The organism is Actinomadura rugatobispora, from assembly GCF_042656285.1.
Classification (GTDB): domain Bacteria; phylum Actinomycetota; class Actinomycetes; order Streptosporangiales; family Streptosporangiaceae; genus Spirillospora; species Spirillospora rugatobispora.
Genome location: NZ_JBHSON010000027.1, coordinates 1 through 57,671, shown reverse-complemented (window position 1 = coordinate 57,671; position 57,671 = coordinate 1). Strand labels below are relative to the sequence as shown.

The window sequence follows — 57,671 nt, the reverse complement described above, 5'->3', positions numbered from 1 at the left end:
GGGCGGCGGCCGACGTCATGCCCGCGACGCGACTCGACGACAGCCAGCTCAGCGCGTTCCGCAAAGCCCTGGAGGCCCCCGACCTCGCGCTGATCCTCGGCCCGCCCGGAACGGGCAAGACCCGTACCATCGTCGAGGTCGCGCGGGCCGTGGCTGCGACGGGCAGGCGCGTGCTCATCACCTCCTACACCAACCGGGCGGTCGACAACGCGCTCAAGGAGCTGCCGGAGGACTCCCTGGTCCTGCTGCGCGCGGGACGTGAGGAGGGCGTCACCGCGGAGTGCGAGCACCTGACGATGGAGGCGCGGGCCGAGACCGTCCAAACGGAGATCCTCCAGCGGACCGAGGCGACCGCCCGGCATTACGACACCGCCGAAGGCGACGACTGGCTGCGCCAGCTCGACGCGGACCTCGCCGCGCTCACCGCCGCCGAGGCCACGGCACGGCAGGCCGCCGCGGCGTGGCAGGCCGAAGCCGACCGGTTCACCGCGCCGCTGCGGGCCCGCGCGGAAGCGCTCGCGGCGGACGAGGAACGGACCGGACACGCCCTCGCCGAAATCCGCGAGCGGGGCGAACGGCTCGTCCGCGCACGCGAGCGCGCGGACCGCAGGGCCGGCCTGACCCTGGTCGGATTCCTCTTCCGGGGAGGCGCGCGACGCGCCGCCGACCGCCTCGCCGAAGCCACCGCCGAACACGACCGGCTGACCGGCGTCCTGCACGGGGCCCGGGACGCCCGGCAGAGGGCGGAGGCCGAACTACGCCACGTCCGCGAGAACGCCCCCGAACTGGCCTCCCTCAGGCGAAGCGCGAACCAGGCCGAAGACGAGCGCCGTAAGCGAATGACCGCGACCCGCGACACCGCCGAAGCACTCCGCTCCACGATCGGCGGCGTCCCCGTGCCGCCCTCACCCGCCGCCGACCTCGGCGCCCTCGGAATCTTCCGCGACCACGCGGCCGGCGCGCTGGAACTGATGCGCCGCCGCGCCGCACTGCTCGCCGACTGGCGCGCCCAGCTCCTCCAGAACACCGAGCAGCTCTACCCCGAACTCGCCCGCTACGCCGACGTGATCGGCGCGACCTGCATCGGCACGGCGACCGCCGGAGCGCTCACCGGCCTCGACTTCGACCTCGCGATCGTCGACGAGGCCGGCCAGATCAGCACGCCCAACATGCTCGTCCCGCTGGTCCGGGCACGGCGCGCGCTCCTGGTCGGCGACCACCACCAGCTCGGGCCGTTCACCGACGACCGGATGCGCGCCTGGGCCGACCGCGAACGTCCCGAGGCCGCCGACCTCGTCGGCAGGAGCGGCTTCGAACTGCTCTTCCCCCGCACGCCTCCCGCGAACCGCGAGGTGCTGCGCTACCAGCGCAGGATGCCGCGGGTCGTGGCCCGGTTCATCTCGGACCAGTTCTACAACGGCTTCCTGGAGACCGACGTCGAACGCCCCCACCGCGACACCCTCTTCGCCAGCCCGCTCGCCTTCGTCGACACCTCCGGAGAACCGCAGCGGCGCCGCCACGACCGCCCGCCCCGGCCCGACGAACCCTGGGCCGAGCACGGCTGGGCCAACGACCTGGAGGCCCGCATCATCACCGAGATCGTGTCCTACTACCACCGCCACGACCCGGACTGGGCCGTGATCCTGCCGTTCCGCGCCCAGGTCGGCCTGGTCACCCAGCACCTGACGCGGCGGCTGGGCGCCCCCGACGCGGTGGCGGCCCGCGTCGGCACCGTCGACTCCTTCCAGGGCGGCGAACGGCGCCTCATCGTCTTCGGGTTCACCCGCAGCAACGCCTCCGGCAGGGTCGGCTTCCTGAACGACCTGCGCCGCTCCAACGTCGCGTTCTCCCGCCCCCGCAACCTCCTCGTCCTGGTCGGCGACACCTCCACGCTGCGCCGGGCCGACGACCCGGGCTTCCGCGCGGTGGCCGGGTCCCTGCTCGACCACGTCCGGACGAGCGGCGACCTGCGCCCGTGGCGCGAGATCGACCGGCTGCTGTCGGGGGAGGCCCGGTGAACGACGTCCTCTACCCGCCGAGCCGCGCCCTCGAACACGCCGCCGACCTGCCCGGCGTCCGCCCCCTCCGCATCCACCGGATCGGCGTCCCGCTGTTCGAGGTCGAGATCGACGCCCTCGTCCACGACGCCCAGCCCTACGACCTCCTCGACCGGTTCGTGGGCCGCGCGCTGGCCGACGCCGAACTGCGCTCGCCCGCCGAGATCGCCGACTTCCTCGGCCTCGCCCTGCCCATGGTGGACCGCGTCCTGCGCTTCCTCGGCAACGTCGGGCACCTGACCACCGCGCCGGACGGCACCCTCGTGCTCACCGACCTCGGGCGCCGCTCCGTCCAGGACGACAGGCGGTACGTCCCCAAGCGCGACCGTCAGAAGCTGTACTTCGACGGGGTGCGGGGCGAGGCGCTGCCCGCCGTCCACTACTCCCGGAGCGTCACCGTTCTCCGCCGGGACGAGGCAACCGACCAGAAGCTATTCCGGCTCCCCAAAGCCTGCGCCTTCCGCAACGACGCCGTCCACGCTCTCGCGGCCCGCCCCGACCGGACCGCCTACAACCTGCTGAGCGACTTCCTCGAAGTCACCCCGGTCGCCGTCGACGACGCCCACCTCCCCTGCTACCTGGTCCGCACCCAGACGCCGCGCGGCCTCGACCTCCTCGCCTACTCGGGCATCCCCGGCCTGCGCGACGAGCACCTCGAACGCCTCCTCCGCGGATGGCCCCTGATCGGCCAGCAGCTCGCCGTCGACGACGCCAACCACCAGGGCGACCCCCGCGACGAGTTCGGCGACTGGCTGCGCGAGCAGGGACTCGACCCCGACCTCCTGCGCTGGGTCGACCAGCCGCCGCGGCTGCGCCTAACCCTGCCCGCCTCCCGCTTCCACGACGTCCGCCCCAACACCCCGCGCCGAGGAACCTTCGGACTCACCCAGGTCGGCTCCTTCACGGCCCCCCGAGGCCAGGTCCTCCAGCTGTGGTGCGACGACGAACGCCTGCGCCGCGACGCCGCGTACGCCCGCGGCCTCCTCTACGCCACCTCGTCCCGCACACGCCAGGCCGACGAGGTCACCGAACTCCTCGACCGGATCTGCCGGCAACTAGAGATCGCCCCGCTCACCCTCGCCGACCTCCGCCGCCACGCCCGCACCGCCGGCCACCCCGACCTCCCCTTCTGAGACCGGTCACGTGACGGATGACGGCGCGGGCCCGCCCTCCTAGCGTCGGTCGTATGAGGGAGCTTCGGGCAGCGGTGACCGACTGGATCGAGAAAACGGCCCTTCCCTTGATCACAGTGGACGCCTCAGCACCACTCGACGACCTGCGTCCGCTGCTCGGGATGCTGGACCGCGCCTCGGTGGTGGGGTACGGCGGCGGGACGCGAGGGGCCCACGAGTTCTTCGCCATGCAACTGCGCATCGCCAGGCTCCTGGTCGGCGAAGCCGGTTTCCGCGCCATCGCGTTCGACCAGGACTGGACGCTCGGCGTCAGGCTCGACACTTTCGTCCGCACCGGCGCAGGCGACCCAAGAGCGCTCTTGAAGGAAGCCGACGCGTTCACCAACACGGCAGAGGTTCTCGCCCTCATCGAATGGATGCGGACTTTCAACGAGTCCCATCCGGACGACCCGGTGAGGTTCGTTGGAGTGAGCCCCGCCAGGCTCCAGAGGACGGCCTACGACGCGGTCACCGACTACGTCCACGCCACGGCTCCCCAGTACTCGGAATGGGTGGAGGAACAGCTCGCAGCCCTGCGCCCCGGCAAAGACCTCTATACACACATCGGACGCTTCCTCACACTCGCCGACAGGAAGGCCTGGATCGACAGCGCGCGCGCCGTCCACGACCAGGTGGCCGACCTTCCGGGCAACGCCTGGGCACTGCGGAACGCACGCCTGATCGTCCAGTTCTACGAGCTGCACGACCACGACCACAGGCCCGAGGACCCGTTCAACATGGCCTACATGGAGCGGGCTTTCGCCGAGAACATCGCCTGGTGGAACGGCCACTTCAAGCAGAAGGTGCTGTTCTGGTCGTCCAGCTCGCACTCCTCCAACGGTCCCGGCCGGGCCATAAGCTTCCCGCCGAAACCGATCCGGGCCTGCCCCAATGCGGGCAGCCACCTGAGGGAACGCCTCGGCACGGGATACGCCTCACTCGGCCTCACCTTCCACGACGGCGAGCTGGCCACCTACGCGGACACGACGACCTACAAAGTGCCGGGCGCCGCCCCCGAACTCGCGGAGTCGGTACTGAACGTCGAAGCCCTGGACGCTTACCTGCTGGACCTCACGCGCGCACGCCCCCGCCCAGTCGACGAGTGGCTTTCCCGCACCGCGAAGTTCCGCGCCATAGGACCGGTCTACGACCCGTCCAACGACGGTGCCCACCACATGACGGGCGGCTCACCCGCCGAATGGTTCGACGCCATCGTCCACATCCCCCGTGTCACACCCGCTCGCGTCGTGCCCTGAGACCTCCGGCCAGAGAGACGCACGCTCAGGCATATTCGCGCCGGAGCCTTTCCAATTCCTCGGTGATGCGCACCGCACGCCCTCGGGGTGGCCGGTCGTAGCTGCAGACGGCGACGAGCCTGACCTGGGTACGCCATCGGAAGCGCCGGTAGTGCAGCTTGGCGACGGGAAGGTAGGTGACCAGCAGAGGCGAGACTTCCTCCGCCAGAGTGATCTCCGAGATCTCCGACCAGGGCGTGAAACGAGTCATGAACATCGAGTGCTGGGTGAGACCTTCGGAGGTGACCGTCACCCGCTGAACCGCGCTCCGGACCACCGGGATCTGCCCGAGCGCCATGCTGCCCAGGACGGCGATCGCCTGCGCGGTCTCCATCAGCGGCAGCGTCGCGATACCGCCGGCCGCCATGAAGACCAGCATTTCGAGGATCACCACCGCGACCACACAGAAGAGCGGGCTGCGAAAAGTCCGCCGCATGCCCGGACCGTAACCCGTCCCGCTACCACCGACCAGAGGAGACGACGTTAAATACGTTGCCGGACGAGGCGGGACGTTGCGACCCTTGCCGGAAACTCACCGAAGGGACGGTCATGTCGACGCTGCGCGTGACGGCCGAGCGGCTGACGATTCACCCGCACGATAACGCCGACGCACTGGAACTCGCCCAGGTCGGGCTCTACCGGGCCGTGGTCGCCAAGGGGCAGTTCCGTACCGGCGACTGGGCCCTCTACATTCCCGAGGGCTCCCTCCTGCCGGACGAGTTGATCGCCGAACTGGGGCTGACCGGGAAGCTGGCCGGATCCTCCAAGAACCGCGTCAAGGCGGTGCGGCTGCGCGGCGAACTGTCCCAGGGCATCGTGTGCCTGCCCCAGGCCGTGAACGGCGTGGACCTCGCGAACGCGCAGGACCGCGACTTCGCCGGAGAACTGGGCGTCACCAAGTGGGTCCCGCCGATCCCCGTGCACATGGCCGGTGACGTGATACCCGCCGCCGACCTGATCCGCTGGGTCGAGATCGAGGACATCAAGCGCTACCCGTCCATCTTCGAGGCGGGCGAACCCGTGGTCGCCACGGAGAAGATCCACGGCTCCGCGTGCCTGTTCACGCTGGTCGGGGGAGAGGCGTTCGTGTCGTCCAAAGGGTTCGGCTCCAAGAGCCTGGCCCTGGCGCACAACCCGAAGAACCTCTACTGGCGCGCGATCGAGTCGTACGGCGTGGCGGACGCGGCCAGGCGCATCGCCGAGATCCTCAACGCCGACCGGGTCGGAGTGTTCGGCGAGGTGTTCGGCCGCGGCGTCCAGGACCTCGCCTACGGCGCGAACGCGACCGGCGAACGCGTCGGCTACGCGGTCTTCGACGTGGCGGTCGTGTCCCCCGAGGGCGTCAAGCGCTGGATCGACCAGGCCGACCTGCCCGATCTCCTCTCCAAGGTCGACCTCCCCGCCGTCCCGCGCCTCTACGAGGGGCCGTACGACGAGGCGGCCCTGATGGACCTGGCCAGCGGCCGCGAAACGGTGTCCGGCTCGTCGGCGCACCTGCGCGAGGGCCTGGTGGTACGCCCGGCCGCCGAACGCCGCAGCCCGGTGACCGGCGGCCGCGCGATCGCCAAGTTCGTCTCGCCCGCCTACCTCACCCGCAAGGGCGGCACCGAATACGAATGACACGCCCTCACTCCGCCCCGTACCGCAGTGCCGGTGCGGGGCGGAATTGTGGAACGGCGCCCGATAAGTCGCGGGCCTTGTATGGTTGGCACGCGCAGATGATCGTGGTCGAGCGAAATTCGCGCATTCCGTACGAGCAGCATGACCGATAATGAATTCCCGGTGAAGGGTTGGCGAAGCCCCGCCGCATCATTCGGTCACCGGACCCGGAGGCGCTGATGCGTGTCGGCCCCCTGCGCGAAGAGCAGGCGATTCAGCAGGTCATCGATCGGATCACGGCGGACTACGCCGACTCCCGGCCCGCCGCCGACGTCGCGGACCTCGTCGCGTCCGCCCAGTCGAGATTCGACGGCCACCGCATCCGGGATTTCGTTCCCATCTTCGTCGAGAACATCGTCCGGCGGGAACTCGCCGAACCCGCCGAAGAAACCCAGGTGAACACCGAGGAAATTCCAGAAAAAGAGCCCACCGAACCGGACTCCCACCGTCGGCGGATCCCGATACCGCTCCCGCTGGCCAAGCCGCTCATCGCCGTGCTCGCCGCGATCGGCGTGGCCGTCGCCGCGGTGGTGGTCTACGTCTCCACCCAGGACGAAGAGCCCGACAAGCTCACCATCGTCCGAGGCGTCGTCGGCTCGGAGAAGCAAGCCTTCTTCAACGACCCCCAGGTAAAACAGGCACTGGCACGCCAAGGCATCGAAGTCAAAGTCGAACCGGCCGGCTCCCGGCAGATCGCCACGTCCATCGACCTCGGCAAGTACGACTTCGCCTTCCCCTCCAGCGCCCCGGCGGCCGACCGCATCCAGCGCCAGCGCGGCGTCAACGCCGAGTACACCCCGTTCTCCTCACCCATGGCGATCGCCACCTTCCAGCCGATCGCCGACCTCCTCGCCAAGGAGGGCATCGTCAAACGGGGCGCCACCTGGACCTTCAACGTAGGCCGCTACCTCGACCTCGTCTCAAGTGGCACCCAGTGGAAGGACCTGGAGGGCAACCGCGCCTACCCCGTCCGCCGCAACATCCTGGTCTCCACCACGGACCCGCGCACCTCCAACTCCGCGGCCATGTACCTGGCCATCACCGGCTACGTCGCCAACGGCAACTCCGTGGTCCAAGGCCCCGAGGCCGAACGCCGCGTCCTGCCGACCCTCTCCCCGCTCTTCCTGGGCCAGGGCTACACCGACAACTCCACCGAAGGCCCCTTCGAGGACTACCTGTCGATCGGCATGGGCAAGGCCCCACTGGTCTGCATCTACGAGGCCCAGTACGTAGGCGCCGCCATCCGCGGCCAGACCAAGCCCGGCATGGTCATGATGTACCCGTCGCCCACCGTCCTGTCCAAGCACACCCTCGTCCCGCTCAACCCTTCCGGCGACCGCGTAGGCCGCCTCCTCTCCACCGACCCCGCCCTCCAGAACCTCGCCGCCCGCCACGGCTTCCGCACCCGCGACCCCCAACAGTTCGCCCAGGTGGCCACCGAAAGCAAGGTCAGGGTCGCGTCCAACCTCATCGACGTCGTAGACACCCCCAGCTACGAAACCCTGGAAAACCTCCTGAACGGCATAGCCAACCAATACGGCCGCGCCTGACCTCGACCGGTCGGCACCAGGTTCGGCCAGGTATGACCGGGCCTGCTCGTCCGCCCCGCCTCCGGGCTCGATACGACCTTTGTCTTGAGCGTCGGATCCCGGCCGGCGGGGAGTCGGGTCCGGCGGCCCTCCCGGGGATCGCTCCTGGGCTACAGGACTCGGGGGTTCTGTTGCCTCGCCACCGCGATAATTTCCTGCCCGTGAAGATAGACGGGTGTGGCCACTCCGGACACCTGTGAAAAGACCGGAGTCGCAAGGTGGGCAATGGGTTCGGCGCAGGCACCGCTAACACGCTTGAGCCGACCTTTTGTGGCCATGGTCGCCCTTTGCTGCACAGGGCAGATCACACATCACATCTGGATGTTTCCGTCATTTGGATTCATCGTGAGGTGGTCCCGTCTCTGTAGGCAGCGCAATGGGGGGTCCATGGTCGCGAGGAGCACCCTTCCCGCATCGACGCTCACCGAGATCACCGAGGCCGTCGGCCGGTTCGGTGCCGAGGTCGGACCGAAGCTCCGCAACGGGTCGGGAGGAGCGGAAGATCAATTGCGGGGGCCCTTCGAACGGCTACTTGACGACCTTGGCCGCATCCTCGGCATCGATGTGCTGACCGTGGGGGAAGTGTCGTTGGCCGCGCTGGGCATCAGGCCCGATTACAGCGTCGACGTCGCGGGCGCCCACATCGGGTACGTCGAGCTCAAGGCTCCCGGGAAGGGTGTACCGACCACCTGGACGCCCACTTCCCGGGAACAGAAGCAATGGGACAAGCTGCGTCTGCTACCCAATGTCCTGTACTCGGATGGGCAACAGTACGCGGTGTACCGCTCGGGGGAACTCGTAGGCCGGGTCGCGCGCCTGGAGGGCGATATCCGACACGCCGACGGCAGGCTCGCGCCCGCCGGAGAAGAGTTCGCACGCGTCATAGCCGCCTTTCTCCTCTGGGAACCGGAAACGCCGCGCACCATCCCCCAACTCGTGCGTGCCGTGGCGAACCTCTGCCGCCTGCTGCGCGGTGAGGTAGCCGACGCGTTGCGCCGCGAGCGAGCGGGCGCTGAGCGGCAACCGGTCTTCGTCGGTCTGGTGGACGACTGGAGGGTCCTCCTCTTCCCCGAACTGAGCGACGAGCAGTTCGCGGATGCCTTCGCGCAGACCATCACCTTCAGCCTGTTGCTGGCGCGTGTGGACGGGATCGACTTCGCCGGCAAGCCACTGTCGGAGATCGCCCGTGAGCTCGGGAAGAAGCACTCGCTGATGGGAAAGGCGCTGAACGTCCTGACGGAGGGGACGGTCGAGGGCCACAGCATCGTGGTGACCACCATGCTGAGGGTCATCGGGGTCGTGGACTGGGATGCGCTGACCGATGGTTCGCGGGACGACTACCTCTATCTCTACGAGCGGTTCTTGGAGCACTACGACCGGGATCTGAGGCGGCAGAGCGGCTCGTTCTACACGCCTGACGAGGTTTCCGGGTTCATGGTGCGGTTCGCGGACGAGGTCCTGCGCACCCGGCTGGGCAGGGCGTACGGGCTGGCCAGCGACGATGTCACGATCATCGATCCCGCGATGGGCACCGGGACCTTCCTGCTGAAGATCGTTGATCAGGTGGCGGAGACCGTGTCACGGGAGGAGGGGAGCGAGGCCGTACCCTCGCAACTGCTCGCCCTCTTCGGACGCCTCATCGGCTTCGAGTTGCAGACCTGCCCCTTCGCCGTCGCCGAACTGCGCATGCACCAGGCGTTGAAGATCAGACACGGGACCGAGATCCCCGAACGGGAGGTCAGGTTCTTCGTCGCCGACGCTCTCGACAACCCCTACGCCGAACAGACCCAGATCGCCTCCACCTTGGAACCGATCGCCCGCTCGCGTCGCGAGGCCAATCGGGTCAAGCGCGAGACCGCAGTACGGGTCGTCATCGGCAACCCGCCCTACCGGGAACGCGCCAAAGGGCTCGGCGGGTGGGTCGAGCAAGGCGATCCGAACTCCGGGGAGGACGCCCCGCTCCAGCGTTTTCGCGCACCCGGCCAGGGCCGGTACGAGTACGTGCTGTCCAACCTCTACGTCTATTTCTGGCGGTGGGCGACCTGGAAGGTCTTCGACGCCCATCCGGAAGACTCCAGCGGGATCGTCGCCTTCATCACGCCGTCGTCGTTCACCACCGGTCCGGGTTACGCAGGAATGCGGGAGTATCTGCGGCGGACCGCCGACGAAGGCTGGATCATCGATCTGTCACCGGAGGGGCATCAGGCGCCGGTCAACACCCGTGTCTTCCCGGGAGTGCAACATCCGCTCTGCATCGCCGTCTTCGTGCGGCGAGGGACCGGGGATCCGGCGAGGCCAGCCAAGATCCGTCACATGTCGGTCGCCGGGCGCCGTACCGCCAAGTTCGCGCAGTTGAACGATGTGAGCCTGGCCGACTCGCGATGGCGGGAGTGTGGCGACGGATGGCAGGACAGGCTGGAGCCGGCGATCGATGACGCATGGGGACGTCATCCGCTGCTCGGCGACCTCATGCCGTGGCAGGCGCCGGGAGTGAAACCCAATCGGACGTGGGTGTACGCCCCGCTCCCCGAAACGCTCGCCGCCCGCTGGAAGCGCCTGACCGCGGCCCCGCCCGAGGATAAGCCCACCCTCTTCAAGGAGAGCGACTCGCGCAGAGTCGACAGTGTGGTGAGCAGTGCGCCGGGGTTCATCGATCACAATGGCTCGCTCCTGGCTGAGACCGGCCCTTGCCCGGGACCTGTCCGGATCGCCTACCGCTCGTTCGACCGGCAATGGACGGTACCGGATATTCGGCTGTTCGATCGGCCGCGCCCCGATCTGTGGCGTGTTCAGGGCGATAATCAATTGTTCGTAGTCGAGCAGCACAGACATAGGACTGGGCGCGGCCCGGGAGTGGTCTTCACCGCCCTGCTGCCGGACATGGACCACTTCATGGGGCACCACGGAGGACGTGTTCTGCCTCTCTACAGGGATTCGGCCGGCCTTGCCGCCAATCTTCCACCCAAGCTGTGCACCGTCCTCGCAGAGCGGCTCGGCATGCGCGTCACCGCTGAGGATGTGCTGGCCTACGTTGCCGCAGTAGTTGCGCATCCCGGCTATACCGAGCGCTTCACGAAGGAGCTGGCCACGCCCGGCATCCGGGTACCGATGGCCGCGGACGCCGAAGTCTGGCTTGAAGCCGTGGCCATTGGTCGTGAAGTGCTATGGCTTCACACGTACGGTGAACGGTTCCACGATCACAATGCCGGACGTCCACTGGGCTCACCGAGATTGCCGGACGAAGAGCGCCCCCGCGTTGTCGTCAGGATTCCCGGCGAACCGGCGGGGATGCCCGAGAAGATCGACTACGACCCGGACAGGCGCACGCTGAATGTGGGAGACGGACGGATCTCTCCGGTCGCCCCTCGGGTGTGGGAGTACGAGGTGTCCGGGATGAGGATCGTCAAGAAGTGGTTCGACTACCGCCGGCGGGAGCCTGCCGGACGCCGTTCCTCTCCGCTGGACGACATCAATCCGGAGCGCTGGCCGGCGAAGTTCACCACGGAACTGCTCGAACTGCTCAACGTGCTCGGTCGCTGTGCAGCCCTGGAGCCCGCCCAGGCGCAACTGATGGATCGGATCGTCTCGTCCCCTCTGATCACGACCGATCACTTGGCGGCGGAAGGCGTTCTACCCGTTTCGGCCAAAGAACGGAAGCCCGTACGCTCCACACGATCGGACGCGCAGACCATGTTCTGAGCGGAGCACTCTTGACCCTGCGCATGTTCGATGGCGGTGACCCCTACGCTCTCTTCGGCGGCCTCAGGGCCGAGTGTCCTCCAGTCGATGAAGCGAGCCTCCGTTGAGCGATGACGTACTTTCGGTGATCCCGACCGACCCGCACTGGCAACCGGATCGGCCCGCGGCGGACCGGGCGGTAGCGCTGGTGACCCAGATGGCTCCAGGTTTGCCGGACGGAACGGACGTCGAGATCGACGTCATCTGGCACGACGCCGTCACCGTCGTCGATGCCGGCGAGAATCTGGAGAAGATCGTTTGCTCGCTGTGCGGTGCGTCGATCGATCTCGGATGGTGGGCCGACCTCCTCGAAGCCCATTGCGAAAGCGGCTTCGCGACGCTTGCCGTGGAGGTTCCCTGCTGCGGTGGTGAGACGTCGCTGGAGTTGCTGGGATACGAGTGGCCGTGTGGTTTCGCGCGCTTCGAGATCGCCATTTGGAACCCCGAGCGCAGCTGGTTCGACGCAGGGGAACTGGCCGTCCTCGCAAGCGTGATCGGGCATCCCCTACGCCAGGTCAGAGCCCATATCTGACGCAATGCCGACGGCGACGTCGCAGGGAGGCACCCGGTTTACCGCGGCGGGTCGGATGACCACGGTGGGCCAGTGATCCACGGCCATGACCGAGTGGGTCAGGGATTCGTGATAGGACCTCCTGACACGGGGTGTGGTCCGGGTGGCACGATGGCGTGACGGGCCGCAGCGGTACAGGGGAGGAGACCGGGGATGGACGTCTTCGGGGTGCACGAACGGTTGATCGACGACTACTCCGCGTTCACCTCGTCTCTCGTCCAGGTCCGTGACCCGGAGATCGCCGCGCATCTGCGCCAGGAGAAGGCGGAGAAGGTCCGCTGGCCTGACCCGTGGCTGTCGCTCAACCCGAACTTCGAGCCCGGCGGCACCGTCACCGACCTGGTACGGCAGGAAGTACTGCATCCTTTCTGCGATCGGTTCTTCCGTGCCAAGGACGGCCCGGACGACCCCGGCTCCCGGACGCTCACGCTGCATCGGCATCAGCGCGAGGCCATCGACGCGGCTCGGAGCGGGGAGAGCTACGTGCTCACCACCGGCACAGGGTCGGGCAAGAGCCTCACCTACATCGTCCCGATCGTTGATTCCGTGCTGCGTGACCCCGAGCCGGGCCGGATCAAGGCGATCGTCGTCTACCCCATGAACGCGCTCGCCAACAGCCAGAAGCACGAGCTGGAGAAGTACCTCAACTGGGGACTGGCGACCACCGACCGCCCCGTGTCGTTCGCCCGGTACACCGGCCAGGAGGACGAGGAGGAGCGCGACAGGATCCTGCGCCGCAAGCCCGACATCCTGCTGACCAACTACGTGATGCTGGAGTACCTGCTCACCAGGCCGGCCGAGCGCCAGCAGCTCATCGGCGCCGCCCAGGGCCTCCGCTTCCTGGTTCTGGACGAGCTGCACACCTACCGGGGCAGGCAGGGCTCCGATGTGGCGATGCTCGTGCGCAGGCTTCGCGACGCGTGCGAGACGCCGAACCTGCAGTGCGTCGGGACGTCGGCCACGATGGCCACCAGTGCGACGTTCGGCGAGGCTCAGGTCAAGGTCGCGAGTGTGGCGAGCCGGCTGTTCGGTACGTCCGTGAAGCGTGAACGGGTCATCGGGGAGACGCTGCGCCGGGCGACGAGCCGGTCGGAGTCGGCCAGGGCCGAACTGCGCGCCGGCATGGAGACGGCGCTGGCGGGCGGTACCAGAGGCCATGCCGAGCTTGCGGATGACCCCCTTGCGGGCTGGATTGAGACGACCTTCGGTCTCGCCTACGAGCAGGAGAGCCGCCGACTGATCCGGCAGCGTCCTCGTACCCTGCCGGATGCGGCGGAGGAGTTGGCGAAGTCCACCGAAGAGCCGGTCGAACGCTGCCTGAAAGCGATCGAGGCGACGCTGCAGGAGGGCGCACGTGCCCGGCACCCGGAGACGGGCTGGCCTCTCTTCGCCTTCCGCCTGCATCAGTTCCTGTCCAAAGGCGACACGGTCTATGTCAGCCTGGAGACCGAGAACGAGCGGCATATCACCAGCCAGTACCAGATCAGCGTGCCCGGCCACCGTGACAAGATCTTGTTGCCGCTCGCGTTCTGTAGAGAGTGCGGCCAGGAATATCTCGTTGTCGCGCGCGAGAAGCGCTCCGACGGTGTGTTCTACTCACCACGGCAGGAGCAGGACGCTGCCGGAGGGGATACGGCGAACGGCTATCTCTATTTGTCCTCCGATCACCCGTGGCCCGTCCAGGACCCGATCGGCGCCGGCAGGCTTCCCGATTCCTGGTACGACACCGGGGATGACGGTGAGCCCTACGTTCTGCCGCGGTTGCGCGACCATTTGCCGCAAGAGGTGTGGCTGGGAATGGACGGCGGTGAATGCCCACCCGGTGACGGACTGCGGGCCGCCTATTTCTCCACCCCGTTCCGTTTCTGCTTGCGCTGCCGGGTCTCCTACACCCAGACGCGCGGCAAGGACTTCGCCAAACTGGCCTCCTACGCCGCGGAGGGGCGCAGTTCGGCCGTCTCGGTGATCAGTTCCAGCATCGTGCGCAGTCTGCGGACGCAGGAGCGGCTCAGTGACGAGGCCAAGAAGCTGCTCACCTTCGTCGACAACCGGCAGGACGCCAGCCTCCAGGCGGGTTTCTTCAACGACTTCGTCCAGGTCACGCAGGTTCGTGGAGCGCTGTACCAGGCCGCGCTCGCCGCGGGGGAGCAGGGGCTGACACACGAAACGGTCGCGCAGGCCGTCGAGAACGCGCTCGGGCTGGAGATGGAGGCGTTCGCCCAGAACCCGGGCGTGAAGTTCAGCCAGAAGGAGAACGTCAAGCGGGCCCTGCGGCAGGTGCTCTCCTACCGTCTCTACGCCGATCTCGAACGGGGCTGGCGGGTCACGATGCCCAACCTCGAGCAGACCGGCCTCATCCGCTTCGACTATGTCGACCTCGCGGAGATCGCCGCGGACGAGGAGTGCTGGGAGGGCACCCACCAGGTGCTCCGCGACGACGAGCCCGCCCATCGCGAGGCGCTGGCGAACATCCTGCTGGACGAGATGCGGCGTGCGTTGGCGGTGGACATCGAGTTCCTCACGCAGGAGGGATTCGAGCGCGTCCAGCAACTGTCCGATCAGCTGCTCCTCGGTCCGTGGGCGCTTCCGCACGGTGAGCCGAGGATCCCGGCCCGCACCGTCTACGCGTGCCCGTCCGGCGCGGGTGGGAGCCGTGACAGCGTCCACTTCACAGGACGCAGCGCCATCGGACGCTTCCTCCGCAAGCCGCAGGAGTTCGCCGGTCTCCGGACCGCACTGACCGTGGCCGACGCCCAGGAGATCATCACCGACCTGCTGAAGGTCCTGGAGAAGTTCGGGCTCCTGTCGATCGTGATGGAGAACCGCGAAGGACTGCCCGGCTACCGCCTGAAGGCGTCCTCCCTCATCTGGAGGAGCGGCGACGGGAAGAGCGGCGCGCCCGATCCTCTGCGGAAGGTCGTCGATCCTGAGGCGGACATCCGGGTGAACGAGTTCTTCCGCGACCTCTACCGGGAGACCGCAGTCCAGCTCACCGGACTGGAGGCGCGCGAGCACACCGCACAGGTCCGCAACGAGGACCGGATGCAGCGCGAGCTGGATTTCCGTGAGGGACGGCTCCCTCTGCTCTACTGCTCGCCCACGATGGAGCTCGGTGTCGACATCGCGACCCTCAACGCCGTCGGAATGCGCAACGTCCCGCCCACCCCGGCGAACTACGCGCAGCGTTCGGGCCGGGCGGGGCGCAGCGGCCAGCCCGCGTTGGTGACCACCTACTGTTCGACGGGCCGTGCGCACGACCAGTACTACTTTCGCCGTTCCCACCTCATGGTGGCGGGCAGCGTTCAGCCTCCTCGGCTCGATCTGACCAACGAGGACCTCCTGCGTTCCCACGTCCACGCGATCTGGCTGGCGGAGACCGGCGCCTCACTGCAGACCCGGATGGGGCAGGTCCTCGACATCTCCGGTGAGGACCCGACGCTGGACGTCCTGCCGCACCTGGAGGAGCAGTTCGCGGACGAGGCCGCCCGCAGGAAGGCCGTCCGGCGGGCGCTCGCGGTTCTCGACGACCTCTCCGCCGTGTCCGCCGACCAGCCGTCGATCAAGGACTCTTCGTGGTGGTACGAGGAGTGGGTCCACGACGTCGTCCGCGGCGCGGCGGAGCGTTTCCACGCCGCGTGCGAGCGGTGGCGCGAGCTCTACCTGGCCGCACTGGCCGAGCAGCGGGAGCAGAACCGCCGGGTCCTGGACCACTCGACCAATCCCAAGGCGAGGCAGCAGGCCCAGCGGCGCCGCATGGACGCGGAGAACCAGCTCAAGCTCCTCAAGAACGAGGATTCCGAGCAGCAGTTCAGCGACTTCTACACCTACCGCTACTTCGCCTCCGAAGGGTTCCTGCCCGGCTACTCGTTCCCGCGGCTTCCCTTGGCGGCCTATATCCCAGGGGAACGCCGGCGCGGCGCCTACATCCAGCGGCCACGCTTCATCGCCATCGGAGAGTTCGGCCCCGGCGCGCTCATCTATCACGAGGGCGCCCGGTACCAGGTCAGCAGCGTTCAGGTCCCTGCCGGGGCCGAGGCCGGGGAGGTGGGCACGACCGAGGCGCGCATCTGCGGGTCGTGCGGCTACTGGCATTCCCGGCAGGCGGGTGTCGACCGTTGCGAGGAGTGCGATGCCGAACTCGGCGGGGTGCTGCCCGGCATGATGCATCTCCAGACGGTGCACACAGTGCGCCGCCAGCGGATCTCCTCCGACGAGGAGGAGCGCCGCCGCGCCGGGTTCGACCTCCAGACGGTCTACCGGTTCAGCAGCCACGGCTCCCGTCCCGGCCGGTTGCACGCCGAGATCGAGGGGGCGGACGGGGAGCCGCTGGCCGACCTGGTGTACGGGGACGCCGCCGCCATCCGCGTGATCAACCGGGGGCGCCGCCGCCGCAAGGACCCCAGCGACGTCGGCTTCTGGCTCGATCCCATCCGGGGCCGCTGGCTGAGCGAGACGCGCGCCGCCGACCTCACCCCCGATGACGCCGAGCTCGGGTCGCTCCAGGACGCGGTGCGCGCGGTGAAGGTCGTGCCCTTCGTCGAGGATCACAAGAACATCTGCGTCTTCAGGTTCGGTCGCCGGGTCTCGAGGGCTGAGGCGGTCACGCTTCAGTACGCCCTCGAACGGGGCATGGAGGCCTACTTCCAGTTGGAGGACGCCGAACTCAGCAGCGAGTGCCTGCCGGACGCCGACGACCGCGGCCGGATGCTCTTCGTGGAGAGCGCCGAGGGAGGGGCCGGGGCACTCCGCCGACTGCACGACGACCCCGAGGTCCTCGCCGAGGTGGCCAAGACCGCCCTGCAGATCATCCATATCGATCCGGTCGACGGCTCGGACAGGGGCTCGGCCCCCGGCGCCCGTGAACGCTGTGAGCGGGGCTGCTACGACTGCCTGCTGTCGTACAGCAACCAGGGTTTCCACCAGCTCATCGACCGGCATGCCGTCGTCGGGCTGCTCACCGAGCTGGCGGCCTCCTACACGCATGGGCGCCGTGCCCAGACCGGCACCCGCGAGGAGCACGCTGGAAGCCTGTCGGACGCCTCGGGCAGCGAGCTGGAACGCCGATTCCTCTCCTTCCTCAAGCAAAGCGACTATCGTCTGCCCGACGAGGCACAGACGCTGGTCCATGACGCTCTGGCCCGTCCCGACTTCGTGTATCACCTGGGTGCGGGCTCGGTGGCGGTGTTCATCGACGGTCCGCACCACGGGCACGACGCCGTCTGGGAGCGCGATGTGCAGGCGGAGGGGCGGTTGCTGGACCTGGGATGGCTGGTGATCCGTTTCAGCTATGACACGGAGTGGAGCGAGATCGTGAACAAGTACCCCAGCGTGTTCGGTCCCGGCCGGGGCAACCGCTGATGGGCGCGACGGGGTACGCGCCGGGTTCGCTGATCGCCGCCCGGGGCCGCGAATGGGTGGTCGTGCCCGACGCTTCCAGCAGCTCCGCCAACGGCTCCGGGGGCCCCGGGGGGTTCATCGTCGCGCGTCCCCTGAACGGTGACACCGAGTTCACCACGGGGCTGTTCGCCGACGAGGTCGAGCCGGCCAGCTTCCCCCGGCCGACGGCCGATCACCGGGAGATCGGTGACAGCGTTGCCGCCGAGCTGCTGCGCACGGCGATGCGGATCGGTTTCACCTCGGCGGCCGGGCCCTTCCGATCCCTCGCCGCCATCGCCGTGGAGCCCCGGCAGTACCAGCTGCTGCCGCTGCTGCTCGCGCTGCGGATGGACGTCGTGCGGCTGCTCATCGCCGACGACGTCGGTATCGGCAAGACCATCGAGGCGTCCCTCATCGCCAAGGAGCTCCTCGAGCAGGGCGAGGCCGAGCGCATGACCGTCCTGTGCTCGCCCGCCCTGGCCGAGCAGTGGCAGGACGAGCTGCGCGAGAAGTTCGCCATCGACGCCGAGCTCGTCCTGCCGTCCACGGTGGCCAAGCTGCAACGGCAGGCGGGCCTGCGCGCCGACGAATCGCTGTTCGACCGACACCCCTACACGGTGGTCTCCACCGACTTCATCAAGTCGCCGCAGCGTAGGGCGCAGTTCCTGCGGACCTGCCCCGAGCTGGTCATCGTGGACGAGGCGCACACCTGCGTCCCGGCGGGCGGCACCGGGGCCAGCCTCCGCCAGTTGCGTTTCGATCTGCTCGCCGAGCTCGCCAAGGACCCCGACCGCCATCTGATCTTGGTCACCGCCACTCCGCACAGCGGCAAGGAGGGTGCCTTCCGGGATCTGATCGGCCTGCTCGATCCGGAGCTGGAGACGGTCGACCTGGAGACCGAGAAGGGTCGCGACCGGCTGGCCCGGCACTATGTGCAGCGCCGCCGCCGCGACATCCGTCGCTACCTGGACGAGGAGACGCGCTTCCCCAACGACCGCCAGCTGCGGGAGGTGGCGTACGAGCAGACCAGCGACTACGCCGACCTCATGCGCAGGGCGCTGGCGTACGCCCGGGACACCGTCGTCGACGACACCGGAGCCGTGCGCCGCCAGGTGCGCTGGTGGTCGGCCCTGGCGCTGCTGCGTTCGGTGGCCTCCTCGCCCCGCGCCGCCGCCCAGACGTTCGTCACCCGTTCCGCAGCGGCGGCCGCCGAGACGGAGGCGGAGGCCGAGGCGCTGGGGGCGGCCCGCGTCCTGGACCGGATCGACGACGACGCGTACGAGGGCATGGACGTCATCCCCGGCGCCGACGACGAGGAACTGCCCAAGTCCGCCCGCGACCGGCTGCGGGCCATGGCCAAGGTCGCCGAGGAGTTGGAGGGGGCGGAGCGGGACGCCAAGCTCGCCAAGCTGATCGTGGAGGTCAAGGGCCTCATCGCGAGCGGCTACGACCCCATCGTCTTCTGTCGCTACATTCCGACCGCGGAGTACGTCGCCGAGCATCTGGGCAAGGCGCTGGGCCGCAAGGCGAAGGTCGACTCGGTCACCGGCAAGCTCCCGCCGGCCGAACGCCTCGCCCGCATCAAGGAGCTGACCGACCAGAAGGGACGGCACGTCCTGGTCGCCACCGACTGCCTGGCCGAGGGCGTCAACCTCCAGGAGCACTTCCAGGCGGTCGTGCACTACGACCTGGCCTGGAACCCGACCCGGCACGAGCAGCGGGAAGGCCGCGTCGACCGGTTCGGGCAGCGCAGCAAGCAGGTCCGGGCCATCACCCTCTACGGGCTCGACAACGGGATCGACGGGGTCGTCCTGGACGTGCTGATCCGCAAGCACGCGACCATCGCCAAGCAGACCGGTGTCGCCGTTCCCGTGCCCGAACGCAACGACACCGTCGTGCAGGCCCTCGTCGAAGGGCTGCTGCTGCGCAAGGAGGATCCCGAGCAGCTCGCCTTCGATTTCGAGGTCGGCCAGAGCCGCGACCAACTGCACCGCGATTGGGAGAGCGCGGCGGCGCGCGAGTCGAAGGTGCTCACCAAGTACGCCCACTCCGGTGCCAAGGAGCTGGACGAGGTGCGGCAGGAGGCCACCGAAGTCCGTACCGCCCTCGGCCGCCACACGGACGTGTCGAAGTTCGCCCGGGAGTCGTTGGCTGCCCTCGGTGGGGCGGTGCAGGTCCGGGAGGACGGCTTCACCGTCCAGACCCAGGGCCTTCCCGTCGGGGTGCGCCACTCGCTCGGCCTGATCGGGGCGGCCGACGACGAGGCGAAGGCGCCGGAGCTGGTCTTTCGGCACGACCTGCCGGTGAAGTCGGGGGAGCACGCGCTCGTCCGGACGGATCCGCGCGTGGTCGCCCTGGCCCGCTACGTCGTGGACGCCGCCCTCGACCCGGAGATCAAGGACAAGGAACGGCCCGCCCGCCGCTGCGGCGCCATCCGCACCCGCGCCGTCCCGGTCCGGACGACTCTGCTGCTGGTCCGCTACCGGTTCCACCTCACCCTGCCGGGGCGGGGGAAGACCAGGGCGCTCGTCGCCGAGGACGCCCAGGTCGTGGCCTACCGGTCGGGTGCGAACGGCCGCGAGTGGCTGACCGAGGAGGAGGTCACCGCCTTGCTGGGCGCCTCACCGGATGCCAATGTCCTGCCCGAGCTCGTCCAGCAGGCTGTGGAGAGGTCGCTCGCTGACCTGGGCGAGCAGCCGGGCCCGGGTGAACCCGCGCCACCGGATTCGGTGCAGGCCGACCTGGACGCCCGAGGCCATGACCTCGCGGACAGTTTGGCCAAGGCGCACCGGAGGGTACGCGCCTCGGTGGGCGCGATCCGCCGCGGCCTCAAGGTCACTCCGCACGATCACGCGGACGTGCTCGGCGTCTACGTCTACCTTCCGGCCGGAGGTGCCCGGTGACCGGATCGTCGTACATGGCCGTCAGCCTTGAAGGCGGTCTACTCTCCGCCGACCTGCTCGAGCGGATCAGGGTCGCGGACCGGCAGCTTCCCGGAAACCGTTCCGAGGACTACCACCTGGCCGCCGGTGAACGCATCGGCGAGGCGGCCAGCCGTAAGTGGGACTACCTGAAGGGCGCCTACCGGACCTTCCGCGACCGCCTCGAAGCCCTGCCCGAGTCCGACCCGGCCACCTCCGAGACCCGCGAACGCTGGCTGCTGCGCCTGTTCGACGAGCTCGGCTTCGGGCGGCTCACCTACCTCAGGGGCGGGATCGCCGCCGGGGAAGCGAGCTATCCGATCTCGCACCAGTGGGGCGACCATGTCACCGTCCACCTGCTTGGCTGGCACACCGATCTCGACCGCCGCGTGCCCGGCGCCAAGGCGCAGGCCGCGCGGGCCCCGCAGTCGATGGTGCAGGAGTTCCTCAACACCAGCGACGCCCACCTGTGGGGCGTGCTGTCCAACGGGCGGGTGCTGCGCATCCTGCGCGACTCGACCGCCCTGGTCGGCTCCGCGTACGTGGAGTTCGACCTGGAGGCGATCTTCGAGGGGGACCTCTATCCGGACTTCCTCCTGCTGTTCGCCCTGCTGCACTCGTCCCGCTTCGAGCTTCTGCCTCGCGACGACGGCGGCGAGCCCACGGTGGCGGACTGCTGGCTGGAACGCTGGCAGGCCCACACCATCGAGACCGGGATCCGGGTTCGTGAGCGGCTGCGTCAGCAGGTCGAGTACGCCCTGAATGAGCTTGGTACGGGGTTCATGGAGGTCAACCCCGGCCTGCGCGAGGACCTGGCGGCCGGACGGCTGACCCGCGAGGACTTCCGGCACGAGCTGCTCCGCCTCGCCTACCAGCTGATCTTCCTGTTCGTCGCCGAGGACCGGGGGGCGCTGCTCCTGCCCGATCCGCCGGACGCGACCCCCGAGCAGCGCGAAGCGTTCAAGGCCGCCCGGGACCGCTACGCGGACTATTTCTCCGTCGACCGGCTGCGCCGCATCGCCTCCCGCCGCCGGGGAGACCGCCACACAGACCTGTGGCGCACCCTGGTGCTGGTCCTGGACGCCCTCGGCACGGATGACGGACGTCCCGAGCTGGCCCTTCCCGCACTCGGCGGCCTGTTCTTCCGCGCGGGCGACCCGCTCGCCGATGCCGCCCTGGCACCCGACCTGCTGCGCGTCTGCGAGCTGACCAACCAGCGCCTGCTCTCCGCGATCCGCAAGATGTCGACGTTCCGGGACAACAAAGGTGTTGAGCATCGCATCGACTACCAGCACCTCGACGCCGAGGAACTCGGCAGCGTCTACGAGTCCCTCCTGGAACGCGAGCCCCAAATTGATGGAGCCGAGCCCCGCTTCTGGCTGGAGAAGCTGCCAGGGAACCAGCGCAAGACCACGGGCTCGTACTACACGCCCACGGCGCTCATCGACGAGCTGCTGAAGACCACCCTCGATCCGATCATCGAAGAGTACGCGAGATCAGGAGACCCCGAGAACCTCCTGAACATCACCGTCTGCGACCCGGCCTGTGGCTCCGGCCATTTCCTCGTCGCCGCCGCCCGCCGCATCGCCAAAAAATATGCCGCGATGCAGCACGGCGACGAGGAGCCGACGCCGGCCGCCATCCGCGAGGCGATGCACAAAGTCGTCGGCAAGTGCGTCTACGGCGTGGACCTCAATCCGATGGCCGCCGAACTGGCCAAGGTCTCCCTCTGGCTGGAGTCCTTGCAGCCAGGCCGCCCCCTCGCGTTCCTGGACTCCCACATCAAGGTCGGCAACTCGCTCCTGGGCACGACGCCCAAGCTGCTGCTCAAGGGCATCCCGGACGAGGCGTACAAGCCCATCGGCGACGACAACAAGAAGATCGCCACCCAGCTCCGTAAGGAGAACGCGGCCGAACGCGGCGGCCAGCTAGAGGTAGAAGACTCCCTCTTCGATCTGCCGCAGGCCCCGGAGACCAACGAGCCTCTCACGCAAGAGGCCACCGCCCTCAACCGGATGCGCATCGGCTCCGTCTCGGACATTCGTGAGCAGGCCCGCCGCTTCCACGAATTCCAGGCTTCCCCAGACCTGCTCCGCCGCAAGCACATCGCCGACGCCTGGTGCGCCGCCTTCGTCTGCCACAAGGACGAGAACTCTCCCCGCGCCATCACCTCGGCCACCCTCAAGATCATGGACGGCGATGAGGGGACAGGGAGGCTCTACCCCAGGGCCGTGCTTACTCCCGAGCTGGAGGCCGAACTCAACGACCTCACCCGCCGCTACCAGTTCTTCCACTGGCACCTGGAGTTCCCCGACATCTTCCGTGTCGGCGCTCCCGACGCACGCGACGAGAACCCCGACACCGGCTGGAGAGGCGGCTTCGACTGCGTCCTCGGCAACCCGCCCTGGGAAAAGGTCGAACTGAAGGAACAAGAGTTCTTTACCGCCCGTCGCGATGACATTGCCAACGCGTCCAACGCGAACGCCCGAAAGAATCTCATCCAGGAGTTGGGCACGAGCGACGAGCCGAGTGACCAGGCGCTGTACCTCGATTACCAGTATGAACTACGGCAGACAGCGGGCTGGAGCCAACTACTCCGTGGATCTGGTCGATACCCCTTGACCGGGCAGGGGCGCCTGAACACATATGCGGTCTTTGCCGAGACCGCGCGAGTTATTATCGGGCCACGAGGACGTAGCGGTCTTGTCCTTCCGACGGGCATCGCAACGGATGCGACCACGGCCCCATTCTTCGGCGACCTGGTAAGGAAGAGCAAGCTTGCGGCCTTCTTGGAGTTCGAAAACGAGGAGTTTCTTCTCAGTAAGGATGTCCATCACAGCTTTCGGTTTTGCTTGTTGAGTGTCGCTGGCCGGAACTCTCAGATCAGCCAGGCGGAGTTCGCGTTCGGATCTAGGCGCATCTCGGATATTGATAACCGTCGCTTTACAATGCCTCCTGAGGATATTCTTATTCTCAATCCAAATACTGGGACGGCGCCGCTATTTCGCTCTCGAAGAGATGCTCAGATTACGCTTGGCATCTATCGTCGACTGCCAGTTCTTTGGCAGGAGCGACCGCGTAGCAACCCGTGGAATATCTCTTTTATGCAGGGCCTTTTCAACATGGCGGGCAGTTCAGGGTTGTTTAAAACCAGGGACATGTTGGAGATGGAAGGATGGAAACTTAGGGGAAACATTTTTACCCGCAATAATGAGCGCATGCTGCCACTATATGAAGCAAAAATGATTCATCACTTTGATCATAGATTGGGTACCTATGAAGGTCAAAGTGATGCTCAGGCCAATATGGGAACGCTGCCGCGCCTAGATTCGACTGAAAAGAAAGATCCAGGACGTCTTGTGTTGCCTCGCTATTGGATCGATCAAAGTGATGTCGCCAAGCGTCTTCATGGCCGTTGGGATAGAGGGTGGCTGATTGGTTGGCGCGACATTGCCCGCAGCACGGATGAGCGGACAATGATCTGCACCTCACTGCCCCTAGTGGCCGTAGGGCACAAGCTGCCACTCTTCTTTTCGCCTACTAACCCCTGCTATTTGCAGGCAAATTTCAGTAGCTATATATTTGACTATGTGTGTCGACAAAAATTGGCTGGCACTTCGGTTTCCTTTTTCACTCTCAAGCAGTTGCCGGTCGTTTCTCCGGAAGCTTATGGCCGTCCCGCGTGCTGGGACATGGAAATACCATTGGGTGAATGGGTTGTAAATCGCGTCAAAGAATTGGGATATACGTCATGGGATCTAAAACCTCTCGCCGAAGAAATTGGCGACTTGGGTAGTCCCTTCTCGTGGGATGGGCAGCGGCGGTTTAATATGCGGGCGGAATTGGATGCTGCCTATTTTCATCTCTACGGTGTCGCGAGAGATGATATCAGTTTTATAATGGACAGCTTTGGGGCGTTCCAGCGTAACGATCCTGAGCGATTTGCCCGTACGAAGGCGTTGATTCTGGAGGTATACGACGCCATGGCGCGGGCGATTGAGACGGGCGAGCCGTACAAGACGATTCTGGATCCCCCTCCGGGGGAGGGACCTCGCCACCGGGATACGCGTACTTGGTCGGCCTCATAGACCCTTGGCCCTGAGAAGGCGGAGTTCTACTCAGGGCTGTGGGGTAGCGAGGTCTCCTCGGTGGAAATCCGACTGGATGCTCTGGAGAAGAGCCCTCCACTCTGGAGGAGGGTTCGATGACAGGGCAGGGGCTGGACGTTGCGTACTCCGAACGAATCATCGGCCGCGCAGGCCACTTAACGCATTTGCCCTTGGGTTGCTGTGGTGCGACTCGTGTCAGCCAAGGTAGTTCATGCTTATCTTTGGGGCCTGTTGATCGGTCGGCTCAGCGGTCCTGAGGCAGGCGAACTAGCCTCAGGACCGTGAGAGGGGACGAGTCAGTGTTGAGTGGAGCGGATGCTCTGAAGGAAGGCCGCCCACTCAGCCTGTGTAAATTGCAAGATGGGCCCCTGGCCGTGCAGCTTGGTGTCGCGGACGCCGATCGTGCCATCGGCGGCGTGTCCTGCTTCGATGCAGTGGCCGTTGGGGTCGCTGTGGCCAGATTTCCGCCAGCTGGTGTAGTGCGTGTTCATAGCTCTGATCCTGCCTGCTTGGCCTGTCGGTCGGCTACCCCTGTCAGAAAGGTGAGGCTGTCGGCCGGGGAGAGGGCGGCCTTGCGGAGTCGGTTGTACAGCACGGTGTACTGGGCCACTTCACGACGTTGGGTGTGAACGAGGTCAGTGGTTACCGTGTCGACCACGACAAGCGGCGGATCAGCATGGTCTGTGAACGTGTAGAGGAAGAACGATGATTTTGGGAGCAGGCCGCCGGGGATGGTCACGTTTGCTGGCAGGACCCGGACGGTAACGCGCGATTCCGCTGAGACCACTGCGACGAGATGCCGGAGTTGTGCTGTCATCACCTTCGTCGGCACAGCCAGGCGATGAATCACGCACTCGTCGAGGATTGTCTCGTAGGTAGGTCCGTCCTTCTGGAAGATGCGGCGCTGCCGCTGGAGCCGTGCATCGGCCATGCGGTCGGGCCGGTAGTCGAGTTCTCCGTGTGCGGCGTCCAACTCGACGATGGATGAGATGAAGTCTGGTAGTTGGAAGATCGCGGGCATGTTGGTCTGGTCGTAACACCGGATCTTCGCCGCGCTTGACTCCAGGTCGGCCGCCAGGCGTTGGCGTGGACCCATCGGATTGCCGTAGCGGTCCCACCAGCCCTTCTCGGCCGCCTCGCGAGCGAGGCGGACCAGCCGGTCGTACCGAGGCCCCTCCACTCCCAGGGTTTCGAGGATCTTCATCACCTCCGCTAGGTCGGGACGGATCTGACCCAGCTCCAGGCGGGTGATCTTGGTGCGGGACTGGTAGACGAGCTTGGCCAGCTCGTCGGTGGTGAGGCCGCGGTTCTCGCGAAGCTTGCGGAGTTCGGCCGCGAGCCGGCGGCGGCGGACGTAGGGGCTCGGCATGCTCCTTCTCCTCACCTAGGGAGCTGTGATGATTCGGTCACTCTGCGTACCGACCTAGGTTTGCACTAGCAAACTCGAACTGGCAATCGATTGGCCGGATCGGGTCACGCTAGCGAGATCCCTGCACGTCAGAGATGTGCTTGGGAAATTCGCACGTGCGGGATTCGCACGTGCCGACTTCGAGTGTGCAAACGTCTGGTGTGCAGGGCTGCACATGCGAAGGTCGGCTGTGCGCGGTGGGGGTGTGCTGATTGGGCGGTCGGAGCGGTTGGCATGCTGATTCTTCGTGTTCGGGTGGCCACATCTTGTGACGATGTGGTGGTCGCGGAGCGCGTCCCCGAGTGCTCCGCAAGGCGACCCTGACCCGAGGTGTCCGATGTCCTTGGCTCTTCTGCCCGCGGCCGACGCCGCGGTGCCGCTCTACTGGCGGCGGACCTTTCCCGGCCGTGCCGAGCAGGCCCGCGCGGCGCGCGGCTTCGTTCGCTGCCTGCTGGCCAGTTGCCCCTATCTCGACGACGTTCTCCTTGCCACAGGCGAGCTGGTCGGGAACGCGCTCCGGCACAGCAAGTCCGGCCAGGAGGGCGGCGCGTTCACCGTTGAGATCCTTCGTGGCTGCGGCGGCCTGGTCGTCGCGGTCGCCGACCAGGGAGGGCCCGGCGAACCGGCCATCCCTGACTCCGACCAGCTCGACGAGAGCGGGCGCGGCCTGCTCACCATCGCCTTCATCGCCGCGAGCTGGGGGTGGCACGGCAACGAGCGCGGACGGAAGGTCACCGTGACGTTCGCGGGGGAGTGGACGGAGTGACCGGCGCGATCTCCGACCTCCACAACCAGGCTCGCCAGCGCGTGCACTCGCTGATGACCGCGGCGATGCGCGCCGACCCCGCCGCTCTCGACCAGGCCGCCTCCGAGCTGGACATCGACCCCTACAGCCGAGAGTTCGTCCGGGAGGCGCGTCGCCTGGTCCTGGCCTGCGGCGCGGCACTGTCGGCGGTCCTGGCGGTTCACCGCCCCGGCAAGGACGCCCATGACCAGGAGGTGTGTCGGGGCTGCGGCACGCGCCGCTGCCACACGTTGCGCCACATCTCAGAGGTGTTCACGGCCTACACGATCCGTCCGGTGACCATCGACCGGGCCGAGGCGTGGCGCCGGGCCGAGTCGTGCTTCGGCCCGGCCGCCCCGGCGGTGGCTGTCGAGGAACGCGAAGACTGCTTCATCGCCCGCCCGGTCCCCTTCACCGGCGATGCCTATCTGCTTGTCGTCGACCGCCGCACCGGCGCTCTGACCCGCTGGCCCGACATGCCCAGTGCGCAGCTGGTCGACTACTACCGTGCCTACCTGCGGGGCGAGCTGTAGCGACGCCGGCGGCGGCCCGCTGATGGTGGCTTGGCGAATGGGGCCGGGCATGGGATCCCCGGGCCGCCGCATGTATCCACGGTTCGTGTGATGCCCCGCCGTCTCCGGCGATGCTCGAAGAGCCTCGGTGTGGAGGCGGGGCGCCGCTTTGCTCGACCGCCCTCGCCTACAGCGAGAGCGTTGTCACCTCCAGTAGGCCGCGTGCGCGGAGTTCGGCGAACGCGGCCAGGCATCCTTCGTGCCCGCCCCGCGTGACGATGTGATGTGCCTCGGCCAGGGCGCCCAGCGCGTTGACTCCGAGCGGGTACGGGATATCCGCTACCACCACGCGCTCGCCGATGCCGCAGGCCCGGTACTCCTTGGCGAGTGTGTGAGCCGCGATCCAGCGAACCTCACCGTAGAGGTAGGGGAGCCCGAGGAGGGCCGGGGTCCGGTCGTCCAGCAGTTCACGGAGCCGTGGCAACAGGCGCTCGGTGCCCGTCGGCTCGTAAACGAGCACCTGGAGCGTCAGCACCCGTTCCCGGGGAACGTCGCTGGCGAGGTCGCGTAAGACTTGCTCGAGATCATCATCGGTGTACACGGCGCTCCCCACGGTGTGCGATTCCCTTGAGGCTAGTGATCAGGTGCGGGCGGCGGATCAGTCATTGATCGGAGGGGGCCGTAGACGCCGCAGTCCATTCCGCGATTCCGTCGCAGCTCCAGAAGCGCGCTGTTCACAGGCATGCACATGGACTCGTGTGGCGGCCGTGATCCGGTCGGCCTGCACCTGATCTCCTGTGCCGTGGCGTAGTTCGGACGTCGAGCAGTCAGCCGGCCGCCTGACCGGGGCCACCGCCGAACGCGCGACGGCCCGGCCTTGACGAGGGGCGGCTGCCCGGTCGGTTGCGGCGGAGCCGGTCGTGCTCTGCTGGGTGGCACCGTGCAGGCGTCCGAGACGCGCGCCGTGGTCCCGGCGGTGGGCGTGGGTCGGATGAGTGGAGCCGGTGTCATGATGCCGCCCCGGCGGTCGGTCATGGCAGGTCGGTGACGCAGGAGAGCGCGCCGTGCGGCGCCCGAAGATCGTTCGACTTCGTCAAGGGCGTTCACGGTTTCCCGAGTCCGTGTGCCGCCATGCGCGATCTGCCCGCGCCGGATCCGACCGAAATTGGCCACAATGTCGGGTAAAGGTGCGGCCCATATTGTCCCAGCGGGTAGCTATATGAAGGCATATAGTCGACGCAGGCGTGATCAACACAACGGCGCACGGTCACACGGGGATGCGGGTATGAGCACGAAATTGGCGCTCGAGGCGCTGATGATGCGCAGCGGAGCGACGATCCTGGCCGACCATCCGGAGGGCCTCCGGGCACAGATCCTCTGGCAGATGATCGTCGAGCGGCATCCGGCGATCGAGGAGGAGTACGTCGCCACAGGCGCGAAGGCGAATCCGGCGACCAATTTCCGCTGGAACAGCGTCAGCCTGGTCAAGGCGGGGTGGGTGAACAAGACCGGCGGCCGGTGGTATCTGACCCCGGTGGGCAGGTGGGCGCTGCGCCAGTACACCGAACCCGACCGGTTCTTCCGGCAGGCGAATGATCGCTACTACGACTGGGAGCGCAACCGCGACGCCTTCCAGCGGGCTCAGGAACTCGTCGAGGCGGTGGAGGAGAGCCACTGGATCTCGGCGGGCGAAGTCGCCGACGAAACAGGACTCGACGTCACGAGGCTCGTGCACTGGTTCCAGGGCGCTCGGCCCGAGGGATGGTGGCGGCTCCTCGACGAAGGCGGGCATCTGCCCGCCGACGCGCATCTCGACGAGACCGACCGGGAGAAGTGGCTGGGCCTCCTGGCCGCTGACGGAGTCGACGTAGCCCAGGGCCGGGCCGATCCGCTCCGCAAGGTGCCCATCCAGGACGTGGTGCCGGTCGACGAGGGGGAAGAGGTCGCCCGGCGGGCCTGGCTGGTACGGGGCTCGGACGTCCGGGGCGCCGAGCTCCACGGAGAGAACCTGATCAGGACGTTGTGGCTGCGGGACAACGTGTGCTCCCTGGCGGCCTCGCGGCTCAGGGACATCACCACCGGCGCCCCGCTCGAAGTCGTCAAGGCGGCGGTGAACGAGGACTACTCCGGGCGCTCTAATCAGGACCGGGCGAGGCTGGCCGTCGAGTACCACATGTTCCTCACCCGGATGGCCGAGGGCGACCTGATCCTGACCAACGACGGCAGCCAGGTCTACATCGGTATCGTCCAAGGACCGGCCTCGTTCCGCAGCAGCGTCGACGGCCGGGCCAACCTCCAGCGTCCCGTGCAGTGGCACGATCCCGGGAACCCGTTCGACTTCGCCGAGGACCTCCCCGACGAACTGGCCGCTCAGGTCGCCAACCCCGATGCCGATGTCATCGAGCTGAGCAGGTTCCTCGCGGCGCTGGAGAACCTGATCGGGCCCGGGACCACCGTTCAGCCGGAGATGAAGCTCCCCGACGCCCCCGAGCAGCTGGCCCGGAAACTCCTCGTCGGGCACGGCTGGCTTCAGGAGTGCGTCGAGTTGCTCCGCGAGCGGCCTCAGATGATCTTCTACGGGCCGCCGGGGACGGGGAAGACCTTCCTCGCCCGCGAACTCGCCCGGCACCTGGTGGGCGGCAAGCCGGAGAACGTCCAGCTCGTGCAGTTCCACCCCGCCTACTCCTACGAGGACTTCTTCGAGGGATACCGGCCGCAGAAGGGCAAGGACGGTTCGGTCGTGTTCGACGTGGTCCACGGCCCCTTCCGCCGGCTCGTGAGCGCGGCACGGGAGCACCCCGGCGACCCCTACGTCCTGATCATCGACGAGATCAACCGAGGCAACCTGGCCAAGATCTTCGGAGAGCTCTACTTCCTCCTGGAGTACCGGCGCGAGTCGGTCCACCTCCTCTACGGATCCGACGAGGGGCAGGGGTTCACGCTCCCCGGCAACGTCCTCCTCATCGGCACGATGAACACCGCCGACCGGTCCATCGCCCTCGTCGACGCGGCCATGCGGCGGCGCTTCTGGTTCACCGAACTGCACCCCGACGTCCCCCCGACCCGGGACGTGCTCCCCGAATGGCTGAAGGAGAAGGGGTACTCCGACGAGCCCGCGCGCCTGCTGACCGAGCTCAACAGGCGCATCCAGGACCGCGACTTCAGGATCGGCCCGTCCTACCTGATGCGGGACAGCGTCGCCACCGAGCAGGGACTGGAGCGGATCTGGCAGAAGCAGATCATCCCGCTCCTGGAGGAGCACCACTACGGCGACGGAACCGACGTCCAGGGGCAGTACGGCCTCGACGCGCTGCGCAGCGCCCTGTCATGATCACCGTCCGGCTGCGTGAGAGCGGCGGGTGGCAGGGCGCGGAGCTCACCGCGGCGCAGGCCACCGCCCTCTCCGCCTCCGAACTCGTGCTCGTCGCGCCCGGTCCTCGGCCCGGCCTCTGGCGGCTGCGGGACAACCGGCGGGTCGGCGCCGCGGCCGTCGGGCCCGCCAGGCAGCGCATCCAGCTTCGCGTCGAGCCGAAGATCGCCATAGATCGGCTCTTCTTCCTCCTCGGCTACGCCCGCAAACCCCAGGGGTGGCGGCAGGAGGAGGTGGACGCCGGGGAGCACGACGAACTCCTCCCGGCGCTCGCGTACGCCTTCGCGCGCGCGGCCGACCGCGCCCTCCGCCAGGGCGTCCTGCTCGGCTACCGCGAAACGGAGGAGGCGTCGCACGTCGTGCGCGGCCGGATCCGCGTGCCCGACCAGATGCGGCGGCGGTACGGATTCCCCGTGCCGATCGAAGTGCGCTACGACGACTACACGGTGGACATCGCCGAGAACCGGCTGCTGCTCGGCGCCGCCCACCGCTTGCTGCGGATGCCCGGCGTCTCCGCCGACATCCGTCGGCTGCTGCGGCACCTGCTCGTGCGGCTGGACGGCGTGACCCGTCTCGTGCCGGGCCTGCCATCACCGCACTGGACGCCTAACCGCTTGAACGCCCGCTACCACACGGCCTTGGGACTGGCCGACCTTGTGCTGCGCGGCGCCTCCTACGAACTGGACGACGGCACCGCCGTGCGCGTCGACGGGCTGATGCTGGAGATGTGGCGGGTATTCGAGGATTTCCTGACCGTGGCGCTGGCCGAGGAACTGCGCGCGTACGGAGGCGGGGTCCGGTTCCAGGACGGCAGGCACCATCTCGACCGTGCGCGTCAGGTGGGCCTCAGACCCGACCTGGTCTATGTGTCCCCGGACGGCAACCCGGGCGCGGTCGTGGACGCCAAATACAAGCACGAGGACAGCCCAGGGGGACATCCGGCCGACCTCTACCAGATGCTCGCCTACTGCACCGTGATGGGCCTGCGAACCGGGCATCTGGTCTATGCGGCGGGCTTCCCGAGCCCGTACGTCCACGACATCGCGGGCACTGGAGGCGTGCGGATCGTGGAGACCGCCCTGGATCTGTCGCTTCCGTCCGAACGGCTTCTCGCCCAGGTCCGGGATCTGGCTCAGGAGATCGCCGGTCGCCAGGCCACCGGCACTACTGTGAGTCCGTGACCGAGTCCTACCTTCTGATCCTGGGAGACCGCGAGGCCATCGCCTGGGTCCTGGGGGAACAGCGCATGGCCTTCCCCCGGACGGCGCGGGCCGAGATCGAACGCCTCACCGTGGGCGACGAACTGCTGATCTACGCCACGCGCGGCGCGTTCGGCAACCCGACCAGAGACAGAGGGCGGGTGATCGGCCGGGCCGTGGTGCGGTCGGAGGTGGCCGCGCTGGAGCAGCCGGTGAAGTTCGGTGAACGCGAGTTCCCGCGCGGATGCGACCTGGAGGTCGAGGCTCTTGCCCCTTGGGGCAGCGGAGTGGAACTGCGCCCGCTGGTCGAGCGTCTGGAGGCCTTCCCGGACACGAAATCGTGGAGCGTCCGGCTGCGGCGTCCACTGCTTCACCTGCCGCAGGGCGACGCGGAGCTGATCGGCGACGCGTTGGGTCCACTGGCCGGAGCGCTCGCGGACAATCTCGGCGGCTACCGGGCCAGAGCGGGCCTGACCGCGCCGTCGAAGAGATCCTCGGACGTCACTGCGTAGCCGCCGCGCAACGGCAGGCGGGCAGCGGAAGTGCGGCGATCTCCGCCTGGAAGTCGACGGTCGTGGCCGGGTGCGCAGGGTCCTGACTGATCAGGCAACCCGCGAACGCGGGACGGGCCGCCAACCGGGTGACGTCCCCGCCGTCGAACAACGTGTGGATCACCTCCAGGAGCACTTCCACCCGGGGCCGCACGACGGAAGCGGAATCGCCATAGGTCTCGTCGAGCGCGGTACCGAGGTTCAGCGCTTTCCATGCGGGGACCTGCTCCTCCGGGAGACCGAGCCAGCGCTCGATCGTGCCGTGCAGCCTGACCGCCCCGAGTGTCGCCCCGGGAACGGTTGCCGCGGCTCGCAGTGCCTCCAGGGACGCCCGGTCACGGCAGATAGCCCTGCGCTCGGCCGACGTCCCCGGGTCCTTCATCGGCGCGTCCTCGTCCCAGAGCACCACGTGCGGGATCTGGAACATCGACAGCGTCGAGACGGCGCGGTGCAGCTCGTACTTGCCGCCGGCGTCCAGGACACCGAGGTTGGGTCCGAGAGATTCCAGAAGCCCGCGGGCGTCCAGCCACTCGAAGACCGCCACGTCGCTGAAACCCTCGACCACGATCACGCGGTCGGCGAAGAAGGCCGCCGCGCGGCGCGGGTCCAGGTCGTACAGGACGCGGTTCTCCTCGTCCCCCGGCGGCGCCTGCGCAGGATCTCTGAAGCACGCGTGGGCCGCGCGCGTGTAGAGCGAACGCGTGCGAACATCTTCAAGCGTCGCAGTGACCTGGAGAGGGGAAGGCGAGGTGACGCGGACGGCGGCACCCGGCCTGTGCACACGGGCGAGCGCCTCGGGCGGAGTGCGCGACGCCGAGAGCATCTTCGGATCGTGCGTGGTGATGGTGACCGCCGTGTTGCCGGTCCCGGCGATGCGCCGCAAGTCGTGCGCCAGCCGGACGATCTGCGCGGGATGCAGGAACGCCTCCGGCTCCTCGAACAGGATCCACCGAAACTCCTCCGGCTCCCCGTCCGCACGGAGCTGGGCGGCGGCCTGGATGAGCCCCGCGATCAGCGCGCGCTGGACGCCCGAACCCTCGGCCTCCATCGAATGCAGGCTGCCCCCTTTCGACAGGGAAAGATCGATCAGGTTGCCGAGGATGAACTCGTCGGTCAGCTCGCCCACCCGCACCCGCGCCGACAGGCCCCAGGGGCGGAGTGCGTCACCGAGGCGCTCCTCCAGGCGGCGCACCGGGCCCGATTCCATGGCCTGCCGCAGACCCTGGAGACCGTGGTTGATCGTGCCCAGGAAACCGTCGACGCGAGGGTCGGTGAACGCGAGCAGCATCACGTCGCGGAGCGGGGAGGGAGCGCTCATCGCCGTCTGGTCCTCGACGCTGGTCACCGCGGGCACGTAGACGCAATGCCCGAGCCGGGACGGCGGCTCGCGCCACCCCGTCGCCACCACCGCCTCATCTTCGTTGGCCGGAATGAAGTAGTAGTCGCCCTGCCGCCGGTCGCCGTCACCGGTCAGATAGCGGCGCACGGTCAGCACGTCACCGTCCAGCGGGCGGATCTCGTCGTCGGCCAGCTCACCGGGCTCCAGATCCAGCTCCTTGAGATCGAGCTCGTTCAGCACATAGCTGATCTCGACCCAGGACGGATCGTGAGCCTCCTCGGACGTCAGATCCCAGGGCCTGTCCCGCGCCGGATCCCAAGTGAGAGACCCGTAGAAGAGGCGCACGGCATCGAGCAGCGTCGACTTGCCCGCGTTGTTCGGGCCGATCAGGGCGCTGAACGGCCGCAGATGCAGCTCGGTCGCGCGAGCGCCACGGACATTGCGCACCGACACCCGGAGGGGACGCATGAAGGGCTCCTCTTGTCGACGGCTCAGCGCGGAATGGGGAGGAAGGGGCTGGGACGTCCCGTATGAGATACGTAGAGGGCGTCGCGGGCCCGAGTGCAGGCGACGAACAGCAGGCATCGTTCGCGCTGGAGGGCGTGCTGGTGCGCGGTCAGATCGTCCATCTCTGGAGGGACGACGGAGTCCAAGGGGATCAGGCCCTCGTCGGCGCCGACGGCGGCTACGCACTGGAACTCCAGCCCCTTCATGGCGTGCATGGTGCCGACCTTCACCCCATCGCTCTTGGCGCTGGGCGCGTAGGCGGGAAGGCCCGCCGCCTTGAGCTTGCGCTTGACCTGCTCGGCCAGATCGCGCCTGCGTGAGGCGACCCCGATCGCCCGTCGCTCGACACCGCTCGCCGCCCAGTCGCGGACCTGCTCCACCAGGGCGTCCAGTTCCGCTTCGCGGTCCGGGAACCGCCGGACGACGGGACGGCGGCCGTGCATCGGCGACCCGTAGCCGGCGAGCGCGTCGTCGATGTCGTCCATACCGGTCACGGGCAGGTCGTCGTGAAGGATCTGGACCGCCCAGGACAGGATCTCGTGGGTCGTCCGGTAGCTCACCGTCAGCCGGCGGCTGCGGCCCCGCACCTCGATGCCGAGCTGCTTCAGGGAGACCCGGTTCTCGTAGATCCGCTGATGCGGGTCGCCCGCGATGAACAGATCATCCGGCCCTTCGGCGACCGCGGCCCGAAGCAACCGCCACTGAGCGGGGTGCAGGTCCTGGCCCTCGTCGACGATGATGTGCCGGAACAGGCGCTGCCCGGTCGAGTCCAATATCCGTGCGGCCTCGTCGGCCATCTGGAGGAACGACCACACGCCGTCCTGACGCATCCGGTCCGTCAGCGTCTGGATCGCCCGCCATACCTCGGGCTTCCTCGCCGTCGCGAGCGGCCTGCCCCGGCCTCGGCGATCGCACTTCACGTACTCCTGCTCGGTGGTGATGCGCTGCGCTAGGATCACCTGCTCCCATTCGCTGAGCAGGAACGCCCCGGTGTGGTCGAAAGCGAGCGCCTTGGCCTCGTTCTCCCAGCGCTCACGCATCTCACCGTCCAGCAGCGGCTTGGGGGATCGCCCGCCCTGGGCCTCCTTGATGACGCCGAAACAGATGCTGTCGGTGGTCGCGATCTTGATCCGTCCGCTCGTCGCGAGATCGTCCACGAGCAGCGCCACCTGGTCGCGCAGCGCGTCGGCGAGATGGCGGGTGTAGGTCGTCAGCAGGATCGGGGTGTCATCCTCCCCGCCGTCCTCACCGGGCAGGCGATCGGCCAGGAACGCCGCTCGATGCACGGCCGTCACCGTCTTCCCGGTCCCGGCACCGCCCGTGATCATGACGGGGCCGCGGTAGGTCTCCCGGTAGGCGATCTTGCGCTGCTGCGGGTGCAGGAAGACCCGCCACACGTCGAACGGGTGCGCCAGGATGCGCGTGAGCTCGTCCGGCCCTTCGACGAACACCACCTGCTCGGGCGTGCGCGCCATCGCCGTCGTGAGGTCGTCCGGGTCCACCCGCTGCGGCGCGGTCGCCTCCACCAGGTTCTTGCTGACCTCCGCCCACGCCTCCTCGACGGTCATGCCCGATGCCAGCGCCACCAGCGCGTCGTACTGGACCGCGGGAAGCAGCCGCTGCAAAGCCTCCAGATGCTCCTCACGGGTGAGAAGGCGGATCACGGGAAGGACATCCTCATCCACACCGAGCCGCTTAAGATCCGCGTCCTTGATCTGGTCGAAGAGACGCTCGCCCACTCCGCTACTGGCCGCGGCCTTCTCCAGAGCCGGAGTCACCGTCTCCAACTGCAGCTCGTCGCGGCTTTCCAGCACACCGAGCCGCTGGTTGACCGTGAACCTCCGGCTGGCGCAGTAGGCGTACGCCTCGTCATGCGGTAGGACACGCAGCAGGCAGTACGAATCACCCGATTCGGGCGCGAGCACGACCCCACGCCAGAACTTGTCGATCCGGATCGTCCTGATGCGCGGGTCACGCGCGTTGCGCACCCGCTCCAGGTGAAGACCCGCGTGCGTGTGGCTCTGGAACCGGCCGATCGCCTGCTGAACCGCCTTCTGGACCGGCTTCTCCAGCTTGGCGTACTCGGTGAGGAACTCCTTGGCGATGGCCAGCTGCGCCACGTGCGGATCCCTTCTGGGGACGGCGTATGAGCGAGATAGACCCCGGGAGGGAGGTCAGTCCGATTCTCGGACCTGGTCGACGAACCAGTCCAGGGTCGCGACCACCACGTCCCAGACGGAGTCGTCGGTGAGCAGGGAGATCGGGAAGTTGGGATAGAGGGAGAGCTTCGCAGCCGGGAGTTCGACCCCCGGCGCCGTGTTCAGGCGCCGGCGAAGCTCGTCGCGTGCCTCGCCGTCATCGAACGGCACCCGTCGTGCGAGGGGCTCGAAGGGGATCTCGACGTAGGCCGGATAGATGGCCAGCATCCAATAGTCCTGACCGCCATGCCGCATCAGGAGTCTGCAACGGGCTGTGGCGGCCCTGCCGAAACTCGGGCCTTCACCCAGCCGCCGCCAATGGTCGAGCAGCCCGGAGACCGCCCGGGCCACGTCGGGACCCTGACGTTCACCGATCTGACGATGGAACCTGAGCTCATGCTCGGCGAGCTCGGACGGATCGACGTCCTCGGCATCGGCGGTCCGCATGTCCTCCGCACCGGGGAGCCCGAGCAATTGGGCCAGTTCCGTCGCCGTGACGCGCTGGTTGGGATCGGCGCGTCCCGACTCGTCGAAGTGGATTCCCTCCTGGCGCAGGACCTCGTTGATGTCACGGTCGTCGTTCTCGTCCACCCAGCGGAAGTTCTTCGACGGCCGTCCCTCCGTGGTGATGACACGATGCGCGTTCAACACCCGCCTACCGGCCAGATGCACCCCGACGGGCAACGGTGCGGAACCGATCAGCTCCGCGAGCTCGGCGTACGTCGTCCACGAACCCGTGGGCAGGTTGGCGAGCGCCTTGTGCAACAGCGTCCAGTCGCGGCCGGGCGCGTCACCGTCCTCCCGTTCGGCGGGGCTGGGCCAGATATTGATCGCCCGTGAGGCGAGGTCATCGGCCCGGCCGAGGATCTCGGCCTTGTTCCACCGTGGCCGGCCAACGATCGCCTGGGTCATCGCGATCCCTGTTTGCCGCAGGCGCTCCCGCTTCCGCTTGTAGGGCATGTCCCCGAGTTCGGAGTTGTACGCGGTCAGGGTGAGATTGCCGAGCGTGTGCACCAGTTCGCGGTGCACCATGGCCGCCTCGTCGCCGTTCTCCGAGAGCTCCGCGCGCCACTCGTCGGTGAGGTGCTGGGGGAGCACGTGCTCGATGGTGATCTTCTTGTCCTCCAGCAGGACCGGCTCGCCGCCCTCGAAGGTCTCCTCGAGACGCCGGAGCACGAGCTTCTTCTGCCCTGCCCGTCCCTGCCAGTAGAACTGGCGCGTACGGATCGCCGTCCGCAGCTCATCGTCGCTCAACCAGTACAGGCGTGCCGGCGACAGCGCCGACCGGACCGTCTCGGCGAGCGGCTCGTCGGCCGACAACTGGACGGTCAGGCGCTGGAAGATCCGGTTGAGGTTGCGGGTGGGAACACCGCCGATCAACCGCCGTACCAGGAAGCTCTCGATATAGGCGAGCGCATCGGCGACCTCGTCGTCGTGGGCGTGCCCCTCCTCGCGCAACTCCAGCATCCGCATGATCGGCGGATAGGTGGTCTGAGCCTGCCATTCGTTGAGGAACGTCAACCTGGCCCTGATCCGGACGTCCTCCTCCTGCTCCGGAGACAGGATCAGTTTCAGATGCTCGGCACGGCGGGCGAGTTCAGCCGCATACCGTTCGACCTTTGCCTCGTGTCCGGCGGTCTCGTCCAGCAGCTCCTGGTGGCCGCGGTAGACGTCGGAGTACTTGGCGTCCTCGCCGCGCTTGAGGACCAGGACGAGGTACATCAGCAGCTCGAGCGCCTGCGTGCCGTGCTCCTTGCGGAGACGCTCCTGCAGCGGCAACCAGTACAACCGGTAGACGTGTTCACCGCGGGTGGGAAGGCACATGAAGACGTAGTTGCGGATGAGATCGACAGGACTGAGACGCGTTCCGGTGTTGTTGAGCGACTCGAAGATGCGGAAGGCGTTGTCGTCCTTCTCGACCACGATGTGCACGAGACTGAGCCGGCTCAGGATCACTTTCTCGATGCGTTCGATGTCGTGCGGGTCGGCCGGATCGTCGGCATCGACGAGCGCGGCGCGGAAGAACTCGTAAGCGGCCCCGATGTTGCCGCTGACCCTTTCGTCGAGCTGGCCGTCGATGCACGCCATCAGCGCGGCCCGATCCGCCTGGGTGGGCAGCAGCCGGTAGCGCAGATCCCCCTGCCTGAACTTGTTGATCAAATGCTGCTCGTTGATGCGTTCGACGCACGAGGGATCCTCGGCGGCGAGATGGTCGCGCAGTGCGCAGAGCGCCAGCAGGAGCGTGGTCAGGCGCTGCTGCCCGTCCACGACGATCCACTGCGAGGTCAGGGCGTCCAGGTGCGGACTCGGAGCCAGCACGACCGAACCGAGGAAGTGCGTGGTCGCCTGGCCCCGGGCGAGCGCATCAGACTGATCGAGGATGTCCGACCACAGCGTGCCGAGCTGAGAAGGCCCCCAGGCGTACGTGCGCTGATAGAGCGGGATCACGAACTGCTTCTCGCCCTGGATCAGCTCGCGAAGTGTCGTCTCTCCGGCCTTCACGCCATCCCCCGTCCTTGTGCGCCGCCCTGGCACAGTGCCGACTCACCCCGATGTTGACAGGAGTTAGGGACATGTGTGCTGCTTTCAGCATGGCGTGATCTGGTCGTTAAGGGCCGTCCATCGTTGCCCTCCGGGAGCAGCCGGGGTAAGTCGTCCCTCGGCGTTTAACGGCGGAGGGCGCGGCGGGCCAGGGGGATGGCGGCCAGGACGGCGGCGGCGGTTCCGGCGGCGAGGAGGGGTCTCTGCCAGCGGCGGTGGGGTTCGGGTTGTGATTCGGGTTCGGGGCGGGTTCTGGGGAAGGGGCGGGGGCTTGGGTGTATTCCTCGTCGAGGATCTGGTGGAAGCGGAGGGCGCGTTTCGTGTCGGAGGTGCGGATGCGGACCTCGCGGGCGGCCTCCCAGAAGGCGCGGCCGGGTCGGCCGCTGAACATCTCCCGGGAGATCGCTCGCAGTCGGGCCTCGCCCAGGGCCTTGGTCTCGAACGACATCTGCCACTCGGACAGGATCATGTTGATGTACATGAGCTGGCGGCGGGCCTTGCGGTCCTCGTCTTCGGGAACCGGGCCCCATGCCTCGTCCAGGTCGGGATCGTCCATGGCCATTTTGAGCAGGTCAGCGATCGCGGAACGGCGCGCCTCTTCGCGGGCGATCCGCGTTTCACGTGCCTGGAGGATGAGTGTGGCCGCGATGCCGAGGAGCGCGAGAGCGGCCAGGAGAGCGGACGCGGCGCCAGAAGTCTGCCCGATGAAGCTCAGACGCTCCCATCGGGATGTGGAACCCCCGAAACCACGCAAAGCCCACGGCGAGGAGCCAATCAGACCTATCGCCACAAGTATGGCGAGTATCAGCGTGAGCGTTCTGAAGGCGCCGCGGTTTCGGGGATTGAAGGGCATCTAAGAACGATAGATCAGGCCGCCGGGCTCGGGAGCGGAGCGATCTCACGTTCGAAGAATGTGAGCAGCGACTCGCCCGACTCGTACAGCCGGGCTATCTCCGTCGCCGCGGCCTGGATCACGTCCGGTGCCTCGATGCGGCGCGCGCCGCAGGGCGTCCAGTCGTCGCGGTAGCGGACCTCGTACAGGACGCGGCGGCCCAGAACCACGATCTCGGGAAGTCGGCTGCGTGATTCCAGCGTTCTCACGCACGACGCTTGGAGGACGCGGAGGCCGAATCCTTCCTCGGCGAGCATCCGCAGCGCGTTCAGCTCCCATTGGAGATAGGGGGTCACGGGTTGCTCGACGACCCGGACGCGCTGGATGCGTAGCCCTTGCTTGGCGTTGTCCCGCGCCTCCGCTCGCACCGCGTCGCGGTCGGCCTCCAGCAGGCGCAGGGCCCGGTCCCAGTCGCCGGACATGAACGCCTCCCAGCTGGTGTCGCCGGGTTCGCGGAAGGTCTGGGCGCGTTCGAGCTTCCAGATCACGCCTTGGAGGTCCTCGACCTGGCGGGCGTAGTCCTTGTGGTACGCGGCGTGGTCGAGGACCTCGCCGGGGACCTGCCGGATCCGCTCAAGCATCGGGGATGTCCGGTTTCGCGGCGGAAAGCATGCGGCCGGAGATGATCACGAGTCGTTCGTCGGAGCCGATGCGCACGCCGGGTGGAAGGCGGTCCGCGTAGGCGGTGGTGGCGTCCCGGCCGATCACGGCGATATCGCCGTTGTCGAGCTGCCAGATCTCGGGACAGTCCTGGGTGGTGCGGCTGTCCCCGAGTTCCGCGGCCGTCCTGCCCAGCCTGCGATGGAACTGTGCGTCGTGATCGGCTTCCCATGGTCTCGGCATGAGGCCACTCGCTTCCGTCATCGGCGATGTTGCTAATTTTCCCATCGGCGTTGGCGGTCGACAAGAGTCGTCATGGTAAAGGGCAGGGATGAAAGCGGGGCGCTGTGGTGTCGCTTTCTCAAGGCCCAGTTGACGGCGTGCGGACATGCCGCGGGAGTGGCTGGAGGACCCGTTTACGGAGACCTGCTTGCGCGTATTGCGGGTGACCGAAAATGCGATGGAGGGCGCAGTGATCCCTTGGTGACCGGGAGTGGAAAAGGCGAGGCATCTTTGCTGGTCAATGGGGCGAGATGCCCGCTATTTCCCATGAAAGGTCGTGAAGGCGGTTACCGATTCTCGGGACGCTTCAGGGGTGGGGCTTTGCGGGCCGAGCCTCGGTAGGACTCGGGGGTGTAGCGGAGGGCGCTGTGTTCGAGCGTGTCGGCGGCGGCCTCCAGGAGGTCGACGCCGAGGAGATCGGCGAGCCGGGTGAGGTAGATGAAGACGTCGCCCAACTCCGCGCGGATGCGGGCGTCGGCCTCGGGGTCACCGGTGACCTGGCGGGACTCGTCGGGGGTGAGCCACTGGAACTCGGCTACGAGTTCGCCGACCTCGCCGGCCAGGGCCATCGCGAGGTTCTTGGGGGTGTGGAACTGTTCCCAGTCACGTTCGGCCGCGAACTCCCGGAGTCGCGCGGCCAGTTCGCCGATCTCCTGCATGCCGCCAGGTTAGGAGGTGGAGGCCAGGAAGGCGGTGATCTCCTGGCGGGTGGGGGCCGTGGTGGGGCCCCGGTGGAGGACGGAGAGGGCGGCCGCGGCGTTGGCTCGGCGGGCGGCTGTTTCGAGGTCGATGCCGCGGAGGAGTTCGGCGGCCAGGACTCCGCAGTGGGTGTCTCCGGCGCCGTTGGTGTCGATCGGGGTGACGGGGTGCCCGGTGATGTGGGTGATTTGGTCTTCGTGGGCGATGGTGCAGCCTGAGGGGCCGGTTCGGACGATGACGGTGGCGTGGGCTGGAAGGCGTTCGAGGAGGGCGGTTGCTGCGGTGCCGAGGGTGGGTTGGTTGGTGAGGGCTTGGGCTTCGGAGATGTTGCAGCTGAGGATGTCCACGTGCTTGAGGAAGTCGTCCAAGGGGAGGTCGGCGGCCAGCGGGCCTGGGTCCAGGAGGACCTTCCCTGGGAGAGTGGCCAGCCAGGTTTGCAGGGTTGTTTCGTTGGCGGGGTTCAGGAGGGTGTAGCCCGTGACGTAGATGAGGTCGGCTTCGGTGACCTGGATGGTGTTGAGGTCGTCCAGGGAGAGTCGGCCCTCTGCGCCGGTGCCGGTGATGAAGGTGCGTTCGCCGTTCTCTTCGATGAGGGCCACGCACGTGCCTGTGGCTGACTCGTCGCCAGGGGGATGCGCTATGGCGATGCCTTCTGCGTGGAGGGCTGCTCGGACGCGGTCGCCGAAGGGGCCTGTGCCGTGGGTGCCTGCATAGAGGACGTCCGCGCCTGAACGGGCGGCTGCCGCCATCACGTTGAGGCCGCCTCCCGGGAGGAGGTCGGTGGTGGTGGCCAGTACGTCGTGCCCGGAGGTGGGGAGGGCCGGGACGCGCATGACGAGGTCGAGGATGACCTGGCCGGTGTGGATGAGTCGCACACGTCGAACTTACTCAGAAGGCGCTGGTGATGGCGCCGCTGCTGCCCCAGTCGCGGTACGTGGCCGAGTAGAGGGAGTGGAAGGTCTCCTCGGGGGTGATCCGCGTCCAGATGTCGATGTCCAGGCGGAGGGGGAGGTGGTCGCGGGTGACCACGAGGGTGTAGGTGATCGTGCTGGCCCCTCCGCCGAGGTTCTTGTAGAACGTGGAGACGGGGTTGTCCGCAGCGAGGTCGTGTTTCTCAGCAGCGCCAGGATGTTGTACGGCGAGGTCACCCAGCGGGCTTGCATGGCCATCCAGATGTGCGGGTCGGTGCGGCCTGCGTTCGGGCCCGCGGGATAAGGCGTCTTGGCCTGGTTGCGGAAGTAGCCGTTGTTGCCGACCAGGATGACGCGTTGGTTGTACGACTCGCTCATGTCCCCCGAGGGGTTGCGTACGGTCACGTCGTAGTTGGTGCCCGCCCCAGGATTGAAGTGCAGCCGTCCGGTGGCTTCGAAGGCGTCGGTGCTCTGGGTCATTCCTCCTTCCGCTGTGAACGACGCCGCCTCTAGGAGGTGGAGCAGGATCGCCCTGCTGGCGGGACGGCGCGTCGGGTCCTTGTGCAGGCACTGGGCGAGCAGGGTTCGGAGTGGGCCGGGGCCGTTGGCCGCGTAGGCGAGGGTGGCGCCCCAGGCGAAGACGTCGGCGGCCGGCGTGACCGGCTTCCCGACAAGTTGCTCCGGCGCCATGTACGAGGGTGTGCCGATGACCGAGCTGGTCGCGGTGAGGGTCGCGTCGAGCGTTCTGGCTACGCCGAAGTCGATGACGCGGGGGCCGTCGGGGCCGAGCAGGACGTTGCCCGGCTTGAAGTCGCGGTGCACCACGCCGGCCATGTGGATGGCGGCCAGCGCGGTGGCGGTGCCGACGACGAGCCGGTAGAGCTCGGGGCCGGCGAGGGCGCCGCCCTCCTCGACGCGTTCACGCAGGGACGGGCCGTCGATGAACTCCGTGACGACGAACGGCGTCCCGGCCTCCTTGCCCACGTCCAGGATCCGGGCCGTGCAGAAGGGCGCGACCTTGCGGGCGGTGGTCGTCTCTTTGAGGAAGGTCGCGTGGGAGCCCGCGCGCTCGTGGAGGAGCTTGATCGCGACGTGTTCACCGGCTGCGGCGGCGAGGTGGACGACGCCCTGGCCGCCTTCGCCCAGGCGGCCGAGCAGCCGGTGGCCGCCGACGCGCTCGGGGTCGCGGGAGGTGAGGGGACGAATCCTCGCGGGGCTCACTGGCATGCTCCATGGGCGTTGCTGAGAAGTCCTGAGGGCGGGCGCGAATGATCGCGGAGCTGCGGGGTTTCGCTCGTGCCGCCGAGACTTGGACGGCCGAAAAGGAACGGTCGTTTACCGGCGGTTGAACATCCGGCCGTTGTCTCGGCCGTGCGGATCACGGTGATCTGGGGGTTGCCCCAATAAAAGGGATTTCAATGGCGAAGTCTGACGAAAACGGGTGATCACGTCGTGGCTTCGCGGAAAGGCGCTCGGGGTATAAGTGGTCCGAGACATCTCGCTCGCCCCCACCCCTTCCAGTAACGGAGTCAGGAATGCATGCCTCCCGCCTCGGCGTGATCACTCTGGGTTCACTGATGTTCACCGCCTGTTCCTTCGTGGCCGCCGGGTCGGCGTCCGCGGCGGCCACGCACTATGTGGCGCTCGGCGACTCCTACTCGTCCGGGACGGGGGCGGGGAGTTACGACCCCGGGGCGGGCGCCTGCAACCGCAGTGCCAACGCCTATCCGCGGCTGTGGGCGGCGGCCAAGTCGCCCGACTCGTTCACGTTCGCGGCATGCTCGGGCGCCACGACCGCGAGCGTGGCCAGCGGGCAGCTGGGTTCGCTGACGTCCACGACGACGCTGGTCACGATCACGGTGGGCGGTAATGACGCCGGGTTCGCGAAGGTGATGGAGACGTGCGTGCTCCAGTCCACGGCCAACTGCGAGACCGCGGTGAAGAACGCCGAGACGTACATGCAGAACACGCTCCCCGGACGGCTCGACTCGGTGTACGGATCGATCCGGTCCAGGGCTTCTTCGGCTCGCGTGGTCGTGCTCGGGTACCCGCGTCTTTACATCCCGAACAGCGCGGGCTGCGTCGGCCTCAACCAGACCAAGCGGACCGTGCTCAACCGCGCCGCCGACACGCTGAACACCTCGATCGAGAAGGCGGTCGCGCGGGCCGGGTTCGTGTTCTCCGACGTGCGGGACGAGTTCTCCGGGCACGAGCTGTGCTCGGGCGACGGCTGGCTCAACTCGGTGACCTATCCGATCGGCGACTCCTACCACCCGACCGCCCGCGGGCACGCGAACGGCTACCTGCCCGCGGTGAACTCGGCGGCGCGGCGCGCGCTGGCCCTGCAGCGCTAGTCGTTTTCGATCAGGGCGATGGCGGCGTTGGGGCAGGCGGCGACGGCGGTTCGTGCGGACGCCGTCTGGTCGGCGGTGGGGAAGGGCTGGAGGACGAGCACCAGCCCTTCCTCCTCGTCCTGGTCGAAGAGGTCGGGGGCGTTGAACGCGCACTGGCCCGCCCCGCGGCAGGCGGCGTGGTCGGCCACGAGCCGCGCGTTCACCAGGCGACCGGGAGCCGCTGGACGCCGTAGATGATCGACTCGCGGAACCGGAGTTCGGCGGGATCGCAGGCCAGGGACAAGTTCGGGAACCGGTCCAGCAGCCTGGTGAACGCGATCTCCATCTCCACGCGCGCGAGGGTCTGCCCGATGCACTGGTGCATGCCGAAACCGAACGCGACGTGGTGCTGCGCGGAGCGCGTCAGGTTCAGGGCGTCGGGGTCGGAGTAGCGGTCCGGGTCGCGGTTCGCGGCAGGCAGGGCGATGATGACGCCCTCCCCGGCCGGGATCGCGACCCCGCCGAGCCGGACGGGTTCGGTCGTGACCCTGGCCGTGCCGCGCTGGACGACCGTCAGGTAGCGCAGCAGTTCCTCGACGGCCTGGGGGATCAGGCCGGGGTCGTCGCGCAGGAGGGCGAGCTGGTCGGGACGGTTCAGCAGCGCCAGGGTCCCGAGGCCGATCATGCTCGCGGTGGTCTCGTGTCCGGCGACGAGCAGCAGCCGGGCGATCGAGACCAGCTCGTCGTGCCCGAGCGCGCCGTCGGCGACCCGTGCCACCGTGCGTCCCAGCAGGTCGTCGGTCGGTTCGTGCTCCTTGTCGGAGACCAGCCGGTCGAGGTAGCCGGCCAGCTCGCCGAAGGCCGCGCCCGTCTCCTCGTCGCTGAGGGTGAGGGACAGGGACGCGACACTGCGGGACTGGAAGAACTCGCGGTCGGCGTACGGCACGCCGAGCAGCCCGCAGATCACCAGGGAGGGCAGCGGGAGCGCGAAGTGCTCCACCAGGTCGGCCGGCGGGGAGGCGGCCGCCATCGTGTCGAGGAGGGCGTCGACGGTCTCGGTGATGCCGGGGCGGAGCCGGTTGGTGCGCCGGACGGTGAACTCGGCGGCCAGCGCGCGCCGCAGCCGCCCGTGGTCGGGATCGTCCATGCGCAGGAACGACAGCGCCCCCGGGACCGGGGGCAGCGGGAACATCCTGGGGAAGGCGGGGTGCTGGTCGTCGGCGCTGAGGCCCGGATGGGCGAGGGCCTCCCGGACGTCGGCGTGGCGCGACACCAGCCAGTGCTCGGTGCCGTCCGGCAGCGACACCCGGCAGGGCGGCCCCTCCCGGAACGCGGCGAACTCGGGGGCCGGGTCGAACGCGTTGGCCCGGTGGAAGGGGAAGGGGGCCGGCGGGGCTGAGGGGCCATTCATGAACGGTCCTCCGAAGGCCATCGTGCCGATCCGTTTCCGGAGTCCGAAAATGGCGTGATGGTACCGCCGGATCGGCGTGATCCGCTGGGGTCGGATTCGACGCTAACTTTCGCCGGTCGGACGTCAAGCGGTGGTGTGCAGTCGGTTTCGGCCCTTGCTGACGAGCGAGAACGGGTGGGAAGAACCGAGCCGGATGGTGATGTGGGGTCGCCTTGTCCGCCGAGTTGCGATGGCCGTCCCTTAAGGGAGGTGTGTAATCGGACCGGGTCCGTCGCCGTAATGAGGGAATGACTTTATGGTGCGCTGGTGGCGGTGACGGTCCTGGGCGCGGCGGTCGCGCTTTGGTAACCGACACTGTCTCCCAGGTAAGGTGCCAGGCGCCGATTTCGGGGTGAACCGGACTCTGTCGGACGGCTCCTCTAACGTGATCAGGCATGAGCGATCGACTGCCGGACGAGAGCGTCCTGGTGTTCCCCGACGTCCTGCGTGAGGCGCTGCACCCGCGCCGCGGAGGGCTGCCTCCTGTGCCTGAGGCTGTGGTGGACGCGTCCGAGCTTGGCCGGGTGCGGGAGCGGCTGGAGGCGGTGCGCCCGGCCATCGAGCGCATCCTCGGCGAGGAGCACCGCAACGCCGACCGGCCCGTCGAGGCGGCGCGGGCGTACCTGCGAGGCGAGCTGGACCCGCGGGGAGCGGCGGTGGTCGCGCGACTCGAAACCCTGTTGACCTACGCGGGTCGCCAGCCGTCGCAGGCTCCGTGGATCGACGCCTGGGTCGTCGAGCACGGGCTCGCCTTCGCCGCCTGCGCCTGCGTGGAGGTCGACGGGGTCGACCTCGATCGGCGGATCGGGACCGAGTCGTACATGCTCGACGGCGACATCTGGCAAGGCGGCAGGTGGGAGCCCAACTTCGTCCACTGGGCGCTCGGCGGAGCCGGGAAGAGGATCCGGTCCCTGCTGGCCGTGGCCGGCGACGCCGAGTACGCCGAAGCGGTGGAACGGCTTGCGGGCCACCGGCGGCACCCGCTGCAGAGGGCCCTGGTGTCCTACCTGGTTCCGACGCGGCAGGACTGGGTCGAGGAGTGCCTGGCGGACCCGGAGCAGTCCTCGCGCGCCAAATGGCTGCTCTGGTGCGCGCTCGGCTCGATGGAGCAGGGGGCACGACTCGGGGCGATCTGGGAGTACGAGTACTACGAGCAGAACCACGGCTTTCTCACGGGCCTGCTCGCCACGGCGGTCGAGGGCGTCGGCACGGCCATCGCGCCCGCGCTCGCGGACTCCCTCGACGACGAGACCGACGTGAAACTCCGCAAGATGTTCCTCGACGCGCTCGCCGTGCTGCCCACCGATGAGGCGTTCGGCTTGGTGGCCGAACGGCTCCACCAGAAGGACGTCCGGCCCGCCGTGGTGACGATGATGGGGCGTTTCCCGAGGCGGGCGCTGCGCGTCCTGGGGCCGGTCGCGGCGGGGGACTCGGAGTCGGCGCGGGTGGCGGTGTCCCTGCTGGACGAGCACCTGCGGGCCTGGCCCGAGCTGGCCGCCGGCGAGCTGCCCGAGCAGGTCCGGTCGGCCGTGGGAAAGGCGCGGGAGGGGAGGGTGGAGGAGGCCGCCGCCGGCGACCTGCCCAAGGCGCTGACCTCGGGACAGGCCCCGGAACCGCCTGCCTGGGCGGCGCCCGGGATGCTGCCGCAACTGCTGCTGCGCGGGCGCGGCAAGTCCCTACCGGCGGACGCCGCCGCCCGCCTGATCGCCGCGCTGTCCAAGACGGGCCCGCGTCGTGCGCCCGCGGCGAACGTCAGGGACGCCCTGGAGGCGTGCGACCCGGTGTCGCTGGCCGCGTTCGGCTGGGCCCTGTTCGACCTCTGGCGGACCTCCGGCGAGGTCGGTGACAACGGCTGGCCGCTGTCCCAGCTCCGCTGGACCGGCGACGACGCGACGGCCCGCAGGATCGGCACGATGGTCCGGTCCGCGGCCTGGCGAGACGGCGTCAAGCTCCCGCAGAACGCGCTGACCGTCCTCGCCGCCATGGGGACCGATGTCGCGATGATGCAGCTCAACTCCGTCGCCGAGAACGTCAAGCCCAAGGCCATCAAGCGGAGGGCCCGCAAGCTGCTCGACCAGGTGGCGGAGGAGCGCGGGCTCACCCGCGACCAGCTCGCCGACCGGCTGGTGCCCGACTTCGGTCTGGACGCCGACGGCAGCATGACGCTCGACTACGGGCCGCGCCGTTTCACGGTGGGCTTCGACGAGCAGCTCAGGCCGCAGGTGTTCGACGAGAAGGGCGTGGCGCGCAAGACCCTGCCCAAGCCGGGCGTCAAGGACGATCCCGCGCTGGCGCCCGCCGCCCACCAGAGGTTCGGCGGGCTGAAGAAGGACGTCCGCACGCTCGCCACCGCGCAGATCCGCCGCATGGAGCGGGCGATGGCCGACCGGCGCCGCTGGGAGCCCCGCGACTTCCAGGAGCTCCTGGCCGGCCACCCCCTCATGTGGCATGTCGTGCGGCGGCTGGTCTGGCTGCACGAGGACGGCGGGAAGGTCACCGCGTTCCGCGTCGCCGAGGACCGCACCTTCGCCGACGCGGACGACGACGTCCTGACGCTGCCGGAGTCGGGCCTCGTCGGCGTCGCGCATCCGGTGGACCTGGGGGACGAGCTGGACGACTGGGGCCGCACGTTCGCCGACTACGAGATCGTGCAGCCGTTCCCGCAGCTCGGCCGCGGCACCTACGCGTTCACCGCACCGGAGCGGGAGGCCGAGCTGCTGGAGCGGTTCGAGGGTCTCGACGCCGGGGTGGGCGCGGTGCTGGGCCTGGAACGCCGGGGGTGGGTGCGCGGCGGCTCGGCGGACGGGGGCATGCAGCCGTGGTTCCACTGGGAGGTCCCCGACGCCGGCCGGACGGTCACCATCGAGGTCAGCCCCGGAATCCCGGCGTGGAATCCGGGCGAGGCCGGCCTGCAGACGGTCCGGTCCGTCCGGATCGCCCGCGCCGACGGCCTGGACGACCTGGTGTGCTTCGGCGACCTCGACCCGGTGAGCGCCTCGGAACTGCTCCTCACTCTGCACACCCTGACCGAGACCACCGCCTGAACGCCGAGGCAGTTCAGGCGGCGGCGGGTTCGCGGGCGGGGGAGCGGAAGACCTGCGCGGTGTGCCAGTCGATGTGGAGCGCGTTCGGGGTCGGCAGGCCCGACTGCGGTTCGCTGACGGGACGTCCCGACAGTTCGTGCACGAGCTTCAGGGTGGCGGCCGTGCGGCCGATGAACTTCCGGGAGACGGCGACCGTGCGGTCCTGCGTCATGCCCAGCACGCCGCGGTCCAGGAGCCGGTGGTGCAGGGTGCACAGGCACAGGCCGTTGTCGACCTGGTCGGGGCCGCCGTAGGACCTCCATTGGAGATGGGCCGCGTCCAGGCCCACGGCCGTACCGTTGAGCCATCCTTCGTAGCCGCAGAAGGCGCAGCAGTACTCGTACGCCTCCAAGACCCGCATGCGGAAGCGCGGGTCGCGCGGTGGAAGGAGCCGCTCGGTGGGGGCGGGCAGGTCGATGCCCTCCAGGTCCAGGCCGGCCTCCTGGCAGATGTCGTCGTGGAGGGACGGCTCGAAGTTGGCCTCCAGCAGGGCGCGGGCCAGTTGCCCCACAAGGGACGGGTCGGCGGTGAGCGCGTGCGCCAGGTCGGGGTGGAGGCGGCCCTGCACGCCGGGCCGGCGCAGCTTGCTGAGGCCGGAGCCGGGGCTGCCCGTGCCGTCGGGCGTTTCCACCACCCAGATCTTGTCGTCGTTGGTGAGGTGGTGGAACGGGTAGCCGGGGCTCGTGGAGCGCGGCGGCCCGAACTCCGTGAGGAGTCTGCCCAGCGGTTCCTCGGCGGCGGAGAACGGGATGGGGCGGTCGCCGTCCCGCTGGAAGCGCGCGAGTGCGAGGAGCAGGAGCAGGGGCTTGTGCGGGGCGCGCACACCGTGCTGGGTGTGCTGACGGATCCGCAGTATTCGCTCCACCCAGTCCACGGGAAAGAGGATAGGGGCGTCAGTGGTACTTGCCGGGCCCCGTCTCCCCTTCGCCGTCGAAGTCGAGGGTGTGCTCCATGTCGAGGTACTCGTCCTCCGGCCACAGGGCGTCGGCGAGGAAGGCGAGGTACTCCTCGTCCCAGGGGTCGAGTTCGGCGGTCAGCGACTCCGGGTAGGGGCCGGGGCCGGTGTCGGCCTGGACGCACGGCGGCGCAGAGACCGGCTCGGCGTGGACGGCGTCCGGCGCGTCCGCGAGGTCGGCGTCGGCGTGCGCCGGCCGTGCTCGGCGGGTTCCCCGGGAACGCGGGAGCAGGCGTGGCAGGCTCAGGGCGAGCAGCGCCGCCACGGAGGCGAGGACGAGGGCCGCGATCACACAGCTGTCCTTTCCGTAAGAGCCTTTCGTAAGGAGCAAAGTAGTTGAAAGCTACTAGCCGGATGTTTCGGAAGGGCAACGACATGCCGCACGCGGGGGAGAGCGATGCCGCGAAGTTTTCCGCTCCTTGGCCGGAGGTCCGGGAGCTGGGGCGGCTGGTTTGGGACCACCTGGTGTTCGTCATGCCGATGGCGCCGAGCCAGGTCATCCTGGCCATGGGCTGCCACGACCCGCGGGTCGCGGTGCAGGCCGCGCGGCTGTGGCACGAGGGGTGGGCGCCTTTGGTCGTGGTCTCCGGCGGCAGGGGCAAGGTCACCGAGGGCTGGGCGGAGACGGAGGCGCGGGTGTTCGCGCGGGTGGTGCGCGAGCACGGCGTGCCCGGCGACGCGGTGCTGCTGGAGGAGACGGCGGCCAACACCGGGGAGAACATCACCGCCACGCGGGCCCTGCTCGCCGCGCGCGGTGTGCCGGTCGAGCGCGGGATCCTCGTGGCCAAGCCCTACATGACCAGGCGCTCCCTGGCCACGGCGGCGCGGCAGTGGCCGGGCGTCGACTGGCGGACCTCCGCGCCGGAGGTGTCGTACGAGACGTACCTGGAGGGGGACGCGCGGCGGTTCCTGGAGCTCATGGTCGGGGATCTGCAGCGCATGGCCGTGTACGCCGAGCGCGGCTTCCAGGTGCCGATGCCCGTCCCGGAGGCGGCCTGGGCGGCGCACGAGGAGCTGGCGCGGCTCGGCTACGACCGCTACGTGATCACCTGACGCCCGGCCTTGTTCCGGGCCCGCTGGGCAGAGGCGGGGGGCCGACACTGCTCCATATTCTATGGGCAAATCTAGTCACTTGCAGTCGTATATCATGATCGGGTGAAGCTTTCGGAGTGGGCACGTCAGCAGGGCGTGAGCTATCAGACCGCCTGGCGGTGGGTGAAGAACGGCAAGATGCCCGTCCCCGTTCGCCAGGCCCCGTCCGGTACATGGATCGTGGAGGAGTCCCGCAAGCAGGTTTCCGGCCATGTGGTCGCGTACTGCCGAGTCTCCTCGGCCGATCAGAAGCCGGACCTTGACCGGCAGGTTGCCCGGGTGGTGACCGAAGCCGGTAAGCGCGGGCTGCCCGTGGGCGAGGTTGTCACCGAGATCGGATCTGGTCTGAATGGCAAGCGCCGCAAGCTGCATCGTGTGCTCGCCGACCCCAAGACGTCCGTGATCGTGGTCGAGCATCGTGACCGGCTGGCCCGGTTCGGCGTCGAGCACCTGCAAGCCGCCCTGTCTGCGACGGGACGTGAGCTAGTGATCCTCGATCCCGAAGAGACCACCGACGACCTGGTCAAAGACATGACGGACGTTCTCACCTCCATGTGCGCCCGCCTGTACGGGCAACGGGCCGCGAAGAACCGCGCCGCCCGCGCCATCGCCGCAGCAACCTCGAAGGAAGACCAGTAATGCCCAAGAAGAAGCGCCAGCCGCCCCAGCCGGGCACGGACCGATACCTGTGCCCGGCGGACGCCTCCAACATCCTCGGGGTTAAGCGCCACGTCATCGCCGAAGCGCTGCGCCAGGCCGGACGAGAGAAGCCGCTCACTCACACCGAGGCGCGATCCTGGCGTGATCATCCGGAGACCGCACCCGGGGAGGGCATAGCCGTACTGGCCGCCGCCGCCTCCGCGAAGGCCGAGCAGGAACACCGCGAGCGCCAGCGTGACATTGAGTACGAGCACCGCATGCTCAACCTGACCGAAAAGGTCACCAAGCTCCTCCTCAAGAGGGCGAAGCACTTCCGAAATCCGGATGCCGAGCTGATCGCGCAGGACATGGCGTTGCGTGCCTCGAAGGAGATGTGCCGCGCCCACAGCGACACCTGCGGCGACCTCGGTGACCCTGTACTCCTCAGCGATCTTGATATTGCCGCCCTGCGCTGGGCTGGCATCAACCCATACGACCACTCGACGTGGATCGTGCACCGGGGGGACTGCCCCGCGTGAAGAAGTTCTGTCCGCAGCCCGGTTTCGTGGTCCAGGCGTACAAGTTCGCCCTGGACCCGAACGCGACCCAGGAGGCCGCGCTGCGATCGCACTGCGGTGCCGCCAGGGCCGCCTACAACTGGGCTGTCGGGTGGGTGTCGGCCTCGTGGTGGCAGCGCAAGGCCGAAGCCACCTACGGGATCGCCGAGGAGGAGCTGACGCCGTGGCGACCGTGGTCGCTGCCCGCGCTGCGCAAGGAGTTCAACCAGGTCAAGAAGACCGACCACCGCTATGCCGGCTGGTGGGAGGAGAACTCCAAGGAGGCATACAACACCGGCCTGGCGAACGCCGCTGCCGCGTTCGACAACTACGCGAGGTCAAAGAACGGCAAACGCCGCGGTGCCCGTATGGGCATGCCCCGCTACAAGCGCAAGCACAAAGCGCGCCTCGCGTGCCGGTTCACCACCGGCAGCATCCGCGTTGCCGACGACCGGCATGTGACGCTGCCCGTGCTGGGCACGATCCGCACCCACGAACCGACCACCAAGCTCCTCGCCCGTATCAGCGACAGCACCGCCCGCATCCTGTCGGCGACCGTCCGGCACGAGCGAGGCCGCTGGTTCGTCTCCTTCCAGGTCGAGACCAAGCGGGAGATCACCAAGGTTGCCCGGCCCAGCGTGGCCGTGGGTATCGACCTCGGGGTGAAGGTACTCGCGGTCATGGCCGACAGCGCCGGAGAGATCCGCTACGCCGACAACCCCAAGCACTATGAGGGCGAGCAGAAGCGCTTGCGGCGTCTCTCGCGGCGCGTCTCCCGCCGCCAGGGCCCGGCCGTCTACGACCCGGCCACCGGCAAGACGACCCGACAGGAGCCGTCGAACCGCTGGCGCAAGGCCAACGCCGAACGCAACAAGGTCCACCACCGGGTGGCGAACCTCCGCGAAGACGCCCTGCACAAGCTCACCACCAGCGTGCGCGCCGAGTACGGCACCGTCGTGGTCGAAGACCTCAACGTCGCCGGAATGCTCCGCAACCGGCGCCTTGCCCGCAAGATCGCCCAGGCCGGCTTTGGAGAGATCCGCCGCCAGTTCACCTACAAAGGCCAGCGCAACGCCTGCCCGACCATGGTCGTCTCGCGTTGGTACCCATCCTCGAAGACCTGCTCCTCATGCAAGACGGTGAAAGCCAAGCTGCCCCTGCATGTCCGAGTGTTCTCCTGCGACGCCTGCGGCCTCGTCATCGACCGGGACGAGAACGCGGCCCGCAACCTTGCCGATCTCGCGTCGGCCAGCATGACCGGTACCGGAGTGGCCGGAGACCGGGGCACCCCCAGCGTGCCGAAACCGCGTGGAGCCGACCAGAAGACCCGCGCCACCCGCCAGGCCCGCAAAGGCCCGGCGGGGCGGGCAGGTGGCGCAAAACCGACCATGCGTCGGAAGGAACCGCGAGACCTTCATCAGGACACCACGACCCAACTCGGGCTGTGGTGACACCGTTAAGGACCTTCCGTGCAGAAACGCACGGATTGCTGAGATCCGACTATGACCTCAGCAACGGCATGGTGCACAATCGGGCCATGGGCACGACGCAAGCGACCACTTACTGTCGTATCTGTGAACCGCTGTGCGGGCTGGAGGCCACCGTCGAGGACGGTGCGCTGCTCCAGATCCGGTCCGACCGCGAGCACCCGCTGTCCAAGGGCTTCGCCTGCCCCAAGGGCATCGCCATGACCGAGGTCCAGAACGACCCCGACCGCGTCGTCCACCCGCTGCGGCGCCGTCCCGACGGCGAGTTCGAACGGGTGACCTGGGACGAGGCCCTCACCGACATCGCGGCGAGGCTGCGCCGCATCCGGTCCGACCACGGCGGCGAGGCCATCGGCTGGTACTTCGGCAATCCCGCGACCTTCTCCTACAGCCACCCGCTGTGGCTGAACTCCTTCATGGCCGCGCTGAAGTCGCCGCACCTCTACTCGGCCGGGTCGCAGGACGTCAACAACCGGTTCGCGGCGAGCGCGCTGCTGTACGGCTCGCCCGCGCTGGTCCCCATCCCCGACCTCAAGCGCACCGACCTGCTGCTGATGCTCGGCGCCAACCCGCTCGTCTCGCACGGCAGCATCATCACCGCGCCGCGCATCAAGGAGGAGCTGGCGGCGATCACGCGGCGCGGCGGCCGGGTCGTGGTCGCCGACCCGCGGCGCACCGAGACCGCCCGCGCCCACGAGCACCTGCCGGTGGCGCCCGACGGCGACGCCTGGCTGCTGCTCTCCCTGCTGAACGTGATCTTCGCGGAGGGGCTGGAGGACCGGCGGGACGACGGCGTCCGGGCGCGGGGGACGGAGACGCTGCGCCGCCTCGCCGCCGCCTTCCCACCCGAGGACACCGCGGCGCGCAGCGGCGTCCCGGCCGAGACGGCGCGGGCCCTCGCGCGCGACCTGGCCGCCGCGGAACACGCCGTCGTCTACGGCCGCACCGGCACCTGCCTGGGCCGGTACGGCACGCTCACCGCGTTCCTCATCGACGCGGTGACGTTCGTGACGGGCAACCTCGACCGCCCAGGCGGCGGCATCTTCGGCGCCGCGCCGCTGCGCGTGGACGAGATCCTCCGCCTGTCCGGGCTGGCCACCTACGGCCGGACCAGGTCGCGGGTCGGCGGCTACCCCGACGTGCTGGGCACCTTCCCCGCCGGGGTGATGGCCGAGGAGATCACCACCCCCGGGCCGGGACGGCTGCGGGCGCTGCTGGTCTCCGCCGGGAACCCGCTGCGGACCGTGCCGGGGACCGCCGCGCTGGAGTCCGCGCTGGAGGAACTCGACCTGCTGGTCTGCATCGACCTGTACGTCACCGACACCGGGCGCAAGGCCGACTACGTACTGCCGGCGACCACGTTCCTGGAGCGCGAGGACCTCCCGCTGCCGTTCCTGCAGAACCACCTCACCCCGTACGTGACCTGGACCGAGCCGGTCGTGGCGCCGCGCGGCGAGGCCCGCCAGGAGTGGGAGATCATCGACGAGCTGGCCCGCCGGATGGGGCTGGCGCTGGGCGCGGTCGGCGCGCAGCGGCTCGCGTACCGGATGGGCGTGCGCCCCTCGCCCCGCCTGATGGTCGACCTGCTGCTGCGCACCGGGCCGCGCGGCGACTGGTTCGGGCTGCGCAGGGGCGGGCTCAGCCTCCGGAAGCTGCGCGCCAACCCGCACGGGATCGTCCTGGCCGAGCACCAGCGGACGGGCACGCTGCGCCGCAGGATCCTGCACAAGGACAAGCTGGTGCACCTGGACCCGCCCGAGATCGTCGCCGAGATCGAACGGCTGGCCGCGGCCCCGGAACCGCCGCCGGAGTACCCGCTGCGCCTCATCGGCCTGCGCGAGCTGCGTTCGCACAACTCCTGGATGCACAACGCCCCCGCCCTGATGCGGGGCAAGCGCGCGCACGCGGCACGCGTCCACCCCAAGGACGCCGCCGAGTACGGCCTCCAGGACGGGCAGCCGTGCCGGATCGCCTCCGAGCACGGGACGGTCGAAGTCCCGGTCGTCGTCACCGACGAGATGTCGCCCGGAACGGTCGCCGTACCGCACGGCTGGGGACACGAGGGCGGCGGTTGGAAGCGGGCCAACGCGGCCGGTGGCGTGAACGTCAACGTGCTGGCCTCACCCAGGGCCGACGACCTCGAACCACTCGCGGGGATGGCGCACCTCAACGGCGTCCCCGTCGCCATAGGCCCCGCCACCTGAACCAGGGCGGGCACGGGAGCGTCCAAGGCCCATGCCCGAGCGCCGCTGGTTCCTGAGGCCCGCCTACGTGCCGGTGATGATGCTGGTGCTGTCGCTGCTGGCGGCGGTCGTCGTGGTGGAGTGGCGTGGCGAAGGGGCTTACGGGGAACCGAAGCCACGCGACACCGCTCTCCTGGAAGCGCGCGCTCGCGAGGTCATCTCCGCCTGGCAGGCGCGGCATCCCGTTGCGAAGCGCACCTTCGTGCCCGTACGCCCCAGGACGGTGCCGCCTGTCGTCGGGACGTCGGTGCTGTACGGGCGCGATCCCTCCGTGCAGCGGCAGGAGGAGATAGGGCGCGCCGTGAGGTCGGGGCACCTGCGCGTGGCGCCGCGCGCTGTCACGGACGTCCTACCGGAACGGCAGCCGGTCCTGTGGGAGGACGGATTCAGCCTGGACGTGCCTGTCGTCTCGGCGGCCGATGCGATCTCCACGGCACGGTCCTCTTTCTGTGAGTCGCAGGACTGCGGGGTTCCCGCGCTGGAGGTGACCGGGGCGCGGTTGCGGTCGGCGCCCATGGAGACGGCGCATGGAAGGGCCTCGGTGCCCGTGTGGATGCTCGACCTGGAAGGCACCCCGGTACGGCTGGCGCTCAAGGCCACCGATCCGCGACTGGAGCCCGAGGCCCTCAAGCCTCGTTTCCAGCCCGGCGGCGGTGTTTACGCCCCTGTTTCCAGGGTGGAGGCGCCGACGCAGGGGTCCTCTATGACCGTCCAGTACATCGGGGCGCCTCCCGGGGAGGGGCCGTGCTCGGCCGAATACCGGGCACGCGTGGTGGAGGGCGAGACCGCGGTGGTGGCGATCGTCCAGGCGCGTCCCCGGCGCGAGCCCGTCGAGGGCGTCGCCTGCGCGCCCGCCGGAACGCTCCGGCGGGAAGTGATCTCCCTGTCCCGCCCTCTGGGCGAGCGGGTCGTGCTCGATCTCGCCCAGGGACTGCCGGTACCCGTCATCGGATGAACCGGAGGGTGACCGGATAAAGTCTCACACGCATGTGAGTGTTCAACCGCGACGGACAGGGGCGGGACGATGCGCATCGGGGAACTGGCCCGGCGTACCGGCGTGAACCACCGGCTGCTCCGCTACTACGAGGAGCAGGGCCTGATCGAGGCGGAGCGCTCGCCGAACGGGTACCGCGAGTACGGCGACGAGGTCGTGCTCCAGGTCAGGCAGATCAGGGCGCTGCTCGGCGCGGGCCTGAACACCGGGGCGATCAGGAGCATCCTGCCGTGCGCGCAGGGGACCAGGCCGACGTTCGATCCGTGCCCGGAACTGATGGCCACGCTGCACCGCGAACTCGCCTCGATCGACGAGCACATGGACAACCTGGAGCGGGCGCGCAGAGCCCTGAGCGGATACCTCGCCGACGCCTCAGGACGCGTCGAGGCGCGCGAGACCGAGCCGGAGACGGAGCGGGATACGGCTGACCGGGGCCGCGTCTAGACGGTTGATTCCAAGGGGTTTGGGTGCGGTCAGTGATCAAAAGCGGTGAGTGATCGTTTGACCTGTTGGCCGGTGTGGTCGTTGTGCCAGATCGCTGCGGTCAGTGCCAGCACC

The 57,671-nt window shown here is 68.5% G+C and carries 41 protein-coding genes (1 of these 41 running past the window's edge); 24 read left to right on the top strand and 17 right to left on the bottom strand.

Translation table 11 applies throughout. The annotated features are described in order from the left end of the window. The 3 genes in view from ACFPZN_RS20375 to ACFPZN_RS20365 are tightly spaced (at most 53 nt apart) and all read left to right on the top strand, a layout consistent with a single transcriptional unit that may run on beyond the window. Window positions 1-2,018, top strand: partial view of a DEAD/DEAH box helicase gene (locus ACFPZN_RS20375; protein WP_378283624.1) — the 3' portion only. 913 nt of this gene lie to the left of the window's left edge; 2,018 of the gene's 2,931 nt are visible here — the last part of the coding sequence; its start codon lies off the left edge, out of view; its stop codon occupies window positions 2,016-2,018. Beyond that, entirely contained in the window at window positions 2,015-3,190 is a 1,176-nt protein-coding gene (locus ACFPZN_RS20370) for a hypothetical protein (RefSeq protein ID WP_378283623.1), read from the top strand. The genes ACFPZN_RS20375 and ACFPZN_RS20370 overlap by 4 nt, the downstream gene beginning before the upstream one ends. A gap of 53 nt (window positions 3,191-3,243) precedes the next feature. Continuing rightward, a complete protein-coding gene (locus tag ACFPZN_RS20365; protein ID WP_378283622.1) occupies window positions 3,244-4,485 on the top strand; it encodes an erythromycin esterase family protein in 1,242 nt (413 codons plus the stop codon). Window positions 4,486-4,510: 25 nt separating this feature from the next. On the opposite strand, the gene ACFPZN_RS20360 is transcribed toward ACFPZN_RS20365, so the two are convergent. Then, complete coding sequence (locus tag ACFPZN_RS20360; protein WP_378283621.1) at window positions 4,511-4,960, bottom strand: hypothetical protein; 450 nt, start codon at window positions 4,958-4,960, stop codon at window positions 4,511-4,513. Window positions 4,961-5,073: 113 nt separating this feature from the next. Here ACFPZN_RS20360 and ACFPZN_RS20355 point away from each other — a divergent pair, with 113 nt between their 5' ends. The 7 genes from ACFPZN_RS20355 to ACFPZN_RS20325 all read left to right on the top strand — a co-directional run bounded on the left by ACFPZN_RS20355 (window position 5,074) and on the right by ACFPZN_RS20325 (window position 24,466). Further along, window positions 5,074-6,144, top strand: a complete 1,071-nt coding sequence (locus tag ACFPZN_RS20355) for an RNA ligase (ATP) (protein ID WP_378283620.1) — start codon at window positions 5,074-5,076, stop codon at window positions 6,142-6,144. 218 nt (window positions 6,145-6,362) lie between these two features. Continuing rightward, window positions 6,363-7,733, top strand: a complete 1,371-nt coding sequence (locus ACFPZN_RS20350) for a three-helix bundle dimerization domain-containing protein (RefSeq protein ID WP_378283619.1) — start codon at window positions 6,363-6,365, stop codon at window positions 7,731-7,733. A gap of 426 nt (window positions 7,734-8,159) precedes the next feature. Further along, window positions 8,160-11,471: a type ISP restriction/modification enzyme gene (locus ACFPZN_RS20345; RefSeq protein WP_378283618.1), complete on the top strand. Its 3,312-nt coding sequence runs from the start codon at window positions 8,160-8,162 to the stop codon at window positions 11,469-11,471. A gap of 103 nt (window positions 11,472-11,574) precedes the next feature. Continuing rightward, window positions 11,575-12,042, top strand: a complete 468-nt coding sequence (locus ACFPZN_RS20340; RefSeq protein ID WP_378283617.1) for a hypothetical protein — start codon at window positions 11,575-11,577, stop codon at window positions 12,040-12,042. A 192-nt stretch (window positions 12,043-12,234) separates the two neighbouring features. Beyond that, on the top strand, window positions 12,235-17,439 hold the full coding sequence (locus ACFPZN_RS20335) for a DEAD/DEAH box helicase (protein ID WP_378283615.1): 5,205 nt from the start codon (window positions 12,235-12,237) through the stop codon (window positions 17,437-17,439). After that, the gene (locus tag ACFPZN_RS20330; protein ID WP_378283614.1) at window positions 17,439-20,360 is read left to right on the top strand and encodes a helicase-related protein; all 2,922 of its coding nucleotides are present in this window, start codon (window positions 17,439-17,441) and stop codon (window positions 20,358-20,360) included. Before ACFPZN_RS20335 ends, ACFPZN_RS20330 begins: the two co-directional genes overlap by 1 nt. Then, window positions 20,357-24,466: an Eco57I restriction-modification methylase domain-containing protein gene (locus ACFPZN_RS20325; RefSeq protein ID WP_378283613.1), complete on the top strand. Its 4,110-nt coding sequence runs from the start codon at window positions 20,357-20,359 to the stop codon at window positions 24,464-24,466. The genes ACFPZN_RS20330 and ACFPZN_RS20325 overlap by 4 nt, the downstream gene beginning before the upstream one ends. 317 nt (window positions 24,467-24,783) lie before the next feature. On the opposite strand, the gene ACFPZN_RS20320 is transcribed toward ACFPZN_RS20325, so the two are convergent. Both ACFPZN_RS20320 and ACFPZN_RS20315 read right to left on the bottom strand, forming a co-directional pair. Next, entirely contained in the window at window positions 24,784-24,978 is a 195-nt protein-coding gene (locus ACFPZN_RS20320; protein WP_378283612.1) for a DUF397 domain-containing protein, read from the bottom strand. Next, window positions 24,975-25,856 (bottom strand): helix-turn-helix domain-containing protein, encoded by an 882-nt coding sequence (locus ACFPZN_RS20315; protein WP_378283611.1) that lies wholly within the window; start codon window positions 25,854-25,856, stop codon window positions 24,975-24,977. Before ACFPZN_RS20315 ends, ACFPZN_RS20320 begins: the two co-directional genes overlap by 4 nt. A gap of 376 nt (window positions 25,857-26,232) precedes the next feature. Between ACFPZN_RS20315 and ACFPZN_RS20310 the strand changes: the two genes are divergently transcribed. Further along, window positions 26,233-26,661, top strand: a complete 429-nt coding sequence (locus ACFPZN_RS20310; protein ID WP_378283610.1) for an ATP-binding protein — start codon at window positions 26,233-26,235, stop codon at window positions 26,659-26,661. Further along, window positions 26,658-27,212: a hypothetical protein gene (locus tag ACFPZN_RS20305; RefSeq protein ID WP_378283609.1), complete on the top strand. Its 555-nt coding sequence runs from the start codon at window positions 26,658-26,660 to the stop codon at window positions 27,210-27,212. The genes ACFPZN_RS20310 and ACFPZN_RS20305 overlap by 4 nt, the downstream gene beginning before the upstream one ends. A 166-nt stretch (window positions 27,213-27,378) precedes the next feature. Here the strand turns inward: ACFPZN_RS20305 and ACFPZN_RS20300 are convergent, their stop codons facing one another. Next, window positions 27,379-27,792 carry a hypothetical protein gene (locus ACFPZN_RS20300; RefSeq protein ID WP_378283608.1) on the bottom strand — a complete coding sequence of 138 codons (414 nt, stop codon included), beginning with the start codon at window positions 27,790-27,792 and terminating at the stop codon, window positions 27,379-27,381. A 684-nt stretch (window positions 27,793-28,476) separates the two neighbouring features. Between ACFPZN_RS20300 and ACFPZN_RS20295 the strand changes: the two genes are divergently transcribed. Genes ACFPZN_RS20295 through ACFPZN_RS20285 form a run of 3 tightly spaced genes read left to right on the top strand, consistent with a single transcriptional unit; the run spans window position 28,477 to window position 32,272 of the window. Next, window positions 28,477-30,522 (top strand): McrB family protein, encoded by a 2,046-nt coding sequence (locus ACFPZN_RS20295; RefSeq protein ID WP_378283607.1) that lies wholly within the window; start codon window positions 28,477-28,479, stop codon window positions 30,520-30,522. Beyond that, window positions 30,519-31,742, top strand: a complete 1,224-nt coding sequence (locus ACFPZN_RS20290; protein WP_378283606.1) for an McrC family protein — start codon at window positions 30,519-30,521, stop codon at window positions 31,740-31,742. Before ACFPZN_RS20295 ends, ACFPZN_RS20290 begins: the two co-directional genes overlap by 4 nt. Next, window positions 31,739-32,272, top strand: a complete 534-nt coding sequence (locus tag ACFPZN_RS20285; RefSeq protein ID WP_378283605.1) for a hypothetical protein — start codon at window positions 31,739-31,741, stop codon at window positions 32,270-32,272. The genes ACFPZN_RS20290 and ACFPZN_RS20285 overlap by 4 nt, the downstream gene beginning before the upstream one ends. Here the strand turns inward: ACFPZN_RS20285 and ACFPZN_RS20280 are convergent. From ACFPZN_RS20280 to ACFPZN_RS20240, 9 genes are all read right to left on the bottom strand, one after another. Further along, complete coding sequence (locus ACFPZN_RS20280) at window positions 32,262-34,118, bottom strand: ATP-dependent nuclease (protein WP_378283604.1); 1,857 nt, start codon at window positions 34,116-34,118, stop codon at window positions 32,262-32,264. The two genes, ACFPZN_RS20285 and ACFPZN_RS20280, sit on opposite strands and share 11 nt — an antisense overlap. A gap of 23 nt (window positions 34,119-34,141) precedes the next feature. Next, window positions 34,142-36,277 (bottom strand): UvrD-helicase domain-containing protein, encoded by a 2,136-nt coding sequence (locus ACFPZN_RS20275; protein ID WP_378283603.1) that lies wholly within the window; start codon window positions 36,275-36,277, stop codon window positions 34,142-34,144. Window positions 36,278-36,331: 54 nt separating this feature from the next. Further along, window positions 36,332-38,857 carry a DUF262 domain-containing protein gene (locus ACFPZN_RS20270; protein WP_378283602.1) on the bottom strand — a complete coding sequence of 842 codons (2,526 nt, stop codon included), beginning with the start codon at window positions 38,855-38,857 and terminating at the stop codon, window positions 36,332-36,334. A 106-nt stretch (window positions 38,858-38,963) separates the two neighbouring features. Beyond that, window positions 38,964-39,749 carry a DUF6082 family protein gene (locus ACFPZN_RS20265; protein ID WP_378283601.1) on the bottom strand — a complete coding sequence of 262 codons (786 nt, stop codon included), beginning with the start codon at window positions 39,747-39,749 and terminating at the stop codon, window positions 38,964-38,966. A 14-nt stretch (window positions 39,750-39,763) separates the two neighbouring features. Then, a complete protein-coding gene (locus ACFPZN_RS20260; protein WP_378283600.1) occupies window positions 39,764-40,369 on the bottom strand; it encodes a DUF6879 family protein in 606 nt (201 codons plus the stop codon). Continuing rightward, entirely contained in the window at window positions 40,362-40,631 is a 270-nt protein-coding gene (locus tag ACFPZN_RS20255; protein ID WP_378283676.1) for a hypothetical protein, read from the bottom strand. Before ACFPZN_RS20255 ends, ACFPZN_RS20260 begins: the two co-directional genes overlap by 8 nt. A 326-nt stretch (window positions 40,632-40,957) precedes the next feature. After that, the gene (locus tag ACFPZN_RS20250; RefSeq protein ID WP_378283599.1) at window positions 40,958-41,329 is read right to left on the bottom strand and encodes a nucleotide pyrophosphohydrolase; all 372 of its coding nucleotides are present in this window, start codon (window positions 41,327-41,329) and stop codon (window positions 40,958-40,960) included. 9 nt (window positions 41,330-41,338) lie between these two features. Beyond that, window positions 41,339-42,244, bottom strand: a complete 906-nt coding sequence (locus tag ACFPZN_RS20245; RefSeq protein WP_378283598.1) for a PfkB family carbohydrate kinase — start codon at window positions 42,242-42,244, stop codon at window positions 41,339-41,341. A gap of 9 nt (window positions 42,245-42,253) precedes the next feature. Then, window positions 42,254-43,501 (bottom strand): serine/threonine-protein kinase, encoded by a 1,248-nt coding sequence (locus ACFPZN_RS20240; protein ID WP_378283597.1) that lies wholly within the window; start codon window positions 43,499-43,501, stop codon window positions 42,254-42,256. A gap of 314 nt (window positions 43,502-43,815) precedes the next feature. Here ACFPZN_RS20240 and ACFPZN_RS20235 point away from each other — a divergent pair, with 314 nt between their 5' ends. Beyond that, complete coding sequence (locus tag ACFPZN_RS20235; protein WP_378283596.1) at window positions 43,816-44,634, top strand: SGNH/GDSL hydrolase family protein; 819 nt, start codon at window positions 43,816-43,818, stop codon at window positions 44,632-44,634. Here ACFPZN_RS20235 and ACFPZN_RS20230 read toward each other — a convergent pair. Both ACFPZN_RS20230 and ACFPZN_RS20225 read right to left on the bottom strand, forming a co-directional pair. Continuing rightward, window positions 44,631-44,837 carry a ferredoxin gene (locus ACFPZN_RS20230; RefSeq protein WP_378283595.1) on the bottom strand — a complete coding sequence of 69 codons (207 nt, stop codon included), beginning with the start codon at window positions 44,835-44,837 and terminating at the stop codon, window positions 44,631-44,633. The genes ACFPZN_RS20235 and ACFPZN_RS20230 overlap by 4 nt on opposite strands. Further along, complete coding sequence (locus tag ACFPZN_RS20225; protein WP_378283594.1) at window positions 44,834-46,024, bottom strand: cytochrome P450; 1,191 nt, start codon at window positions 46,022-46,024, stop codon at window positions 44,834-44,836. The genes ACFPZN_RS20230 and ACFPZN_RS20225 overlap by 4 nt, the downstream gene beginning before the upstream one ends. A gap of 434 nt (window positions 46,025-46,458) precedes the next feature. On the opposite strand from ACFPZN_RS20225, the gene ACFPZN_RS20220 reads away from it, so the two are divergent. Beyond that, window positions 46,459-49,107 carry a DUF4132 domain-containing protein gene (locus tag ACFPZN_RS20220; protein WP_378283593.1) on the top strand — a complete coding sequence of 883 codons (2,649 nt, stop codon included), beginning with the start codon at window positions 46,459-46,461 and terminating at the stop codon, window positions 49,105-49,107. Between the two features lie 13 nt (window positions 49,108-49,120). Here ACFPZN_RS20220 and ACFPZN_RS20215 read toward each other — a convergent pair whose 3' ends face one another. Both ACFPZN_RS20215 and ACFPZN_RS20210 read right to left on the bottom strand, forming a co-directional pair. Then, complete coding sequence (locus tag ACFPZN_RS20215) at window positions 49,121-50,020, bottom strand: phosphorothioated DNA-binding restriction endonuclease (protein WP_378283592.1); 900 nt, start codon at window positions 50,018-50,020, stop codon at window positions 49,121-49,123. 19 nt (window positions 50,021-50,039) lie between these two features. Then, complete coding sequence (locus ACFPZN_RS20210) at window positions 50,040-50,393, bottom strand: hypothetical protein (protein ID WP_378283591.1); 354 nt, start codon at window positions 50,391-50,393, stop codon at window positions 50,040-50,042. A gap of 83 nt (window positions 50,394-50,476) precedes the next feature. On the opposite strand from ACFPZN_RS20210, the gene ACFPZN_RS20205 reads away from it, so the two are divergent. From ACFPZN_RS20205 to ACFPZN_RS20175, 7 genes are all read left to right on the top strand, one after another. Continuing rightward, entirely contained in the window at window positions 50,477-51,154 is a 678-nt protein-coding gene (locus tag ACFPZN_RS20205) for a YdcF family protein (RefSeq protein ID WP_378283590.1), read from the top strand. A 102-nt stretch (window positions 51,155-51,256) separates the two neighbouring features. Further along, entirely contained in the window at window positions 51,257-51,832 is a 576-nt protein-coding gene (locus ACFPZN_RS20200; protein WP_378283589.1) for an IS607 family transposase, read from the top strand. Continuing rightward, a complete protein-coding gene (locus ACFPZN_RS20195; RefSeq protein ID WP_378283588.1) occupies window positions 51,832-52,371 on the top strand; it encodes a hypothetical protein in 540 nt (179 codons plus the stop codon). The genes ACFPZN_RS20200 and ACFPZN_RS20195 overlap by 1 nt, the downstream gene beginning before the upstream one ends. After that, entirely contained in the window at window positions 52,368-53,840 is a 1,473-nt protein-coding gene (gene tnpB / locus ACFPZN_RS20190; protein ID WP_378283587.1) for an IS607 family element RNA-guided endonuclease TnpB, read from the top strand. Before ACFPZN_RS20195 ends, tnpB begins: the two co-directional genes overlap by 4 nt. Before the next feature lie 86 nt (window positions 53,841-53,926). Next, on the top strand, window positions 53,927-56,080 hold the full coding sequence (locus tag ACFPZN_RS20185; RefSeq protein ID WP_378283586.1) for a molybdopterin-dependent oxidoreductase: 2,154 nt from the start codon (window positions 53,927-53,929) through the stop codon (window positions 56,078-56,080). A gap of 31 nt (window positions 56,081-56,111) precedes the next feature. Beyond that, the gene (locus tag ACFPZN_RS20180; protein WP_378283585.1) at window positions 56,112-57,074 is read left to right on the top strand and encodes a hypothetical protein; all 963 of its coding nucleotides are present in this window, start codon (window positions 56,112-56,114) and stop codon (window positions 57,072-57,074) included. 69 nt (window positions 57,075-57,143) lie between these two features. Then, the gene (locus ACFPZN_RS20175; protein WP_378283584.1) at window positions 57,144-57,557 is read left to right on the top strand and encodes a MerR family transcriptional regulator; all 414 of its coding nucleotides are present in this window, start codon (window positions 57,144-57,146) and stop codon (window positions 57,555-57,557) included. Window positions 57,558-57,671 lie beyond the last annotated feature (114 nt).

Excerpts from the sequence above, each read along its gene's own strand:
- ACFPZN_RS20295 (WP_378283607.1), top strand. The coding sequence starts at position 28,477 with ATGAGCACGAAATTGGCGCTCGAGGCGCTGATGATGCGCAGCGGAGCG.
- ACFPZN_RS20260 (WP_378283600.1), bottom strand. The coding sequence starts at position 40,369 with ATGCTTGAGCGGATCCGGCAGGTCCCCGGCGAGGTCCTCGACCACGCC.
- ACFPZN_RS20250 (WP_378283599.1), bottom strand. The coding sequence starts at position 41,329 with ATGCAGGAGATCGGCGAACTGGCCGCGCGACTCCGGGAGTTCGCGGCC.
- ACFPZN_RS20335 (WP_378283615.1), top strand. The coding sequence starts at position 12,235 with ATGGACGTCTTCGGGGTGCACGAACGGTTGATCGACGACTACTCCGCG.
- ACFPZN_RS20175 (WP_378283584.1), top strand. The coding sequence starts at position 57,144 with ATGCGCATCGGGGAACTGGCCCGGCGTACCGGCGTGAACCACCGGCTG.
- ACFPZN_RS20225 (WP_378283594.1), bottom strand. The coding sequence starts at position 46,024 with ATGAATGGCCCCTCAGCCCCGCCGGCCCCCTTCCCCTTCCACCGGGCC.
- ACFPZN_RS20185 (WP_378283586.1), top strand. The coding sequence starts at position 53,927 with ATGGGCACGACGCAAGCGACCACTTACTGTCGTATCTGTGAACCGCTG.
- ACFPZN_RS20360 (WP_378283621.1), bottom strand. The coding sequence starts at position 4,960 with ATGCGGCGGACTTTTCGCAGCCCGCTCTTCTGTGTGGTCGCGGTGGTG.
- ACFPZN_RS20220 (WP_378283593.1), top strand. The coding sequence starts at position 46,459 with ATGAGCGATCGACTGCCGGACGAGAGCGTCCTGGTGTTCCCCGACGTC.
- ACFPZN_RS20265 (WP_378283601.1), bottom strand. The coding sequence starts at position 39,749 with ATGCCCTTCAATCCCCGAAACCGCGGCGCCTTCAGAACGCTCACGCTG.
- ACFPZN_RS20320 (WP_378283612.1), bottom strand. The coding sequence starts at position 24,978 with ATGAACACGCACTACACCAGCTGGCGGAAATCTGGCCACAGCGACCCC.
- ACFPZN_RS20350 (WP_378283619.1), top strand. The coding sequence starts at position 6,363 with ATGCGTGTCGGCCCCCTGCGCGAAGAGCAGGCGATTCAGCAGGTCATC.
- ACFPZN_RS20345 (WP_378283618.1), top strand. The coding sequence starts at position 8,160 with ATGGTCGCGAGGAGCACCCTTCCCGCATCGACGCTCACCGAGATCACC.
- ACFPZN_RS20310 (WP_378283610.1), top strand. The coding sequence starts at position 26,233 with ATGTCCTTGGCTCTTCTGCCCGCGGCCGACGCCGCGGTGCCGCTCTAC.
- ACFPZN_RS20255 (WP_378283676.1), bottom strand. The coding sequence starts at position 40,631 with ATGCCGAGACCATGGGAAGCCGATCACGACGCACAGTTCCATCGCAGG.
- ACFPZN_RS20235 (WP_378283596.1), top strand. The coding sequence starts at position 43,816 with ATGCATGCCTCCCGCCTCGGCGTGATCACTCTGGGTTCACTGATGTTC.
- ACFPZN_RS20355 (WP_378283620.1), top strand. The coding sequence starts at position 5,074 with ATGTCGACGCTGCGCGTGACGGCCGAGCGGCTGACGATTCACCCGCAC.
- ACFPZN_RS20205 (WP_378283590.1), top strand. The coding sequence starts at position 50,477 with ATGCCGCACGCGGGGGAGAGCGATGCCGCGAAGTTTTCCGCTCCTTGG.
- ACFPZN_RS20180 (WP_378283585.1), top strand. The coding sequence starts at position 56,112 with ATGCCCGAGCGCCGCTGGTTCCTGAGGCCCGCCTACGTGCCGGTGATG.
- ACFPZN_RS20330 (WP_378283614.1), top strand. The coding sequence starts at position 17,439 with ATGGGCGCGACGGGGTACGCGCCGGGTTCGCTGATCGCCGCCCGGGGC.
- ACFPZN_RS20280 (WP_378283604.1), bottom strand. The coding sequence starts at position 34,118 with ATGCGTCCCCTCCGGGTGTCGGTGCGCAATGTCCGTGGCGCTCGCGCG.
- ACFPZN_RS20195 (WP_378283588.1), top strand. The coding sequence starts at position 51,832 with ATGCCCAAGAAGAAGCGCCAGCCGCCCCAGCCGGGCACGGACCGATAC.
- ACFPZN_RS20290 (WP_378283606.1), top strand. The coding sequence starts at position 30,519 with ATGATCACCGTCCGGCTGCGTGAGAGCGGCGGGTGGCAGGGCGCGGAG.
- ACFPZN_RS20365 (WP_378283622.1), top strand. The coding sequence starts at position 3,244 with ATGAGGGAGCTTCGGGCAGCGGTGACCGACTGGATCGAGAAAACGGCC.
- ACFPZN_RS20315 (WP_378283611.1), bottom strand. The coding sequence starts at position 25,856 with ATGCCGAGCCCCTACGTCCGCCGCCGCCGGCTCGCGGCCGAACTCCGC.